The following is a 57,554-nucleotide window of genomic DNA, read 5'->3' as shown; positions in this document are numbered from 1 at the left end:
CCGGGGAGCTCGGCATTGACCGCCGGGGTCGTCCAGCTCATCGAATTCCGCAACGCGTCGATGTGGTCACCGGCGTACTTCGACCAGGTCATGCCCGTCACCGAGAGCAGCAGGATCACCGGCAGGATCCAGACGCCCACGACCGCATGCCAATTCAGAGTGCGAGCACGCGGACGGGAACGATCGGGGCGCAACAGCCAGGCGGCCGAACGCTTCTCGCGCCGGGCCCGCACGCGGCGGATCCACAGCACCAGCCCGGCCAGCGCGATCACCCACAGCCAGGAGGCCGCGATCTCGCTGTAGTAGCGGCCGACATCGCCGAGGTGCAGGGTGCGGTGCAGTTCGTCGAGCCAGGTGCGCATGGGTAGCGCGCCGCCGCTGCCGTAGACCACGCTGTCGCCCAGCGGTTTCGCGGTCACCGGGTCGATGAAGACCGCGCGCCGCTGCGAATCACCCAGCGACGGATCGTTGAAGAGCACCCGGGTGGTGTCGCCGACATTGTGCGCCGGGGCCACCGCGACCAGTGCCAGCTTCGGTTCGACCGCCTGACCCGCCGCGACCTGCTCGTGCAGCGGGGTGGCGGGACCGGTCGAATCGGTGTGCAGCAGATTGCTGCTGGTGATGTTCTCGAGGGTCGGGGAGATCGCGTACAGGGCGCCGGTCACGACGGCGACCAGCAGGAACGGTGCCACGAAGACACCGGCGTAGAAGTGCAGGCGCAGCATCAAAGCCTGAAAGGCCGTGCTCGCATCGCGTTTCGGGGCGGGCGGGGCAGGGGAGGACGACGATGCCTGATCGACATCGTTTTCGGTGGTCGTCACGAGAGGACTTTCGGGTTCGAGGGAACAACCGGGTGCACGTGACGCGAGCGTCGGGCGGCGACTGTCCAGGCATGCCATGACCCCCTCATGGCGCGCACGCGACTGCCATCACGTACGCACTGCGGTCATGGAGACACCGGGACGCGCATGACACCACCACGACTCTCGGGTGCGTACGGCGAATGAACCCGGACCGCGAACGGCCGGCTCCCGGGTGCTGTAGTTCCCAGGTGAAAAGGAAAGAGATTCAGACTCGAACGAGCGCGGGTGGCCCGCGCGTGCGAAAGACGTCGGCCGCGAACACGCGCAGCACGACCAGATCCCGATGCGGGATGGGCAGCCGCGGCGGCCCGGTCAGCACCGGCAGCGACACGGGCGCCGGCAACGCCCGCGCGAGCGCGGTGGTGCAGATCCGGTAGGCGGCCTCCGCACCGAGAATGACCACGGCCGCGGCACAGGCCGCCACGATATGGGTGGCCAGCATGGCCGGACTCCACATCGACGCGGAGTGATGGCGATGACCGCTGCCCGGCGAACCCCACATCATGCTGAAGTGGCCCAGCAGCTGCCCGCCGATCAACGCCGCCACCAGTCCGGCGACGGTGGTGCGCAAGGCGTTCACGCTCGCGACCAGCGCACCGACCGCGGCGGCGGCCGCCACCAGCAGGGTCAACGTGCCCGATTCCAGGGGCGTGGCCCCCGAAACCCAGGCGTGCGCGGCCACCGCGAGGGCCCCGGACGCCGAACCGGCCGCGCCACCACGCAATACCGCGGCATCACCGCGGGATCGCGCCGGGGCGCGGCCGGAATCGTCGAGCATGGGTTGAATGGTAACGGTGCGGCCAGGTCACCGGCCGCAGAGCTACCGTTTCGACGCAATCACTCGGTGGGGACGGACATTTCGATCAGCGGCTTGCGCAGCAGCTTGCCGGTCGCGTTGCGCGGCAACTCTTCGAGGAAGATGACCTCGCGCGGCACCTTGTAGCGGGCCAGGTTCTCCTTGACGTAGTCCTTGAGCTCCTGGACATCGCGCTTGGATTCCGGACCCGGAACCACGATGGCGCGCAGCCGCTTTCCGAAGTCCCGGTCGTCCACGCCGACCACGGCCGCCTCGAGCACGTCGTGGCGGTTGGACAGCAGGTTCTCGACCTCCTGCGGGAAGACGTTCTCGCCACCCGAGACGATCATGTCGTCGTCGCGACCGTCGATGAACAGCAGGCCGTCCTCGTCGAAGTGGCCGACATCGCCCGAGGACATCAGACCGTCCACGTACTCCTTGGTGCGGCCGTCGGTGTACTGCTTGAACGAGTGCCCGTTCTCGATGAAGATCGTGCCGGTCACGTTCGGGGCGCTGATGCGCTTGCGGTTCTCGTCGTAGAGCGCGACGCGAATACCGACCGGCGCCTTGCCCGCGGTGGTCGGCGCCTTGCGCAGTTCCGACGGAATCGCGACGGTCATGATCGCGCACTCGGTGGACCCGTACACGTTGTAGAGGGACTCACCGAAGTAGTCGAGGGTGCGGGTGACCACGTCCGGCGGGATCGCCGAACCGGCCGCGAAGATGACCCGCAGCGTCTGCTTCGGGTGGTACTTCGCGAGGGTCTCCTCGGGCAGATCGAGGATGCGCTGCAGCATGGTCGGCACCACGGTCAGGCCCTGCGCGCGGTACTTGTCGATATTCGCGAGCGTGGTCTCGGGGTCGAAACGTCGCTGCTGGAACACGACCCGGTTGCCCAGCGCCATGGCGAGGGTGAACTGCGAGAGTCCGGTGGCGTGGAAGATCGGGGCGGCCATCACCACGGTGCTGTTGCGCGGCAACGGGATTCGATCCAGGAACTGCGCGGTGATGAACGGGCTGACCTTGTCGCGCGGCGCGCCCTTCGGGGTGCCGGTGGTGCCGGAGGTCAGGATGACCATGCCGCCCGGCTTCTCCGGCGGGGCCAGCGGGGTGGTCGGCTGCCCGGCCGCGATCGACTCGATGGTCGGGATCGACGCGTCGGCGTTGTCCTTGGCGTCCACCCAGGTCAGGATGCGCGGGATGTCCGCGGGGATGGCGCTCATCAGGTCGAAGAACTCGCTGTCGTGCAGCACCGCCTTCACCTTTTCGCGGGCGGCCACATCGGTGAACTGCGGCTTGGCGAAACCGGTGTTCATCAGCACCGCGCGCACGCCCAGCTTGCCGGCGGCGACCAGGCTCAGCACCATGCCGCGGTGGTCGCGGGCCAGCACGCCGATCACGTCGCCGGGGCCCAGACCCTGCGCGGCGAGGCCGTGCGCGAAGGCGTTGGACTGCTTGTCGAGCTGCTCGAAGGTCAGCTCGCCGCCCTCGTCGACGATGGCCGCGGACTTCGGGCTGGTCTGCGCGCCGTGCACGACCGCGCCCGCGAACGGACCGAACTTCAGGACGTTGAGGGCCGAGCGCACGGCATGATCCGGGCGCAGCGGATTGAAGAGTCCCCCTCGGACCATGGCGTTGACGCTGAGCGCGGTATCACCGGCCTTGCGCAGAACCGTGCCAGCCGATGGAAGGGCAAGTGACATGGGTACAACCTTCCGCGATCCCCTGCCGGACGAGTCGGCCGGACGGACCGCTACATCGAGATCCAGTGCGGTGCTAACCCTAGCAAGCACCGGCTGCGACGGTGTGGCCGAGGTCTCCGTTACCAGCGGTTACGAATAAACCGCGCAGCTCGTGGCATGCATCCCATGATTGCTCCCGTGTCGCGGAGAGCACGTGGTGTCGGCGCGGAGTCGCTGTCCGCGCCGCTCTGCCCCGATCCCGGAAACCCGTGCGGGTCCTGGACCGGGGCAGTCGGTTTCGATTCAGGAGGCGGGGGCCTCGTACTCCACGAGGACCCGGCGCAGCAGTTTGCCGGTGGCATTGCGCGGGAGATCGTCGAGGAAGAACACGTCGCGCGGCACCTTGTAGCGGGCCAGGTTGTTCTTGACGTACGCCTTCACCTCATCGGGAGCGATCTCCGCACCCGGCTCGGGAACGATGAACGCGCGCAGCCGTTTCCCGAACTCGACATCGTCCACCCCGACCACCGCCGCGTCGAACACGTCCGGTCGCTCCAGCAGCAGGTTCTCGATCTCCTGCGGGAAGACGTTCTCGCCACCGGAGACGATCATGTCGTCGTCGCGGCCGTCGATGAACAGCAGCCCGTTGTCGTCGAAGTGCCCGACATCGCCGCTGGACATATAGCCCTCGATGATCTCCTTGGTGCGGCCGTCGGTGTAGCCCTTGAACGGTGAACCCGAACGGATGAACACCCGGCCGGTCACGTTCTTGGCGTGGATGCGGACCTTGTCGTCGTCGAACAGCGCCACCTCGCAGGTGAGCGGGGCGCGTCCGGCGGTACCGGGTGCGAGCGCGAGATCCTCCGGCCGGGCCACCGACGCGATCGCGCATTCGGTGGAGCCGTACAGGTTGTAGAGGACCGGGCCGAACACCTCGGCGGTGCGGATCGAGAGCTCGGGGGAGAGCGCGGAACCGGCCAGCACGATGCCCTTCAGCGACGAGGTGTCGTACTTGTCGCGAATCTTCTTGTCCAACTCCACCATTCGATGCAGCATGGTCGGCACCGCGACCAGCATCTCGGCTTTGTGCTCGGCGATCAGCCGCAGCGTCTGCTCGGCGTCGAAGCGCCGCGCCACCACCACCTTGTTGCCGAACGCGCAGCCCGCCAACCAGGTGGCGAACCCGGTCGAATGGAAGATGGGCGAGACGATCACCATGGTCCCGCGGTGCGGAAAGTCGATGCGATCCACCATCTGCACGGTGGCCAGCGGACTGGTGTGGTCGCGCGGCGCGCCCTTGGGCAGGCCGGTGGTGCCGCTGGTGAGAATGATGAAGCCGCCCGCCTTCTTCGGCGCGGGCAGCGGGGTCGCGGCGTTGGCGGCGATGAGGTCGTCGAGAGTCGTTACCCCGGAAGGGATCTCGGTACCCTCGTCCACCCAGGTCAGAATTCGGGTGAGGTTCGCGGGCAGGGCGTCCAGCAGGCCCAGGAACTCGCTGTCGTGCAACACGACTCGCACGTTCTCGCGTTCACACACCTGCGCGAACTGCGGTTTGGCGAATCCGGTGTTCATCAGCGCCATCCGCGCGCCCAGCTTGCCCAGCGCGGACATGGTCAGCACCAGTCCGCGGTGATCGCGGGCCAGCACCCCGACCACGGTTCCGGGTTTGACGCCCGCCCGCTGCAATCCGCGGGCCAGCGCGTTCGACCGATCCTCGAGTTCCCGATAGGTGAGCGTGCCGCGCTCGTCGGCGAGTGCCTGCTGGTCCGGGAAAAGCCGTGCGGCCCGGCGGATCGCGGTCGCGGGCGGCCCGAAAACCCTGCCGTCCAACGCGGTTCGCACCGTCCCGACGGGATCACGCGGATCGGTCAGCCCCAGCTCTCGCAGCCTCCCGATCCCCCTGACCGCCTCTACGGTGTGCGCCACTCGCTGCTGCGCCGTTTCCAATACCGAGGCCATGCGGACCACCTCCGAAGTGCTGAGCTCTTCGCCGCTTCCGACCTCGCGGCGGGTAGCGCCACCGTAACAGCGCCCTGTGACCGCCGTTACACAAATTCGGTCACATCGGGCACTCGGTATGGCTACGCCCAGGACGCTGAATTCACTCGGCGTCGGTATCGAAGCCCGTGGTCAGCCCCAGGTGGGCGGTGGCATCGAGATCGGCGGCCACCGCGGCGAGCTTGCCCCGGATCGCGCCCACCGAATCCGGACCGAGCGCCAAGCGCAGCGGGGGATTGGCCGCACCCACCACCGCGAGGATGGCGGCCGCCGCCTTCGCCGGATCGCCCGCCTGCTGCTGATCCGACGCGGGCAGGCCGTCGCGAATCGCGCCGACGGTCTCGGCGTAATCGGCGATCGACCCGGTGAACGTCAGCGCCGCGGGCGTCGCGAAACCGGTCCGGAATTCCCCCGGTTCGACGATCAGCACCTGGATGCCGAGCGAATTCACCTCCGCCGCAAGTGCTTCCGAAGCCAACTCCAGCGCGCCCTTGGCCGCACTGTAAATCCCCACACCCGCGAAGGACAGGAACCCGCCCATGCTGCTCACCTGCACGATCGCCCCGCCGCGCCGCTCGCGCATCTGCGGCAAGACCAATTGTGTAAGCCGCAGTGGCCCATGGAACATCACCTCCATGGCATCCCGCAGCTCCTCCTCACCGGTCTCCTCGATCGCCCCCACGATCCCGTACCCCGCGTTGTTGACCAGGACGTCGATCCGCCCGGCCTCCTTCACGGCCCGCTCAGCGGCCGCGGCGTCCCGCACATCCAACGCGACCACCTGAACCCGATCCGGATGCGCCGCAACCACATCCGCCATGCTCGCCGGCCGCCGCACCGCAGCCACCACCTCATCGCCGGATGCCAGCACGGCCTCGGTGAGAGCCGCCCCGAACCCACTGTTGGCCCCGGTGATCAGCCACCGCCGACGCTCTACTGCACTCATGTCGATCTCTCATCCACTCAGGTGTTCGCGATGTCGGCCAGGTCGGCCGATGCGTTGTTCACAGCTTGCCCGGCGGCCGCGGTGCCCGGTATGGCCCAAAGGTGGAATATGGAACGGTGACCGATGCGCTGACCGACCCGCACCGCCGACCGCGCCCGCTTCCGGAATCGGAGCCGTTGAGCGCGGAGGACCATCGGCGGCTGTTCGGCGTGCTGGAGGCCGTCGACCGGTCCGGTGACCTCCCGGAATTCCGGGAGAGACTGCTGCTGGCGCTACAGAACTGGTTCGGGTTCACCGGGGTGGCCGTGCTGCACGGCGATACGCTCGCCGACGCCATCCGGGAAGGCTGCGGGGTGCAGGGCGGATACACCCCCGAATTCATGGACGACTACGCCGCCAACTGGATCGACCGAGATCCGCTGCGGGGCGCGGCGGTCGGCGATCTGCTGCTGACGCGAGGCGTGGTCCGGCTCACCGAGGTGCCGGGCGGGCCCCGATTCCTGGCGGAATTCCTGCGCCCGAACGGGATCCACGACAAGGCCGCCATCGTCGTGGACGGCGGGACGGGCGGAGTCCTCTATATCGGGATGGCGGTCGGGGCGGGGCTGCGCGTGACCGAACACGACCTGGCGGTATTGCGCGCCCTGCGCCGCCATCTCGCACCCCTGGTCCGCGACCAGCTCACCCGTGATCGGGAACGCCGGGCGGTCGGCGCGAATTGGCAACTGACGCCACGGGAATGGGAAGTGGCGGATCTCGCCGCCCACGGCCTCACCAACCGACAGATCGCCGAACGCCTGTTCATCGGCGTGGACACGGTCAAGAAGCACCTGAGCCGGGTACTCGCCGCAACTTCCTGCACCAGCCGGACCCAGCTGGCCGTGCGACTGTCTGCGGCCTGACGTTGCCTGCCCTGGGATGAATTGTGCTGTGCCGGTCGGCTTTACGGCTGGTGAATGACGGGTGCGGGTTGGGCACCATCGGGCATCGAACTGATCGAACCGGGTCCGGGCGGGGGTGAATCCCGGCAAAATTGGGTAATGAGCGACCTATACGACTTTTCCGGCCGGACCGTGTTCGTTGCGGGTGGGACCAGCGGTATCAATCTCGTCGTGGCGCAATCGTTCGCGCGGGCAGGAGCTTCGGTGGCGGTGTTGTCGCGAACGCCGGACAAGGTGCGGGCAGCGGTGGACAGTCTCGGTGAAATCGGGGTCACGGCGCTGGGGTTCGCGGCTGATGTGCGGGATTACGAGGCGGTCAATGACGCGTTGACCACCACGCAGGCGGAGCTGGGGGAGATCGACATTCTGATCTCGGGGGCGGCGGGGAACTTTCCGGCGGCGGCGGAATCCATGTCGCCCAACGCGTTTGCCGCCGTCGTCGACATCGATCTGAAGGGGACGTACAACATTCTGCGGGCCGCGCACCCGCACCTGCGCAAGCCCGGCGCGACGGTGATCAATGTTTCCGCGCCGCAGGCCTCGATTCCGATGAACCTGCAGGCACACGCGTGTTCGGCCAAGGCGGGCGTGGACATGCTGACGAAAGTGTGTGCGCTGGAGTGGGGGCCGGAGGGGATCCGGGTCAACGCGGTCGTGCCGGGGCCGATCGCCGATACCGAGGGGATGGCGCGGCTGGCGCCGACACCCGAATTGACCGAGGTGGTCACCGAATCCGTGCCGCTCGGGCGCTACGGCACCGCGCAGGAGATCGCCGACTGCTGTGCGTGGCTGGCATCGCCGCACGCCTCCTTCGTCAACGGCGCGATCATTCCGGTCGACGGAGGCTGGTCGCTGGGCGGGGCGGCTCAGGTGTTCACCAGCATGCGGGCGCTGATGTCCGAACGCGCGTAACCGATTTCAGTCGCCCGGCGCGAGCTCCAGGGCGACGGGGACGGCGTCGAACGCGGCGTGCACCGATGCCAGCAGCGCGGTGCGGCCGCCGGTCGCTTCATCGCGCACCCAATCACGGGCGGCGACACTCCATGCCGTGGTCGCGAGTTCGACCAGGATGCGCAGTCGCAGGTCACCGGTGTCGAGGCCGAGCTTGCCGGCCAGGATGCCGATCGCTTCCTTTTCCACGCCCGAGCGGTAGTAGTCCACGTGGCCGAGCAGGGTCGGCGCGGTGAGGACCAGCCGCCGGGTGATGACGTAGCGGCGATCCCAGTCCTCGGGTAGCTCGATGGCCGCTGCGGTGAGGGTGTCCCGCAGAGCAGTCAGGACTGTTCCGTCGATAGTCCGATCATTCAGTGCCGCAAGGTAATTCGACCAGAGTTCGGTCTCGGCCTCGGTCGCCACCGCCTCCTTGGTGGCGAACATGCGGAAGAAGGTGCTGCGCGAGACCTCTGCCTCGTCGACCAGCTCCTCCACCGTCGTCGCGGCGAAACCCTTCTCGCTGAACAATCGCAGCGCGGCGTCGGCGAGGGCGGTGCGGGTGCGCAGGCGTTTGCGTTCGCGCAGAGGAAGGGCTCGGTCGTTGACGGGCATGCGGTCATCGTAGCCAACCGAACCGGAGTCGCGTAAGAAACTCGGTTCAAATTGGGACTTGCGCACTTGTGGAACTCAGTGTCAGAATCGTAAGCATCGCGAAGACGCACCACCTGATGAAGGAGATCGACATGAGCACCACCGGCACCGTCACCCTGAACCCCTCGATCATCGGCCAGGCGGAGAAGCACCACACGGCCATCCTGACCCTGGCGCTGGCCGGGACCACGCTGGACGAGAAGCAGTGGATCACCCTGAACCAGCTGGTCGCAGCCGACGCGGCGGTGGCGGGGGAGGCGCACGTGGCGAAGGTCGCGGGCATGACGCAGTGGCAGCCCGCCGACGTCGAACACGCGCTGAATCTGCTGATCACCGCCGGACTGGTCCGGCAGACGGCCTCGGAACAGGTCGAGATCAGCGAGGCGGGGCGCGAGACCGTGGCACGCGTGCGTGCCATCTCGGGTGGAATCGTCGGCCGCGCTTACGGTTCGGTGGCCGCCGAGGAGTTGGAGGTGGCCGCCCGCGTGCTGGTCGCCATCACCGCCCGGATGTCCGAGGAACTGGCTCGCGTGTGACTACCCGTTCGGATCGTCGAATCCGGTGCGGACCAGTGTGTTTCGTACCGGATTCGAGCGCCGGTCAGTGACCGCCCGCCGCGATCTGCTTGGGATCGATCAGCGATCCCAGCGGTGACAGACGTATGTAAGTGTCGAGCAGCGAGCGTCCAAGAATGGCGTGCGCCTGCACGATCGGATTGGTGGCCCCGTAATTGTCGGGGTCGGGGGACTGGTCGGCGAAGAACGAGAACACCACCGACGGCGCGCCCGCGCTATCGAACATCACCCCGGTGTCGTGCCGCTTGTCATCGGACGCACCATGTTTGGTCGCGAACTGCGCCCGCTCGGCGGAGGACATATTGCGCCGCACCCCGTCGGTGTAGCCGACCGCGGACCAGGTCAAGATCCGCATCACCGCCTGCGTCGACTCCTTCGACAGCAGTGTTCCGGTGGCCAGGCGATACAGCAGATCGTTGTTCTCCCGCGGCGTCGTATTGCCCAGGTAGAACTTGCGATCCCCCGGAATCGGCTCCACCCGAGTGTCTTTGAACCCCAGCCCGTCCAGGATCTCGTTGATCCGCTCCCCGGTCACGAACCGCGACATCAACCGCACCGCGGTGTTGTCCGACACCTGCAGCATGGCGGTCAGCAGATTCGCCACCGTCAACTGATCCCCGAATGCGGCCTGATTCAAGTAGATCCCACTCCCGTCGGCCACCATATCGGCATCCAACGTCGTGGTATCCGACAGCTTCAACCGCCCCGCGTCCACCTCGCTCATCACCGCCGTCATCACGGCCAGCTTCTGCACACTGGCTCCTTCGATGACGAAGTCCGCGTCCTCCTCCACCACCGTCACCGGCTTCCCCGACCCCAAATCGGTGACCAGACAATGCCACCGCCCACCCATCAACTTCGTCAACGCCCGATACTCCGCATCGAACGCCTGCCCCGCAACAGGCACCCCCGCCTTCGAAAAAGGCTCTCCAGCAGCGGCAACCCCCGCTCCACGCAACCCGAGCAGCCCCCCGGCCCCAAAAGTGCCAGCAGCCAATAGCATCCGTCTACTGAATCTACCCACCCGCGAAAACTAGCCGCGCCGAACTTGTTTCGGCAACCCGCTGCGGCTGCCCGCACCCCGCGATTCGGCCGCCTGCCGACTCGCGAAGCCGCCGAACCGCCACCTCCTCCGGGAAGATCCGGCCGACGTTCCCGCTCGCGACGGCGGTCGGTAGCCTCCCGATAGCGTCACCACGAACGGCGAGGGTGGTGAACGTGTTTCACGACCGGAGGTTCTCGAATGCCCTATGCCGCCGCCAAGGACGGGTCGCGTATCCACTATCTCGACAGTGGCGGCGACGGCCCGGTTGTCGTGCTGCTGCACGGGTTCGGGATGGACGCGGGCATGTTCACGCCGCAGCTGGAGGCGTTGGCGCCGGATTTCCGGGTGATCGCGATCGATTCGCGCGGGCACGGCCGGACCGAGGAGATCGAGGTCGAGTACACCTTCTGGGATCTGGCGCGGGACGTGGCGGCGGTGCTGGATTTCTGCGATGTGCGGGACGCGGTGGTCGGTGGGGTGGACCAGGGCGGTATGACCGCGCTGCGGTTCGCGCTGCAACGGCCTTCGCGGGTGCGCGGGGTGGTGCTGGTCGGGACCGAAGCGACTGCGCTGCGGCCGGATATCGCCCGTGAGTTCCGCATGCTGCTGCTGGACGGCTGGGCACTCGGCGGTCGGCCGCTGACGGAGATACTGCCCTGGTACGCACTGAAATTCATCGGCGGAGATCCGGAAATCCAGCACGGGCAGCATGTGTCGGCCGGTGACCTGGACCGAGCTCGGCTGGCCGCGGCGGCGCGCTGCTTCATTCATCGCGAGGATCTGTCGGTCATGCTCGGGGACATCACCGTTCCCGCCCTGCTGCTTCGTGGCGAGGCGGACTCGGTCGCCACGGATGCGCAGATGCGGGAACTGGCAGCCGGTTTGGGTGGATCCGTGCGGTACGAGACGGTGTCCGCGCCGACCGCCGCGCATGCCGTCACCTGGACCCACCCCGAACTGACCGCCGGACAGCTCCGTGAATTCCTTGACCTGACAACTACTTCAGGCGATGCACTGTCAACGTCCGGCCCGGGGCACTGAGTAGTTCCGGAGTCCCCAGTCCAGGTCGGCGAGCGCGTCCGCGTCGTCACCGTCGACCGGAATGTTGAGCACGAGCACGCCGCCCATCGCGACGGGCAGCAGGAACTCCTCGAAGATGACCATCGTCTCGGTCGAGGGCACCCACACCCGTCGGTAGGGCGACGGGCGTTGGGTATAGACGAGCCCGGATTCCCACACCATGCGGAATGTCGGTGACGGCTTGAGCTTTTCGAGCAGTGCTCGCACACCCTCGCCCAACACCGGGTCGGTCAGCAGGTGCCGGGTCACCGCCACCAGGGACTCGATCTCACGCCACCAGTCCGGGCACACCAGTCGCGCGCGCGGATCGAACATCAGCCACTCCGGCATCGACGGTGCGGTCACGATGCCGGGATAGGCCTCGTCGTAGCGCTGGTTCGCCTCACGGATCGTCCACTCGAAGTCCATGTAGGCGATCGGGTATGCGTCGAACTGCCGCATGATCTTGCTGATCGAACCCACCGCGGAGATGGCTCGCTGCGCTGCCGAGAACTCCGGTCGGCCCGCCAGCGCCCACAGATGTGACCGCTCGTCCTCGGTGTCGCACAGCACTTCCGCGATGGCGCTGAGTACGGAGTCCCCATATCCGCTGGTCTCGCCCTGTTCGATCTTTCGGAATGTGGTGAGCCCCGTATTGCACTTGGCCGCAGCCTCTTTCTGCGTCAGCCCCCGCCGATTCCGCAGCCGCTGGACGTACTGATCCAACCGTGCCTCGATGACGAACTCTTCGTCGGTTGCCACAAACTCACCTCTTGCACGTGAAAACTTCTCGCGGGTAACCCCGTCCGGTGACACTCGCCTCCGGCACTACCACCAGTCGGGGGTACCCGCTGCCTAGATACTCCCGAAGTAGGTTAGCGAGACCGCCTCTCGCGCCTTGTGACCTCCCCGGTCGGAATGTTTGGATCATGCTCACGCGAATGATCCGCGCCGACTCGCTTCGGCCGCTCATTCCCGGACCAGCTTCGGGTCGCCCTGTACCGGCCCGATCGTTGCTCAACGATGAGCGCCGACCGTGTCCGCGCGCTACCGGAGGGGGGCGCGCGGCTGCGGTCGTGAACGTGGGGGATGACAGTCGGTAGCAGTGAGTGTACAGTCACTCATATAGGGTGACTGACCAATCACACACTCCATGTTCACTGCTTCTGAACCTCGTCCCGAAGGGTTGAAACCGATGATCTACCACGGCAATCGCTTCACCGTTAAGCCCGGCGCCCCCGCCGCCCAACTGGAAGCAGCCCTGGAAAGCCTCCGCAACCAAGGCCGCCAAATCCCCTCCGTCCGCCACTTCATAGTCGGCCCCGACCACGGCGGCGAATACGACTACGGCGCGACGTACGTCATCGACGACCTCGACGGCTACTGGGAATACCTGATCCACCCCGCCCACCTCCACACCGACCACATCGGCCTCCCCTTGGTGGACAAGTTCGTCTCCTTCGACATCACCGACGACCCGGACCCCGACATGGGCGCGAAAATCGCCGCCCTACACCAACGCCGCTACGACACCAAGCCCGAAATCGCCCGTCTGGTAGCCGATCTCGGCGAATACCACGGCAGCGCCGCCCCCGGCCCCCACGGCAATCACTAGCTCCGAAGCAGGCGCCTCGTGAACCCGGCCGCCACGAGGCGCCCGAACGCCCCCCGAACATCCTCGGGCACAACCTGTTCGGCAGCCCAACCCCGCGCCGGATACTCCCAAAGCCGCTGAGTATCGCCAACCAGCATGTTCACCACCCGATCCACATCCCCGATCCCAGCGACGTACTCATCCAACTCCAACGGCAGCGACCCGCAGATCACATCAACCTCGGGCCACCGCTTCCGGCAGATGGCATAGCTACGTCGCTGCTGATACGGGCGCGAAATCAGCATCACTGAGGCGACCGATCCGAGGCAGCCGCGCTCGTCGAGCAGCGCTCGGGTGAAATCGATGTTCTCGCCGGTGTTCGTCGCCCGCGCCTCCACGAGAATCGATTCCGCAGGCACCCCGAGCCCGATGGCGTGCTCACGGAAATGCACGGCCTCACCACGAGGGAATCGATCCACCGTGGTCGGCGCATTAGCCCCCGTGAACACGATCAACCGAAAGATCCCCGCGTGGTACAGCTCTGCCGCGTAGGTAGCGACGCCGATATCATGCCCGCCCAACCCGATACCGACGTCGACAGGCCGCGGCTGCTGATGCATCTGGTTGTAGTCCCAAAGAGTTTCGACATCCGCCCGATGCCGAGCGGGCAGCGTGGTGAGCACGGCCCCTATCCGCGACTTCGGCTGACTGCATCGGTGTACAACTCGGTCGTGAATTGATCCGCGCCGACGCCGAGACCGGAGAGAACCTCTCGCAGAGCGGCGAGAGCACGGTTGAGATCGTCAGGCGGAGCGAGGGTTTCGAGTTCCAGGAACACACCCTCAATTTCGGGAACAGTGACAAGCGAGGCAACAATCTCACGATTCACCGCAGTGAACCGATAGTTCTCACACCGCTTCGTGAACGAGATGACGGGCACGTACCCCAACCCTCGAACAATCGCCTCTGTCGAATCCCTCTCCGCCACAACAGTTTCGTACTCAGGCTTCGATCCGGTCGCCGCATCCACCGCCGCATCCTTGAACGTGAGCACATGGGTCGAACCCTCAGTCCCCACCACTGACCGCACCCGCAACTCCCGGCCCTGCGCGCCGAGTGACCGATCCGGCAGGTCGAAATACGTATCGAAGTAGCTCACCACCTCTCGCTCGGCCAATTCGTCCAGCCTCTCCCGAACACCGATCGGATCAGCAAGCCGCGCCTTGTATTCAGCTTCGATCACGAGCTACTCCTTGCCTTGTCAGACGATGCGTACGGCGTTGGTGAACGCCTGCTCCAACATCCGCACGAACGCGTGGTGCAGGATTCCGCGCTGGTTCGGCTCGATGCGGTGCACCGATGAGGAATGCCCTTCGCGGTACACGGTGAATGCCGAGACGAACAGGACGTCGTCGAGCCTGATGATGCGCCATACAGGACTCTCCGCGTAGACGTACACCTCAGCCATGCGGCTGGTCTGGGTGAGCTCTTTGATTCGGGCCACGGACAGTCGAATGCCGACCGAGAAAGATTCGGCGGACTCTCCGATCTCCTCCGCTCGAGCGCGGGCGGCATCGGAGTCCGGAGCCAGCAGGAGAACTCGCAGTTGAGCATCAGGTGCCAACACCTCGCGTAGCAGCGATCCGTTGAGCCCGAGAATCCCCAACCCTCGCACCGCCAACACGTCCACGTGCTTCGCCTTGGTTGTGAGATCTCGAATTTCAGCCGCTGCGGCTTCCTGTGACAGGTAGGTCGCACTGATTTCGGTCGGACCCAACGCGGCAGCGGGCGGAATGATCGTGGGCGCGATGCCGAGCGTAATCCTCGCGCTATCAGGCATTTTCAGGCATTCGGCGATCCGCTCGAATGAGCTGAGACTGGTCACGGTGCGACGGCGGTTCACCAGCTCGTTCACCCGCCCCTGCGATATCCCCAACATCGTCGCGAGGCGCTGTTGACTGGCCCCGGTGTCACGCTGAACCTGCCGGAGCAGTGTCCCGACGTCGCGCTCACCGAGGGCCTGCAACACTTCGTCCCGCCCCCAGAACTGCTGCGTAACGATGACTGGCGCGAATGGGTCTGGCATCGATCCCCCTCGGTCCTGCGGAACCTCCTCAGACCTATCTCACCATGAGATAGGTCCTCTGGCGGGTGAAATCGGCATCGTGTAATCGCGCGAGGACCAGCACATTTGACTTACTTGGGTGAGCTTCATCGGTATCCCGAACCGGAAGGACAACGACATGGGCCCCGCCCTCGCCATCCTGATCCTCGCCGTCGCGATGTACCTCTCCCATCGCGCCCGTCGTCCGGCACGGCACTACCGCGGTCTACCCCTGGTCCAGATCCAAGCGCGGATCTTGCTGGAGCACACCCTCATCCCACTCCAAGGTGGCTGAACCATGCTCGAAATCCCATCCGCGATCGGCTACCTCCGAACCGACATCTCCCGCCTACGGCAACCCTGGGACGAGGCACGAATCCGAAGCCTCGCAAGCAGACTCGGCTACGACCTCAGAAAAACCGCAACCTTCAGCCCCCGCACCGACCGCCCGATCCACCGCCTCCGCGTCCTCATCTCACGACTTGACGTCGACGCGATCATCATCCCCAGCCTGTCCCATTTCGACGGAGTTGTGCCGAGCGAGCTGGTCCAGTTGGTAGACGTCCTGACGGTGGATCCGTTCGAGACATACGCACGCTGGGCCATCCCACCTGATGCTCCTGCCGACATGGGCTCTCGCTGAATGCGGCAGCAGTGCGACCGTCCGCAACGCGAAAACCCGGTGTGCGGCCAGTTGGCTGCACACCGGGTTTCGTTATAGCGGAGACTACTTCAGCTTGTCGCTCGAGAGTCCCAGCACGCGGCGGGCGACGATGAGCTGCTGGATCTGCTGGGTGCCTTCGAAGATGTCGAGGATCTTCGAGTCGCGGCCCCACTTCTCCAGGAGGGTGCGCTGGGAGTAGCCCGTGGCGCCCGCCAGTTCGACGGCCTTCAACGTGACGTCGGTGCCCATGCGGCCGGCCTTGGCCTTGGACATGGAGGCCTCGAGGGAGTTGGGCTTCTTGTTGTCGGCCATCCAGGCGGCGCGCAGGGACAGCAGGTAGGCCGACTCCCAGTCCGCTTCCAGGCGAAGGAATTCCGCGGCGGCGGCGTGCTGGTTGTTGGCGGGGATGTCGTAGGAGATCTCGACGCCCGCGTCCTCGAGCACCGTGCGGAGCTCTTCGAGGGCGGCACGGCCGACACCGACGGCCATGGCGGCGACGAGGGGGCGGGTGTTGTCGAACGTCTGCATGACGCCCGCGAAACCCTTCTCCACGTTGACTTCCGGCGAACCGAGGATGTTGTCCTTCGGGATGCGGCAGTCCTCGAAACGGATCTCCGCCGTGTCGGACGCCTTGATGCCGAGCTTGTGCTCGAGGCGGGACACGGTGAGGCCCTTGGCATCCCGGGGGACGACGAAGGACTTGATGGCGGCACGGCCGGCCGAACGATCCACCGACGCCCACACCACGATGTGAGTGGCGCGCGAGCCCGCGGTCACGAAGATTTTGGTGCCGTTGAGGACCCACTCGTCACCGTCGAGCACCGCGGTGGCGGTGACAGCGGCCGAGTCGGAGCCGAAGGACGGCTCGGTGATGGCCATGGCGGCCCACACCTTGCCGAAACGCGACAGCTGCTCGTCGGTGGCGACCGCGGCGATGGCGGCGTTGCCGAGACCCTGGTAGGGGATCGACAGCATCAGGCCCGCGTCGCCCCAGCAGGTCTCGAGGGCGTTCAGCAACGCGGACATGTTGCCGCCGTTGGTGTTTCCGAGCAGCTCGGTGGCGTGCACGTCTTTAGCGGACCCAGCGCCCTCGGTGGACTCGCCGGCCTTACGGCCACCGGTCGCGCCGGAGACATCCTGCGTACCCGAGGCGGACAGGCCTTCGATCATGGCGGCCATGGTGTCCAGCTCGACCGGGTAGTCGTGCTCGGCGAGGTCGTACTTGCGGGAAGCCGGACGGAAGATCTCGGCGGCAACCTGGTGGGCCTGGTTGGCGCTGGCCCGCAGCTTCTTGGGGAGTTCGAGATTGATCATGAGTTTGTCTCTCCGTTGAGAAGTCGGGTCAGAGGAGGACGACGCCTTCGGCGACGCCGACGCCGCGCAGATCGCGGTACCAGCGCTCGACCGGGTGTTCCTTGGTGAAGCCGTGGCCACCGAGCAGCTGCACGCCGTCGAGACCGATCTGCATGCCCTTGTCGGTCGCCAGCTTCTTGGCCAGCGCCGCCTCACGAGCGAACGACAGACCCTGCTCCGCGCGCGACGCACCCCGCAGGGTCACGAGACGGAGACCATCCAGTTCGATCGCCATATTGGCGACCATGAACGCGACCGCCTGCCGGTGCGCGATCGGCTCACCGAACGCCTCACGCTCCTTCACATACGGAATCACGTAGTCCAGCACGGCCTGACCGGTGCCGACCGCCAGCGAAGCCCAGCCCAGACGGGCCAGACGCACCGCGTCCGCGTACTCCTCGGCGCGCTCGGCGCCGGTCGCGTCACCCAGCAGGGCGGTGGTCGGAACGGCCACATTGTTCAGCAGCAGGCGACCCAGGCCCGCGGCCCGCATGCCCATGCTCGGGTCGGCCTCGACGACCACACCCTCGGTGTTGGACTCGACGATGAAGAACGTCGGGCGACCATCCAGCTCGGCGGCCACGATGAACAGCTCGGCATCACCGGCGGCGGGCACCAGGGTCTTCACACCGTTGAGGCGGAAACCGCTGGGCGAACGAGTCGCCTTGGTGCGCAGCGCGAACGGATCGAACAGCGCCTGCGGCTCGGAGATGACGACCGACGCCTGCGGCACGTTCTCACCGGTGAAAGCGCCCAGGTAGGTCTTCTGCTGCGCGTCGGTGCCCCACTGCGACAGCGCGACCGCGACACCACTCGGCGCCAGGATCGGCAGCGCCAGGCCCATGTCGCCGTGCGCGAGCGCCTCGGCCACCAGCGAATTGGTGACCGCGCCACGCTCGGAGGCCGCGCCGTCGAGCTCCTCGGGCACGTTGATCAGCGTGATGCCGAGTTCGGCGGCCCGCTCGAGCAGATCGCGCGGAGCCTTGGCGGCGTTGTCGGCCTCGTACGCGGCCGGGCGCAGGATCTCGCCGGCGAAATCGCGCACCGTCTCGACGATCATCTGCTGCTCGTCGGACGGGGTCAGGTCGAAGTAGTCCTTCTTACGAGACTCGTTGGCGGGCAGACGCTTCGGAGCGCCACCGCCGGCGACCTTCTCGAACACCCGAGTAGCCGCGCCCAGGGTCCGGAAGCCGGTCTTGGTGCCCTCGTATGTGATTCGTTCGATCGGCTTGCGGAGCTTGTACTTCTCCGCGAGTTCCGATCCCGTGATGGTCGTCATGACCCGCATCGCCGCGCCCATCCAGTCACGCTTGACCGGGTTCAGGCCAACGGCGGATGTATCCCGCTTCGTTGCGGTGTCTCGAGTGCTCATAATCACCAGTTTTCTTGAGTGTGGAGGGTGATCCTGCCCAGCAATCTTACTCCTGAGTAAGACTATCTTACTTCAGAGTAAGAACTGACGTCGAGGCTTGTCGAATCGGGAGGTCAGAGCGGTGGTTCGAACTTACCGACCGGTACCCCTCGGATCTAGTGAAACAAACGTACTTCACAGCGAGTGCAACTGGGTTAGGGTGCGAGCGCATCACTCGCTCCTCATGGAGGTACATATGAAAATCGCGCTCGGAACCATGGGCCTGATCGCCGCCGGTCTCTTCCTGGCAGCGCCGAATGCCAGCGCCGACGCCCTGCCGCTGACGCCGGTCGACCTGAGCTCCGGCTCGCTCGGCAACCCGGTGGTCACCAGCGAGCTCGGCCTCGGCTCCGTCGGTGTCGGCTCCTCCTCGAACGGCCCGTTCCTGGACTTCGGTTCGGTTCAGGTTCCGCTGCTCTCGCTGTCGTAGCGCGACAGTACCGGCGTCGGGACCGCAGCCCGCGCCGGATCGGAACGAATCGGGCTGGTACGTACCAGCGAAGCCCGATGGGGCTGGAGCTGCGATGACTCGTAACAAGCTCGCCCACAATGAATTTGCGCGATGCGTGCATGAAACCGGATCGCTGTAGCACCGAGCCATAGACGAAGCGAACGCCCCCGCAGCTTGCCGCAGGAGCGTTCGTGGGTCGTCAGGCCTGCAACGCGGCCAGAATCTGGTCCTGCAGATGGGAATTCGTCGCCACCGCACTGCCGCCGTGCGGACCGGGAACGCCGTCCAGCGAGGTGAACGTGCCGCCCGCCTCGCGAATCAGGATGTCCAGCGCGGCCATATCCCACAGCGACAGCTCCGGCTCGGTCACCACATCCACCGCGCCCTCGGCCAGCAGCGTGTACCCGAAGAAGTCGCCGTAGCCTCGCACCCGCCACACCTCGTCGGTGAGCGCGATCAGCTTGGCCCGGCGGCCGATCGCCCGCCAGCCCGACAGGCTCGAGATCGCCAGGCTCGCCGCCCCCAGCTCCGCCACCGCCGACACCGAAATCGCCTTGGGCTCAGCCTTTTCGAAGCTCGTCCACGCGCCCGCCCCCGCCGCCGCCCACCAGCGCCGCGCCAGCGCCGGAGCGCTCACCGCGCCCACCACCGGCACACCGTCCACCAGCAGCGAGATCAGCGAGGCCCACACCGGCACGCCGCGCACGAAGTTCTTGGTGCCGTCGATCGGATCGATCACCCACTGCCGGCCGCTGAACTCGACGTCGCCGCCGAACTCCTCGCCCAGCACCAGATCTCCCGGGCGCTGCTCGGCGAGGATCTCGCGGATCGTGCGCTCCACCGCCAGGTCGGCATCCGACACCGGCGTCAGATCCGGCTTCGAATCGATCTTCAAATCGAGCGCCCCGAACCGATCACGAGTGATCTCATCGGCCGCGTCGGCCAGCTTCAGCGCGAGTTCCAGGTCAGCGGAGTATCCGGTCACGTACCGAGACCCTAGTCGCCCCCAGTTACCGTTTGGTATCTCCGTGGCCGAGCTCAGGCCGAGACGGCGCGAGCCGAGGTCAGCGCGGTGGCCCACCACTGGAGGCTGTCGAGCATGCGGGCGGCCTCCTGCTCGAACGGCGCCGGATCCAGCAGCGCACCGGACTGATCGAACAACAGGAAGTAGCGGGAGAACGAGACGTACTCGCGCACCGTGTGGGCATTGAGCTCGTTGAACACCGAGCGCAGATCCTCGATCGCCAGCAGGCCGCCCGTCTTGCCGCTGTAACCCACGAAAGCGACTGTCTTGCGGTCCCATTCGGCCAGATGCCAGTCGATGGCGGTCTTCAACGAGGACGGGTAGCTGCGATTGATATCCGGCGTCACCACCACGAACGCGTCCGCCGCCGCCAGCCGCGCCGCCAACTCCGCCGCCTTGTCCGTGCGCACCGGATTCGGCTCCATCAACAGCGGCACCGCGGGCAGGGCGTGGTCGAGCGGGTAATCGGCCAGATCGATCACCTCCACCTCGAACCCGCCGTGCGCCCGGGCCTGCTCGGCGAACCAGTTCGCCACCACCGGACCGAACCGGCCCTCCCGCACACTGCCGATGATCACCGCGAGGCGCAGAGAACTGCTGGTCATGAGGGTCTCCTTCAACAATCCCGACGACCGTCCGGCCGTTCGAGATCAACCCTGCGGCCCGCCGCGACCGCTAGGGAGACCACGCTGAGAGTGGTAGTGGCAGGGCCACTTTAAAAACTGGACTCGCGCGGTACCGTCGAAACGTGAGTGAGAACGAGCTGGGGCTGTTCCTGCGATTGCGCAGGGAAGCGGTCAAGCCCGCGGAGGTGGGCCTGCCCGCCGGTTCGCGTCGGCGTACCCCGGGTCTGCGCCGCTCCGAATTGGCCACGATCGCAGGGGTTTCCGTCGAATACCTGACCCGGTTGGAACAGGGGCGGGATCGGCATCCGTCGACGCCGGTGCTTTCCGCGCTGGCCGAGGCCCTGCGCCTGTCGCCCGCGCAGCGGGTGCATCTGCTCGGCTTCGCCAAGGCCAACGATCCGAACTTCAACTGCCGCGGCGGTTCCGGACCCAACCGGCGGGTCCGCCCGGCCGTGCAGGCCATGCTCGACCAGTTCGAACCCGCACCCGCCGCGGTGATGAACCGGCTCAGCGAAATCCTCGCCTGCACCGACGGCTACCGCAGCCTCTTCGCCCCCATGGGCCTGCTCGACGGCGGCCTGCCCAGCAGCTACGCGACCTACGTCTTGGCCGACCCCCGCGCCCGCGAGGTCTACCCGGACTGGGAACACAAGGCGGACAAGGTCGTTGCCACCCTGAAGCAAGGCCCCGGCCGCTCCGACCCGGCCGTGGGCGCGCTCATCGACCGGCTGGCCGTGCTCGCCGGCACCGACTTCACCGCGCGGCTCGAGACGATTCCCGGCCTGCCCGACACCAACGGCGTCGGCCGCCTCACCCACCCCGAGGCCGGACCGCTGCGCCTGGCCTACGAAACCCTGCACCTCTCGGCCGACGACGACCAGTACCTGATGGTCTACCTCCCCGCCGACGACGCGACCGCCAAGGCTCTCGACGCCCTCGTCGGCCGCCGCCCGGGCGGATTGCGCGCAGTCGCCGGTTGAAGGACCCGCGTACCCCGAACCGAAGCTCGTACCCGGCCGATCGAACTTCCATCACGATCCGGTTTCCTTCCCGCCGCCGCGTGTCCTCCCGTCGATCGCCGAGATGACCTGCACCGCAGCCGTTTTCCCGCCTCGGCCCGGGACTGTCGCTTCCCCGTCGGTGCGGGCTCGGTCGCGGGAATCCGGCCGCGGTCCCGAGACTGCGGTATCGATCGACCCAGACCGCCGGTGGGGCCGCATGCCGACCAGGTTCGGGGCCCCTGGCCGAAAGGCCCGACTTGAACGTTTCGCGCCTCGGTTTCGGCTACGTGGACCATGCTCCCGGCCGAAGCCTTTCGCGGTGAGTTCGCTCGCCGCGCGGCCGCGTGAACCGCGGTCGATCTCCCTTGTTACGACCACATGGAGAGGGGCGGTAGCCTTGACCACCGTGCATCCTGACGTATCCGCTGATCTGGCCGAACTCGACTCGACCCTCAAGACCGTCGAGGCTGTGATCGACATCGAGGAGCTGGTGCGGCGCATCGACGAGCTCGAACACCAGGCGGCCGATCCGGAACTCTGGAACAACCAGGAACACGCCCAGGGCGTGACCAGTGAGTTGTCGCACGCACAGAGCGAATTGCGGCGTGTGCGCGAACTGCGGCAGCGGCTGGAAGATCTGCCGGTGCTCTACGAGCTCGCCGAGGACGAAGAGGGTGACGCGCGTACCCAGGCGCTCGCCGACGCCGACGCCGAACGCGTCTCCGTGCACGCGGATGTGGAGGCCCTCGAGGTCCGCACCCTGCTGGCCGGTGAGTACGACAAGCGTGAGGCGCTGGTCAACATTCGCTCCGGTGCGGGCGGCGTCGACGCGGCCGACTGGGCGCAGATGCTGATGCGCATGTACGTGCGCTGGGCCGAGAGTCACAAGTACCCGGTCGAGATCTACGACACCTCGTACGCGGAAGAGGCGGGCATCAAGTCGGCCACCTTCGCGGTCAAGGTGCCCTACGCCTACGGCACGCTGTCGGTGGAAATGGGTACCCACCGGTTGGTCCGGATCAGTCCGTTCGACAACCAGGGCCGCCGCCAGACCTCCTTCGCCGAGGTCGAGGTGCTCCCCGTCGTCGAGACCACCGACCACATCGAGATCCCCGACGGCGAGGTGCGCGTCGACGTGTACCGCTCGTCCGGCCCGGGTGGCCAGAGCGTCAACACCACCGACTCGGCGGTGCGCCTGACCCACATCCCGACCGGCATCGTGGTCACCTGCCAGAACGAGAAATCGCAGCTGCAGAACAAGATCTCGGCCATGCGCGTGCTGCAGGCCAAGCTGCTGGAACGCAAGCGGCAGGAAGAGCGCGCCCAGATGGACGCCCTCAAGACCAACGAGGGCGCGTCCTGGGGCAACCAGATGCGCTCCTACGTGCTGCACCCGTACCAGATGGTGAAGGACCTGCGCACCGGCTACGAGGTCAACAACCCGTCCGCGGTGCTGGACGGCGAGATCGACGCCTTCATCGAATCCGGCATTCGCTGGCGGATGAAGGACGCCAACTGATTTCAGCGATCGCGTGGTCCGCGGACCTCGTGATCCGGCGGCTCGGGCCCGGGTGATCCGGCCGCCCGGGTAACCGGCCCGGGACCCGCAGCCCGGCCTGCCCGTCCCGCTCGGTCTCGATCGAGCGGGATAGCGTGCCGGAAGCGGGCATACCGGGTGAGGCGGAACTGTGATCCGCCGGAAGCGAATCGGAGGCAACATGGATGCGGTCCTCGCCGTGCGCAGCGGCGCCGATTTCACGGACTGGCTACGTTCCAGCGGACTCGAGATCGTGCTGCTGATCGTCGGCACCATGCTGTTCAGTCGCGCGGTCACCTTCGTGCGCGACCGCATCACCCGCAAGATCGATTCCGGTTTCCGCAGCAGTGATTCGCTGGTGCGCTCGGAGGCCGCCAAGCATCGGCACGCGCTCGCGCAGGTCATCACCTGGGTGGTGCTGTCGCTGGCCTACTTCCTGGTGTCGCTGGAAGTGCTGCGGCGCTTGGGATTCGAGATCGGGGGACTGGTCGCCCCCGCTGCGGTCATCGGCGCCGCACTGGGTTTCGGCGCGCAACGCGTGGTGCAGGATCTGCTGGCCGGATTCTTCCTGATCACCGAAAGACAGTACGGCTACGGCGATGTCGTGCGGATCGCCGTCACTGGCAATTCCTCGGAGGCCGAGGGTACGGTCGAGGACGTCACGTTGCGCATCACCACCTTGCGCAGCGCTGACGGTGAAGTGATCACCGTTCCCAACGGTCAGATCGTGAAAGTGACCAACCTGTCGAAGGATTGGGCGCGCGCCGCTATCGACGTGCCCGTTCCCGCGACCGCCGACATCAACAAGGTCAACGAGATCCTGCACGACGTGGGCGCCAAAGCGTTCGCGGACCGCAAGCTCAAGGCACTGCTGCTGGACGAGCCGACGGTCATGGGTGTCGAAGATCTCACCGTCAATCAGATGAACATCAAGATGGTCGCCCGGACGCTGCCGGGCAAACAGTTCGAAGTCGGACGCGAGTTGCGGGTTCGGGTAGCCGCGGCGCTGCGCCGGGAGGGTTTGAGTGAAAACACGTAGGTCCACGGCAATCCTGATGGCCGTGTGGGTTGGCACGTTTGTCCTGTACGTCTTCGTCAAGCCCGCAGAACACACGAAACCCAACGCGCCCCAGATCGTGAACACCATGCTCAGCAACTATCTGCCAAACGAGGCCCAGACTCCTGGACGCTGAATCCAGTTCCGCGCGGTGTGGCCGGTCGGCGCGCACTGCTGGCTACACTGGCAACCCGTGATAGAGCTTCGCAACGTCACCAAGTCGTACAAGACCTCGACGCGGCCGGCGCTGGACAACGTTTCCGTGGACATCGGCAAGGGCGAGTTCGTCTTCGTCATCGGCCCCTCGGGCTCGGGAAAGTCCACGTTCATGCGGCTGCTGCTCAAGGACGAGAAGCCGACCACCGGAGAAGTGTGGGTGGCCGACTTCCGTGTCGACCGCCTGCCCGGGCGCAAGGTGCCGAAGCTCCGCCAGCGCATCGGCTGCGTGTTCCAGGACTTCCGGCTGCTGCAGCAGAAGACCGTGGAGCAGAATGTCGCGTTCGCGCTGGAAGTGATTGGCAAATCTCGGGCATTCATCAATCGCTCGGTGCCGGAAGCGCTCGATATGGTCGGTCTCGCCGGAAAAGCGGACCGGTTGCCAGGTGAGCTCTCCGGTGGCGAACAGCAGCGCGTCGCTCTGGCCCGCGCGTTCGTCAACCGGCCGCTGGTGCTGCTGGCCGACGAACCCACCGGCAACCTCGACCCGGATACCAGCGGGGACATCATGATGCTGCTCGAACGGATCAACCGCACGGGCACCACGGTGGTGATGGCCACCCACGACAACACCATCGTCGACGCCATGCGCCGACGCGTGGTCGAACTCGATCGCGGCCGCATCGTGCGCGACGACGAAATGGGTGTGTACGGGGTGGGTCGGTAATGCGCTTCGGATTCCTCTTCGGTGAGGTGCTCACCGGCCTGCGCCGCAACGTCACCATGACCATCGCCATGATCCTCACCGTCGCGGTCTCGCTGACCATGCTCGGTGGCGGTCTGCTCGCGGTGCGGATGGCGGACAAGATCCAGGACTACTACGTGCAGCGGGTCGAGATCCGGCTGTACCTCGACGATCCGACCTCACAGTCCGATCAGGACTGCACCGGCCCGGTCTGCGCCGCGCTGATGTCGGACCTGAAGAAGCATGCCGATGTCGCCAGCGTGCAGTACGTCAGCAGCCAGGACGCGGTGAAGGAGGTGAAGGACACCACCTTCAAGGATCAGCCGGGCCTGGCCGACGAGGTCAGCAAGGACGGGCTGCCCGCCTCGTTCCGGGTGAAGCTCGACGACGTCACCAAATATCGGGACATCTACGACGACTTCGCCAAACGACCCGGCGTGATGACCGTGCTCAACGATATGGACATCGTGGACCGGTTGGTCAGCTTCTTCGTCGGATTGCGCAACGCGGCCTTCGGATTGGCGGCGCTGCAGGCGCTCGCGGCATTGCTGTTGATCGCCAACATGGTTCAGGTGGCGGCGCTGGCGCGGCGGACCGAGGTCGGGATCATGCGACTGGTCGGTGCGACGCGCTGGTACACGCAGCTGCCGTTCCTGCTGGAGGCGGTGCTGGCCGCGTTGCTGGGATCGGTGCTGGCCGTGGGTGGTTTGTTCGTCGCGCAACCGCTGGTGATCAACCGGGCACTGGGCAGCCTGTTCAACGATCAGGTGCTGCCGCGGATCAGCGGCGACGATATCGCGACCGTTGCGATGATCGTCACACCGATCGGTGTCGGGTTCGCCGCGCTGGCCGCCTATGCGGCACTTCGGTATTACGTTCGCGAGTAGAGGGGTGCGAACTTCGGTCGATGGGCGCCAACGGGGTTCCGTCGTCGGAGGGTGTCCGTAGGATTGCGGGCGTGAGCGCACCGGAGGTGGAGACCGTAGTCGGGAACCTGGATGACGTCGGAAGTGATCCGGCACACCAGGTTTTGCGAAAGACCTTCGGGTACGACAGTTTTCGCGGACCCCAGCGGGAGATCGTCGAACAGGTGATCTCCGGCGGGGACGCGCTGGTGCTCATGCCCACCGGTGGCGGCAAGTCGCTGTGCTATCAGATTCCGGCGCTGGTGCGGCCCGGCGTGGGCGTGGTCGTCTCGCCATTGATCGCGCTGATGCAGGACCAGGTGGACGCGCTCAACGCGGTCGGCGTGCGGGCCGGGTTCCTCAACTCCACCCAGTTCCCGGACGAACGGCGCACGGTCGAAGCGCAATTCGTGGCCGGGGAGCTGGACGTGCTCTACCTCGCACCCGAGCGGTTGCGGCTGGAGGCCACCGCGCAACTGCTGGACCGGGGCAAGATCTCGGTCTTCGCCATCGACGAGGCGCACTGTGTGTCGCAGTGGGGCCACGACTTCCGGCCCGACTATCTCGGACTGTCGATGGTGCACGAGCGCTGGCCGGATGTGCCGCGCATCGCGCTCACCGCCACGGCCACCGAGGCGACGCGCAAGGAGATCGCCGAGCGGCTGGACCTGCGCGAGGCTCCGGCGGGTTCCGCGCGCGGCGCCAAGCACTTCGTGGCCAGCTTCGATCGGCCCAATATCCAGTACCGGATCGAGGGCAAGAACCGTCCGGAACACCAGCTGCTGGCCTTCATTCAGTCCGAGCATGCCGGTGACGCGGGCATCGTCTACTGCCTCTCGCGCAATTCGGTGGAGAAGACCGCCGCGTTCCTGAGCGCCAACGGGGTGGCCGCGGTGCCGTATCACGCGGGGCTGGACAACCGGACCCGTGCGCAGAACCAATCGCGGTTCCTGCGTGAGGACGGTCTGGTGGTGGTCGCCACCATCGCCTTCGGCATGGGTATCGACAAGCCGGATGTGCGTTTCGTCGCCCACCTGGATCTGCCCAAATCGGTCGAGGGCTACTACCAGGAGACCGGCCGCGCCGGGCGCGACGGCCAGCCCTCCACCGCCTGGATGGTGTACGGCCTCAGTGACGTTGTGCAGCAACGGAAAATGATCGACTCCTCCGACGGTGACGCCGCGCACCGCCGCCAGCTGCAACTGCACCTGGACGCCATGCTGGCGCTGTGCGAGACCGTGCAGTGTCGGCGCGTGCAGCTGCTGGCCTACTTCGGTCAGCAGGGTGAACGCTGCGGCAACTGCGACACCTGCCTCAACGCGCCCGAATCGTGGGACGGCACCGTGCCCGCGCAGAAGGTGCTCTCCACCATCCTGCGGCTGAAACGTGAACGCGGACAGAGCTTCGGCGCGGGGCACATCGTCGACATCCTGATCGGCAAGCGCAACCCCAAGGTCGAACAGCACTCGCATCACGAGCTCAAGGTCTTCGGCATCGGCACCGAACTGCGCGATATCGAATGGCGCGGTGTGGTCCGCCAGCTGCTGGCCCAGGGTCTGCTCGCCGTGAACGGTGACTACGGCGTGCTGACGCTTACCGAGGCCAGCAATCAGGTGCTGTTCGAGAAGCGTGAAGTCATGCTGCGTCGCGAGCAGGAACGCACCAAGGCTGCTCGAACTCCCAAGGCCAGCAAGGGCTCCCGACCCGCCGTCGACCTGGCTCCCGGTGACAGCGACCTGTTCGAGAAGCTGCGTACGTGGCGTGGTGCGACGGCCAAGGAGCAGGGCGTTCCGGCCTACGTCGTCTTCCACGACGCCACGCTCCGGGAGATCGCCGCCCGCAAACCGGCGTCGCTCGCCGACCTCGGCACCATTTCCGGTATCGGTGAGAACAAGCGCGCCAAGTACGGCGAGGGTGTGCTCGAGGTGATCGCGGGCAACGGCGGGTCGACAGGCGGCGAAATCGCCGGTTCTGCAACGGCTTCCGAGGTGGCCGCGCCGCCGCGCGCGGGTTCCTCGAGTGCGGCGGGTGCCACCGCCGCGAAGTCCCGCCCAGCATCGCGATCGGAATCCGCGCCCCGTCCCGCCTCATCGTCCCGCCCGGCGCAGCCGAACCGCTCGGCCCCCTCGAACCCGGCCCCTTCGAATTTCGCCGCTACCGACGACATACCTTGGCCGGATGAGCTCCCGCCGGACTTCGACGACCTGCCGCCGGATTACCAGTAGGGCGGCCGCATCGTGACAGTCGACATGTCGCAGGTCGCTGCCGACCTGCGCGAACAGCTGCGCAAGGCCGGGTTTCCGGCTGCGGAAGCCAGGAATTCGGCGGTGCTCGCCTTGGCCGAGGAGGCGGGGGAGTTCGTCGGCTCGTATCGCCGGTGGTCCGGACAGGCCCGTCGCACAGGGACATTCGACGAGATGCGGGCCGAACTGGCGGACGTGGTCATCACCGCGTGGCTGGCGGCCGCCGAACTCGGCATCGATCTCGACGCGGCGCTGGCCGACAAGCTGGCGGTCATCAACGAGCGCGGGTTGCGCGATCCGGTCCCGCCGAGCTGATCGGTGATCTCCGCACGCCCATCAGCAGGCGATTTGGTTGCTGGGCGGCGGCACGATAAGCTTTCGGAGCTGCCGCGGTCCTCGGATCGCAGCGAGCGACCTGGTCCCGTCGTCTAGAGGCCTAGGACGCCGCCCTCTCAAGGCGGTAGCGCGGGTTCGAATCCCGTCGGGACTACGCAAGCAGGCCCGCCAACCAATCCGGTTGGCGGGCCTGCTTTTTTTCTCCGACCACACTCACACTGGTTGAGATCGCTTGTCGCGCAACAGTGGAACCTCCGATGCGGCAGATTCCAGCCGCCCGGCCGCGCCGCTCGGCTGAAAATTGCTCGCCGCGAACCTGATTCGTCGTGCTCGGATGAGTTCGTCCAGCATCCCGGCGCTTGGTCAGACTGTTCCCGTGCACTATGTGTCGAGATCGCGGATCTGCTGTGCTCGGCCGTGGCACGACTGCGCTGTAGGGCTCGACCGTGGCGGGCTGCGGCCGGAAATTCGGTCGCGCGGGTCGGATTTGCTGGCTACCTTGGGAATCGGCCGCAGGCAGGGGCGCACCGGAATCTCCGGGTCGCGTTCTCCGTATCGAGCGGTCAACTTACTGGTGACGCAGATTTCGATCTGTTGAGGTTCGACTCCTTGAAGTGATGCGCCCTGCCCGGTCGTCGGCGGTGCCATGGCTCTGCGAGCTCCTCGTCCGCGGACGAGGGCGGCTCCCGCCTGGCACCGTGGCCGGGCAGGGCGTGTCCGGTCGTGCCCGAAAACCATGTGGGGGAAGGAGATTGGAATGTTCGACACTCTGTTCAAGAATACTCACGCGACTGTCATGGACTGGCAGCGCACGCTGCTGTTCCGCGACGGCGTCCTGGAGCGCGTGCTGGAGCCGGGGCGGCACCGCTACGACGCCGAGCGCTGCTCGCTGGTGACGGTCGACATCCGCCCCCGCGTCCTTCAGGTGGCAGGCCAGGAATTGCTGACCCGCGACGGCCTTTCGCTGCGGGTCAGCTTCGCCGCCGACTGGGCTGTCACCGACCCGGTCGCCTTCACCACCGGTGCCCAGCACGCCGAGACCGTCCTCTACGGCGCGGTCCAGGAGGTGGCGCGCGACTTGGTCGCCGCCCGCACCCTCGACGAGCTGATCGCCGACCGCGCCCTGCTGGGTGGCGGTAAGGAAGCGGTTGCCGCGCAGGTCGAACGGCTCGGCATCAAGGTCGACGCGTTGCGTGCCAAGGACCTCATGCTCCCGGGCGAACTCCGCAAGGCCGCCCTCGAGACGGTCCTCGCCCGCGAGCGCGGTCGCGCCGAGCTCGAACGAGCCCGCGCCGAAGCCGCCGCCCTGCGTTCGCTCGCGAACACCGCCAAGCTGCTCACCGACAACCCGGTCCTGCTGCGCCTGCGCACCCTGCAGGTGGCCGCCGGTCCGGGCGCGAAGGTCGTGCTCGACGCCCGCGCGAGCGAATGACGTTCGACCACGCCCGACCTCGGAACAAGGTGTGGTCGGGCGTGGTTGAACCATCGGGTTCGCCTCGTGGGGCGAGGGTGATGGGGTAGGTGTGGAGATCCGTAAGCTGGTTGGGCAGTCCGGCCAGTGACGGGACGATAGAGGAGACATGAAGGAACAGGGGCGCAAGGTCATCGCCAGCAACAAGAAGGCGAGGCACAACTACGCGATCCTCGAGACGTTCGAGGCCGGGATCGCGCTGGTCGGCACCGAGGTGAAGAGTCTGCGCGAGAGCAAGGCGTCGCTGGTCGACGCGTATGCCTCGATCGACGACGGCGAGGTGTGGCTGCGTGGGCTGCACGTACCCGAATACGGGCACGGCACCTGGACCAACCACGCGCCCCGCCGCACCCGCAAGCTGCTGCTGCACCGCCGCGAGATCGACAAGCTGGTCGGCAAGACCAAGGAGTCGAGCCTGACCCTGGTCCCGCTGTCCATGTACTTCTCCGACGGCAAGGTCAAGGTCGAGCTGGCTCTCGCCAAGGGCAAGCAGGACTACGACAAGCGTCAGGACCTGGCCCGGCGCGACGCCGAACGCGAGGTCACCCGCGAGCTCGGCCGCCGGATCAAGGGCATGCGCGGTTGATTGCCGCGGGTGTGCGCGGATCCGCCGGTGGCGGCGCGTTAATGGAATGAACCAAGGTTTGTTCGGTGTTAGGATGGGTGGCCCGGTGCGAGCCGGGTGGTTCGACTGAATCGTTGAACACAGACGGGGCTGAACGGTTTCGACTGCGTACGTTGATTCAGGGGAAGCGTGTCGGTGCAGGCAAGAGACCACCGTAAGCGTCGCTGCAACCTTATAAGCGCCGATTCCAATCAGCGCGACTACGCTCTCGCCGCCTAAGCAGCGAAGCGTGTCTGTCAGCCCGGGTTCGCCCTCGACCCGGTCCCTGGCATCAGCTAGAGGGCTCTACTGTCCGGCGCGGTCGCGGCGTCGGATGGGACATCCAACAGCGACTGGGATCGTCATTCCGGCTTGTTCGCGTGACCGGGAGATCCGAGCAGAGGCATAGCGAACTGCACACGGAGAAGCCCTGAAAATGCGGCGGAGGACCCGGGTTCGATTCCCGGCAGCTCCACTCGAGAAGGCCCCTCACCCGCCGGGTGAGGGGCCTTCTCGTTGCCTCAGGAGCGCGCGCAACCAGTGCAGACCCGTCGGCCGCGGGCATTGCTCGGGCCGTATTTCGCACGGTGCCCTGGGATCAGCAGTTCGGTTGGAATGGGTAGCAGGACTTTGGGCTTGGGATGGGCGACGGGGGTGTCTGCTGGGTGATGGCTGGGATCGATGAGGGGTGGGGTGGGTTGGAACTGTCGGTGGAGTGTGAGGTGAGGAGGATGAGCAGCAGGAGTGCGCCGAAGCCGAACACTATGGGGAGGGCGAGGATTGCGGGGATCAGGTAGGTGAGGCGGGGGCGGAAAGGGCGGCGGGCGCGGGGTGGGCGGCGGGGCGGGGGCTGGGTCAACGGGACGCTGCCGTGAGACGGGTTACCTCGGCGGGGGAGAGGGTTAGTTCGGCGGAGGTCAGGAGGGCGGGGAGTTGGTCGACGGTGCGGGCGCTGGCGATGGGGGCGGCGATGGAGGATTGGGCTCGGAGCCAGGCCAGGGCGATGGAGGCTACCGGGGCATTGTGGTTGGCGGCGATCTCGTCGAGCGCGGTCAGGACTCGGATGCCGCGGTCGTCGAGGTAGCGGCGGGCACCGGCTGCGCGTGGGCTCGCACCGGCGGTTTCGGGGTCGCCGGGGCGGTATTTGCCGGTGAGGAAGCCCATTGCGAGTCCGTAGTACGGGAGTACCGCAAGCTTTTCGCGGACGCACAGGTCGGCTAGTTCGCCTTCGTAGACGGTGCGGTCCATCAGGTTGTACTGCGGCTGCACCACCTGGTAGCGGGCCAGGCCATCGCGGTCGGAGATGGCCAGGGCCTCGGTCAGGCGCGGGGCGGTGTGCTGGGACGCGCCCAGGTGGCGCACCTTGCCCGCCCGGACCATGTCGTCGAACGCGCCCATGGTCTCGGCGAGTGGGACCTCTTCGTCGTCGTAGTGGGCGTAGTAGAGGTCGATGTGGTCGGTGCGCAGTCGGCGTAGCGAATCATCGACGGCCGCATGGATATTGGCGGCACTGAGGCCGGGGCGCGTGGGGGACTTGCCTACCTTGGTGGCGACGTGGATCGTGTCGCGGTTGCCGCGTGCGGCCATCCAGTCGCCCAGGATGGTTTCCGATTCGCCGCCGGAGTTGCCCGGCACCCACGCGCTGTAGGCGTCGGCGGTGTCGATGAGATTGCCGCCCGCGGCCGCGAACGCGTCGAGCACGGCGAAAGACTGCTCCCGATCCGCGGTCCAGCCGAATACGTTCCCGCCCAAGCACAGCGGGTAGATATCGAGGTCGGTGGTTCCCAAGAGTGCCATACCGCCAACCTAGCTCCGGTGCGGTGGGAACGCTCGCTGCCGCCATGCGGCAGAGGACCCGGGGTCGATTCCCGGCGGCTCCACTCGAGAAGGCCCGGTCCATCAGGACCGGGTCTTCGTCTTTCATCGACTCGCGTGCTCGGTCGGGGCGTGTGGGGTGGGGAGGAGGCCGGAGGCGGTGAATTGGGTTAGGTAGCGGTGGATTACGGGGCGGTCGAGGGTGGGGCAGGGGATGGGGGTTTGGGTCAGGGCTTCGCGGGTGTGGGTGTCGGAGCATCGGGGGTGGCCGACGAGGGCGGTGAAGGTGGGGGCCAGGAGGGCGGCTCGGGGCAGGGAGGTGTCGCCGTTGGTGGGCGCGGCGGCGCGGCGGTCGAGGGTGGCTCGGAGGGTGTCGAAGGGGGTGATGGTGATCGGATGGCCGGAGTCACGCAGGCAGTCGAGGATGTCCCGGACCGGGGTGGGGGTGTGAGTGACCAGGTGGTAGACGGTTTTTCGGTGTGGTTGGGTGGCGAGGGTGACTATTGCGGGGGCTACGTAGTCGACCGGGACCAGGGGGATGGTGGCTTCGCCTACCTCGGGGGCCATGGATAGGTGGGCGGCGGCTCGGATCATGGTCCAGAAGGCGTCGTCGGGGTTGTTGATGCCGGTGCGGGTGTGGCCGGTGACGGTGCCGGGGCGGTAGATGGTGGCGGGCACGCCGCGGTCTGCGGCCTGGCGGATCAGTTCTTCGGCAACCCATTTCGAGGTGAGGTAGCCGTTGTCTTGGACTTGGGTGGCGGGTAGGCGGGTGTCCTCGGTGATTACGGCGGGTGGGTTGGTGGCGGGGATCGCTGCGCCGAGGGTGGAGATGAAGTGCACGTTCTTGATTCGGTGGCTGGTTGCCAGTTGCAGGATGGTGCGGGTGCCTTCGACGTTGGTGGCTCGCAGGCGTTCGTAGGGTTCGACGTGGTTGACCCGGGCTCCGTTGTGATAGATCGCGTCTATCCGGTCTGCCAGCAGCGCGAACTGCGATGCGGAGAGGCCGAGGCGCGGGGCGGAGAGGTCTGCGGAGAGGGCGGAGATGCGTTGGGAGACTTGATGGGTGGGCAGCCCGAACTGCTTCAGGGACTCGATGATTCGGTGCAGGGCGGTGCGGTCGTCGCGGGCGCGGACCAGGCACCATACGCGGGCTTCGGTGCGGGTCAGTAGTTCGTGGAGTAGATGTACGCCCAGGAAGCCGGTTGCGCCGGTGAGCAGCACCTCGGTGTCGGGGCCCGCGCGATGGGGTAGGCATCCGGTGGGGGTGATCGTGGGCTCGAGGACCGCGTCGCTGGTGATGCTCGACGTGGGTGATTCCGTTACGCCGTCGAGGTAGGCCGCGAGCCCGCCGACGGTGGGGGCGTTGAGGATTGCCGACATCGGTACGTCGCGGCCGAGTTGTTCGGAGAGCTGCTGGTGCAGCAGGAAGATCAGGAGGGACGAGCCGCCGAGGTCGAAGAAGTCGTCGGTGGTACCGACAGTCGGGACCTCGAGGACGCGCGAGAATGCCTCGGCGATGGCCTTTTCCAGTGCGGTGCCGGGCGTGGTGGTGGCCTCGCCGGTGAAAGTCGGTGCGGGAAGGGCAGTTCGATCGAGTTTGCCGCTGGTGTTGACGGGCAGCGCGGACAGCGTTATCACCACTGACGGGACCATGTATCCGGGTAGCCGGGTGGATACCTTGCGGCGCAGCTCTTTCGGGTCGGCGGTGGTGCCTGCCCGCAGTACGGCGTACCCGATGAGGCGGGTGTCGGTGGCTCCTCGCTGCACCGCGACGGCCGCTTGCGCGACATCCGGGTCCTCCAGCAGTACTGCCTCGATCTCACCGAGTTCGATCCGCTGCCCGCGAATCTTGACCTGGAAGTCGGTGCGCCCCAGGTATTCGAGGATATCGTCGGCTCGGTGCCGGGCCAGATCGCCGCTGCGGTACATCCGCGACCCCGGCGGACCCGCCGGGTCGGCGACGAATCTGCTCGCGGTCAGGCCTGGCGCGCTGTGATATCCCCGAGCCAATTGCACGCCGGTGAGCACGAGTTCGCCTGATACACCGGGCAATACGGTATGCAGCCGGGAATCCAGTACCCGGCATCCGGAATTCCACACCGGGACGCCGATCGCGACGGTCGGCGCGTGCAGGTCCGCCTCGCCCACCTCGTGTTCGGTGATGCTCACCGCCGCCTCGGTGGGGCCGTACAGGTTGTGCAACGCCGCGGGGCAGAGCTGGGCGAACGCGCGGGCCGTGTCGGGTGCCAGCGCTTCACCGATCACGAAAACCGCACGCAGTGAGCGCAATTGGTCGGCTCGGGCCGATCGCGCGAGGAGCGCGAGCATCGTCGGTACGAAATCGGTGAGGGTGACGGCGTGGGCGGAGATCAGGTCGCTTATCGCATGTGGGTCGCGGTGTTCGGCGGGCCCGGCCAGGATCAGTCGAGCGCCGGCGGACAGCGGCAGGAAGTATCCCCACAGCGAGACATCGAAAGTGGCGGCCGTCTTGTGCAGATAGCTGTCGTGCGGCTGCACCCCGTAGCGGCTGCGCATCCAGGTGAGCTGGTTGACGATTGCGGCATGGGTGACCACCACGCCTTTGGGACGGCCGGTGGAGCCGGACGTGTAGATCACGTAGGCGGGATGGTCGCCTCGCAGCGGGGCCACCCGCTCACGGTCGTGAACCGGTCCGGTGGCGAACGCGGTGAGGTCGAGTTCATCGACGAGCTGTGCGCCGCCCAGGTCCACCCGGTCCCGGCTCGTGGTCAGAATGCAGTGCGGGGCAGCCGAATCCAGGACATAGCCGTTGCGTTCGGCCGGGTGCTCCGGATCGATGGGCACCCATGCGGCACCGGCTTCGGCGACGGCGTTGAGCGCCACGACCTGATCGATGGAACGCCGCATGGCCACCGCCACAATGGATTCCGGCCCGATGCCCCTGCCGATCAGCCAGCGTGCCAGTCGGGTGACGCGATCGTAGAGCCCGCCGAAGCTGATCGACTCCGTGCCCGCGACCACTGCGATCGCGTCCGGCCGTTCGGCGGCCTGCCGGGCCAAGGCGGCGGTCAATATCTCGGACGGCACCGGATGATCCGGCTGGGTGGCGTCGGCCTCGTCGGCCAGCGTCAGATCGCCGACAGCGGTCTGCTCGTCGACCCGGATCGAGCGCAGCAGGCGCAGGTACGCGTCGAGGAATCGCTGGATGGTCTCGCGGTCGAAAAGATCTGTGCTGTAACCGAATCGGATGGCGATCGGACCGAGCGAGCCGTCCTCGTCCCGGGTGTCGATGACACCGATGTGCAGATCGGTCTTCACCGTGTCCGATTCGACGTCGAACATCGACAGTGCCGCGTCGGGAATGTCGAGCTGCGCGCGAGTGAAGTTCTGGAATGCGAATCCGACCTGGTAGAGCGGATGCCGTCCCGGTGAGCGCCGCGGATCGATCGCGTCCACCACGTATTCGAACGGCACCTCGGAGTGGGCGAAATTGGCCAGGTCGCGGTCCCTGGTCCGCATCAGCAGGGTGGGGAAGGTCTCCGCGAGGTCCACCCGGGTTCGGGAGACGGTGGTGTTGACGAACATACCCACCACGCCGTCGAGCGCCGGATCGGCGCGAATGGTCATCGGGACGCCGATCGCGATGTCGGTCGTGGCCGAGAGGCGCGCGAACAGGACCGCCAGCGCGGTGTGCATCACCATGAACAGGCTCGCGTTGTGGGCGCGTGCGAAGCCCAGCAGTGCGCTGTGTTCGTCGGCGGGCACCAGGGTGTCGAGGGTCGCGCCGCGCAGTGAGGCGACTGCGGGGCGGGGCCGATCGGCGGGCAGGTCGAGCTGCTCGGGGAGGCCTTCCAGTTCCCGGGCCCAGTATCGAAGTTGTTGCGACAGCAGGGAATCGGGGTCCTCGCGCGAGCCGAGCAGTTGACGCTGCCACAGCGCGTAGTCGGCGTACTGGGCGGAGAGCGGCTGCCACTGCGGTGCGCCCTCCGCGTGCCGGGCGGCATAGGCCTGGGCCATGTCGGCCGCCAGCGGGGCTAGGGATGAGCCGTCCGCGCAGATATGGTGCAGCGCGCACACGAGGATGTGTTCGTCGGGTGTCCGCAGCAGCCGAATCCGCAGTGGCACTTCGGTGGTGACGTCGAAGCCTTGCCGCAGGATGCGATGCGCCAACGTGGAGAGATTCTCCGTGCCGACGTCGAGCGAGTCGAATCGATCGGTGACGTCGTCCGGGGTCAGGATCTCCTGGCGTGGGCCGTCGTCGTCGGCGGGGTAGCGCGTGCGAAGGGCCTCGTGGCGGGTGACGACGTCGATCAGGGCGGCCCGCAGCGCGTCAGTGTCGATGCCGTCGAGCCGCAATGCGAACCCGATATTGTCCACGGCGGACGCGGTATCGAACTGGTTGCGCAGCCAGAAGCGAAGCTGATTCGGCGACAACGGAATTCGATCCGGCCGCAGGCCCGCCAGCAGTGGTGCTCGTGCGACGTCGAAGTGCTGGGATCGAATGGCCTTGGTCAGGGTGGCGACAGTCGGATGGTCGAAGAGTAGCTGCGTGGGGATCCGCGTCTTCCAGATCTGGCTCAACCGCGCCGCGACCTGTGTCGCCAGCAGCGAATTGCCGCCGGCGGCGAAGAAGTCGGTGTCGCTGCCGAGCGCGCGGTGTCCGAGCACGTGAGCGAAGGCGTCGGCGACCGCTTCCTCTCCCACGCTGGCGACCGGACCGGCGCCGCCGGATGGTGTGGACGGGAGGGTGCGCAGCGCGGTGCGGTCGATCTTCCCGGTGGTGGTGAGCGGGAACAGCTCCAGGACGGTTATCGAGTCCGGCAGCATGTAGGACGGTAGTCGGGTGGCGAGGGCGTGCAGGACAGCCCTGGATTCGATGGGCCGGTCGGGATGTGCGCGCACGAAGGAGGCGAGTTCCGTGCCGCCGCTCGGGGTGTCGCGATCCACCGTGGCGGCGTCCGCGACTCCCGGAATGCCGGTGAGCGCGGCGTCGATCTCACCCAGTTCGATCCGCCGTCCGCGCACCTTGACCTGATCATCGATCCGGCCGACATACTCCAGATTTCCGAAACTGTTGCGCCGCACCAGATCTCCGGTTCGGTACATTCGTTCGCCCGGTGCGCCCATCGGGTTCGGCACGAATCGTGCCGCGGTCGGCTCCGGATGTCCCGGGTAACCGCGCGCGAGACCGTTGCCGAAGACGTACATCTCACCGACGGCCCCGACCGGGGTCGGCCGCAGTCGGGAATCCAGGATGTGATGGCCCGAGCCCTCGACGGGTGCGCCGAGCGTGACGGCCGCCTCGGCGTGCAGCGCTGGGCTCAAGGTGGCCGCGATGGTGGTTTCGGTGGGGCCGTACGCATTGTGGAACCGACGTCCGGGTGTGGCCCATTGCCGCAGCAGCGCGGGCGGGCACGCTTCGCCGCCGACCACGATGGTGGTGAGTACGTCGAGTCCGGACGGTTGGATGCTCGCCAGCACCGACGGGGTGAGGAAGGCATGGGTGATCCGGTGCCGGTGCAGAAAGGTGGCGAGTTCCGCGCCGCCGACGATGGTGGGCGGGGCCACCACCAGGGTTCCGGCCGACCCGATCGCCATCAGGAATTCCAGAATGGAGGCGTCGAAGCTGGGCGACGCGAAGTGCAGAACCCGCGCGGCCGGGGTGAGTCCGAGGGTGGTGCGCAGCCGGGCGGACAAACCCGGAAGCCCGGTATGAGTGACCCCGACGCCTTTGGGACGTCCGGTCGAGCCGGAGGTGTAGATCAGGTAGGCGATATTCGAATTCCGCAGCGGCCCACGCCGGTCGAGGTAGGAGATGGGGCCGCTGGATTCCTCCGCGAGCTGCCCCGTCACGTCCGGATCGTCGGCCGCCAGCCAATGCACCCCGCCCGGCAGTTCGGATACGGTGTGGCGGTGCGTGATTCCGTACGCGCACCCGCTGTCGGCGAGCTGGTATTCGATGCGAGCGCGCGGATACGACGGATCGATCGGCACGAAAGCGGCCCCGGTTTTCGCGATTGCCCAGATCGCCGCGATCGAGTCCACCGACCGCGACATCATCACGGCCACTCGGTCTTCGGGCCCGACCCCGAGCCCGCACAGCCAGCGTGCCCACCGATTGCTGACGGCATCCAGTGCGCGATAGCTCAATTCGATTTCGTCGCTGCGCACGGCAATGGCGTCCGGATCGTGTTCGACCGCGGCGGCCAGCTGAGACACCAGGTTCCGGTTACCTATCGTGGCACGCTGTCTGCGGGCAGAGTGTGTTCTAGGTACACGGGTGCCATCACGCATTTATTGTCCTGCCGAGGGTGAACGGAAATATTGCTGATGCTACGACCGATTCGCTATTCCGTCTTGCCATGACAGGGAAGGCCCGGTCCAGTTGGACCGGGCCTTCGCCGTAACTCCGGGGTTAGCCGCCGGCGCGGCGGCGGAAGTTGCGTTTGGCGTCCGCTTTGGCGTGGGCGCCGTGGATTTTGGAGTTGGATTGGGTCGACCCGCCTGCTGCGGCGTGGCCGTTCTTGTGGGCGAGGGCCTCGCGGAACTTGCGTTTGGTCGCTTGTTCCGGGGTCTCGTCCGGGGTCGCGAGACCCTCGGCGGGAACTTCATTTTCGTCGGCCATGGGTCCAGCCTGCCATCCCATCATCGGATGGGTTCGGTCAGAGGGTGCCGTTTTCGATGTCTCGCTTCAGGGCGGCCTGATAGGCCTGGTGGGAGGAGATGCCATTGTCGGCGGTGAAGCCGATGAGCACGGGGTTCGCGGTGAAGCTCAGGTGTTCGTTGACGGTGGTGGTGCCGTTGCCGTTGTCGACGAAGGTGATCTTCTGGTGGGTGATGACACCGGGCTGGTCGTAGCTGTCGGTGAGGTAGTAGTGGTCGGCGGGGTAGAGGCGTTGCTCGGCTTGGGTTTGCGCGGGGTAGTCGACCGAACCCATCGGGACGTTCTCCAGGGCGGTGAAGTCGATGGTTTGGGTGACGCCGTCGCTGCAGGTGCGATGCGTGATGATGTCTTTCAGGAACGGGTGCCTGCCGATGTCGTTGCGCAGGTTCGAATACACCGTCCACACCTTCGCCAGTGGCGCGTTGATGGTGATCGGCAGATCGGCGGTGCGGGTCGAAGTGCCGGACGAGGGGGACTTCGTCGCGGCCTGGTAGGACGCCCAACCGGTTTGCCAGCCCGCGGTATAGGAGTTCGGGGTCTCGGTACACGTCGGCGCGGAATCAGCCTGCGCTACCGGCGAACCCGTCGCCGCGAACGATAGGGCCATCGCGCACCCCACAAGATATTTCACGGCCGGACTGTAACGCGTTCTCGCGCCGTTTTGTTGAGGTGTCAGGTAACGATCTTTGATCTTGTCGGTCGGTGGTTGCCGCGCTCAGGGCCCGAACTGGTCGGGCCCTGAGGGGTTCAGCCGAGGAGTTCGGGTGCCGAAGTGGCTGACACGGTTTCGGTGAGGGCTTCGGGGGAGTGGGGTGGGTAGAACTGGGAGTACCAGCGGCGGAGGGCTTTTATGCCCTGTTCGTGGGGGAGGAAGACGGGGCGGGGGCGGTGGATTTTGTGGTCCCAGATGGCTAGTTCCTCGCGGACTTCGCCGAAGGCGACCAGGCGGAAGGCCAGCTTCAGGATCGGGGTGGCGAAGGGGACTTTGGGGCGGCGGATGAAGTAGAGCATCCGGAGTTCGCTGGTGGTGTCGTCGATGGGGGTGGTGAGGGCGATGGCGGTCATGGTGATTTGGGGGCCGGAGGTGCGCACGACCATTACGCCGGGGCCGTACATGTAGACGTCGAAGGTGTTGTCGACCCAGTAGCCGAGGATGGATTTGCGGAAGCGGCTGTGGATTTCGGCGAAGGGGCCGTTGGGGATCAAGTCCTGGACCGGCGGTGAGTCCTGGCCGTGGATGTGGTGGAAGTGGGATTCGTCGACGATGTTCTCGCGCATTTCCTGGATGTGGATGCGGGAGGTGAGGATGTCGTCGATGGGGGTGGCGTAGCCGGGGTCGGTGGCCTCGGGGACCTCGGGGATCTCCCAATCCGGTTCGCCCGCACCGGAATAGGCGAAGATGAGGCCGCTGTGCTCGCGGAGCGGGAGGCCGCCGAGGCTCACCCGGGGTGCGCGGGTGGCGAAGGGGGCGGTGGCGCAGGCGCCGTCGGCGTCGAAACGCCAACCGTGGAAGGGGCATTCGACCTGGCCGTCGACGACCTTGCCGCCCGCGCCCAGGTGCGCACCGTAGTGGGGGCAGTGGGCGTCGCGCAGGGTGGCGCGGCCGTCCTTGCCGCGGAAGGCGATCAGGGCACGGCCGAAGTAGTGCAGGTTCACGAGTTTGCCGGGGCGCAGCTGGGAGCTGCGCATCACCGCGTACCAGCCTTCGGGCACGGTCGGCATCGGATAGTGGTCGGCGCGCGGATCGCGCGCCAGCTCGGTCAGGCCCGAACGATCACGTCGAGGGAACACGCCCCAACCCTAACTGGAACCTGTTACAGAACGGTGAAAGGCCCGTTATGAGATGACAGCCCTTTCACGTTGGCGCGCAGCGGAATTCAGCAGGAGGACTCGGGCGTTCGGTTCACCGTCGGCGACGCTGGCGGTCGGCTGAGTGACGGTGGCCCGCCCTCTGCGCGGTCCCCGCGAGGCCGAGGCAGTGGAAGGGGCGGGTTGGGGCAGTGAATGGATCGGATTGAACGGTGTCCGGGCCGGATACTCTGGTAGTTATACCTGAACCGAATCGCCCGCTCAGTCACCTCTCGGTGGAGGGACTTCGGTGGCCCGAACCGATTCGTGCACCGGACCCACCCCTTCGACCAGAGGGGCGCTCGAAGGTCTGAAGGGGTGGGCGGACATGGGTCGTTTCTCGGGCGGGTTGCGGGCGAACCTGGTGTGGATCAAGGAGAACGCGGAGGGCTCGGTCGCCATCGTTCTCGCGGTGACGATGAGCGTGCTGGGGCTCGTCGACGTGTTTCCCGTGGAGATGGTCAGCAAGGTCATTCCGCTGACTCTCGGTGTGGTCGCGTTCGCGTTGCTGCGGGACCGCTGGAGGCAGGAGGCCGTCAATTCGGAGATGCTCAGAGCCGCAGCAGAAGTGACCGCGACGCTGGTGCAGTTGCGCGAACGGCTGGAGCATGTGAGGCAGCTGGACGGTCTGCTGGCGAGTACTCAGCACACGCTGGAGGGCTTGGCCGCCGTGCGATTCGCGGTGGGAGCGGAGGTATCAGAAGCGCTGGCACGGGCGAGATCCGATACCGATCGGTGGATCTTCAAGGGTGGTACGGGCGCTCACACGCGGGTGGTGACGCTGCCGCAATGCGTGAAGCGGGCAAATCACGTTCGGCGTGAGTTGGTGGTGCGCATGGAGATTCTCGATCCCACCGATCTGGATGCCTGCGACCAGTACGCGAGGTTGTATCAATCGCTGGCCGACGGCGAGGAGGACGATGCCCACACCTGGACCGGGAAGGGAACCCAAATCGAGTCGTATGCAACGATTCTGGCGGCCTGCTGGTACAAGCAGCGATCTCGGCATCTGCTCGATATCGAGATCGGGCTGACCTCCGCGGTATCGATGTTCCGCTGGGACCTCTCCTCTCGATTCCTGATCATGACTCAGCGTGGGCCACGCTTTCCAGCGATGATCGTGGAAAAGGGCCGCCCCTATTACGACTCGTGGAGCATCGAGTTGCGCACGAGTTTCGCGGGGTCGCGCAGAGTGCCGATGGAACGTGCTCTGCTGGTTCCCTTGGGCAACGACCCCAGCGTCGTCGAGGTGAGAGGGCTGTTCGATGTTTTGGGTCTCGATCTACCTGATCAGTTCACCGACGCCGACATCGATTCGATCATCGAGAAGGCGCTGCGCGACAACAATCCCTTCCTGCGTGGCGCGGGTGACTATGTGAATCACTGAGGCATCACACCGTGCGGGATGCGTTCCCGGACCGACCGTGCGAGTCGAGCTGTCGTCTCCGGGTCGCACCGGGTGCGAGCAATGCTGTGCACGGCGGCGTCGAGACCTGTGAGGGACAGGTCCACCGCTCCGCGGACACCCCGCCCGAATGCCAGTGTGGCGGCGGCCCCCTCGACCGACGTGGTGTGGAAGACACCGGCGTCGAGCCGATAGATCTCGCCCGCCGCATGCCATTCGGTGGCCGCGACCGAACTACGGACCCATCGGTCGATGGGATGGATCATGTCGATTCCAGCCTCGCCGTTGTGGATCTCGGCCACGCGGAACTCCGGCCCGTTATCGACATCCACGACGTCGAGCACCTTGTTGCACACGGTGCCGTAGAGCACGCAGCTCACCAGTTCCCAACTGTGCGAATGGATCTGTGAGGTGGTCAGCGTGGGCAAGGGCAGTAGCCGCCACAGGTCGGGCTCCCAGGCGTGGATGCAGACGCCACTCTCGCCGTCTCTTTCCAATGGAAAGCAGACGAACCCGAGTGGATGTAGGAGAGCTGTGACGGTTGCCGGATCCTCGATGATCTCATCGAGGATCCGTGCGGTCTCCTCTCTGACTGAGCCTTTCGACATGGCGAGACGCACGCTCTCCTTGGTCACAACGCGGCAGCCTACCGCCGTGACGTTCGGAGAATGCTGAACAGCTCAACGAAGTCTTGTCCGGGTCAGGCACCTCGTTCGCCGTAGGCGGCGGCGACCTCTTTGGACCCCATCCAGCGGCTGTAGGTGGGGGACTGCGGCCAGCCCTCGGGGGAGTCCTGCCACACCTCCTGGCGGCCGTAGGGGAGCAGGTCGATGAGGGAGAAGGTGTGGGTCAGCTGTTCGGTGCCGCGGCCGTCGGTGTGCCAGGTGCGGAAGACGGTGTCGCCTTGCCGGAGAAAGACGTTCACCGCGAAGCCCGCGCCGGGAGGCGCGCCGACATCGGCGCCGAAGGAGCTGTTCGCGGTGGAGTACCAGGTCATCTTGTTGCCGACGCGACGCTTGTAGGCCAGCGCCTCGTCGATCGGGCCCTGGGTGACGATGACGAAACGCGCGTCGTAGCTGTCGAGGAATTCCAGCCGGGTGAACTGCGAGGTGAAGCCGGTGCAGCCGCCGCACTGCCACTCCTCGTTCGGAAACCACATGTGGTTGTAGACGATCAGCTGTGGCCTGCCGTCGAAGATGTCGGCCAGCCGGATCGGCCCGTCCTCGCCCTCGAGGGTGTAGTCGGGCATTTCGACCATCGGCAGGCGGCGGCGCTGGGCGGCGATGGCGTCGAGTTCCCGGGTCGCGGCCTTCTCCCGGACGCGCAGCGCTGCCAGTTCACGCTGCCAGGTGTCGGCGTCGACCACGGGTGGCACGGCTCGATTGTTCATTGCGGGTTCTCCCTGACCGTTGTTGCACAGAATGCGGGCTGTAGATGCAGACCCGGCGGGCGCGCGGAATTCATCGGTCGGGGCGAGTTCTCCGGTCGATCAGGGAAGTTTCGGCGGACGGTCGGGGACCAGCAGGGTCGCGATGGCCTCGCCGATCGGTATGGCGTTGTTGGTGTTCGAGTCGCTGGCCGGGCCCAGCGTGGCGTAGACGACGACGGTCGTGGCGGTCTTCGTGTCGTAGAAGGCGACGCCGTCGTAGCCCCCGTAGGCGGGGTTCATGAACAGCCAGTCGCCCAGGTGTGGGACGCCGAACGCGAAGTACCGCTGTGCGGTGAGCGGGCCGAGACCGGCGGTGGAGGGCCCCATCATGTCCTGGAACTGCTTGCCGGACAGCAGTTCTCCCTTGCCGAGCGCCCGCACCCAGCGCCCGACGTCGGCGACCGTGGAGTTCATGTTGCCGCTGTGCAGGAATGCCGTCGGATTCCAGAAGGTGGCGTCCTCGAAGATCTTTCGCTCGTCGGTGTAGCCGTGCAGGATCGGTTCGTCGACCTGTGCGGTGAGCATCACGCGGGAGTGCTTCATGCCCAGCGGGTCCAGGATGTACTGAGCGATGAGGTCGCCGAGGGTTTTGCCGCTGGCCTTCTGTAGCACCTCGCCGAGGACCACCAGATCGCTGTGCGCGTAGGCGAAGCTGGTGCCGGGGTCGAACAGCGGTGGCCGGGCATTGGCGAGGGTGAACAGCTCCGGCGCGGTCCAGGTGTGGAAGGGGTTGTCGGCGAAGCGTTTCAGGAAGTCGGGGTCGGTGACGTAGTCGGAGATGCCGGAGGTGCTGTCGGCCAGCATGCGCGGGGTGATGCGGTCGGCGCGCGGGAAGTCCGGCAACCAGCGGGCGATCGGCTGGTCCAGTGGGACGACGCCGGATTCGTCGAGCTTCCACAGCACGGTGGACAGCATCGGCTCCATCGGCTGGCCCACGCGCAGCTGCATGTCGACGGTCGCGGGCACGCCCAGCGGTGAGTCGCCCGCCGCTGCGGTGACGATCGGGTCATTGCCCCGCCAGACCCCGAAAACTGCTGCGGTGAGCCCCATTTCGGCGAGCTTGGTGCGCACCAGATCGGTGATCTGCCCGGCTTCGGGGCTGGGTTTCGGTGGGCTCGTGCCGCTGTCGGAACCGCAGCCGGACAGGGTCACGGTGAGTGCGATGGCCAACATCGCGCTCACTCGACACCGAGTGGACACACTCATCACCGTGTCCCTTCGTCGGAAACAGGTGGTCGGAGCAGCGTCCATCAGAATCTACGCCGGTAGCTGGAAGGAAACTACGGATCAGTTGGTTTTGTTCGCGTAATCGAGCGGCAGTTTGGCGGGCGAGCAATCGATCACCGTGTCGTCGTGCTGCGCGCGGGTCTCGAGATAGGTGATGCGGCCGGTGGAAGCCACCAGGGTCTGCGGGTAGGTGGGACCGAAGTCGCGCTCGGCCATGATCTCCGCGAGGTTGTCCTCGTAGTGGCCGAGCGTGCTCTCGGGGAAATCGAGCATCCACTGCGGATAGCAGATGGTGGTGTGCACCCGGCGCTCGTGCAGCCAGGCGATGAGTACGGTGACCGTCCCGGTCGGCTCGACCCAGGCCAGCTTGTACATGTCACCGCTGAGCTGGATCATCTTGGCCGCCTGATGGGTGGACCAGCGGCCGAACATGGGACCCATCAGACAGCGGAACGCCACGGACTGCGAATCGCGTACGTAGAGTTCGTAGATCCAGCCGTTGTCGTAGGCGTAGATCAGATGCCGTCCGACGATGCCCGACAGATCGCCCGCTTCCGCGGGGGTCGAGGCGCTGGCTGCGTCGCTGGCGCTCATCGGTAACTCCTCTCGGCCGACGTGCGTCCGGACCCAGGTGTCACCGCCAGCCTATCCGTTGATCACGGATTCACCGGTGAACTGCGCCAATGCTGGTTTCGGCGGCAGCTTTGACCCGGGTCAGCGTGGCATTCATGCCGTCGAGCATCTCGGCGTCGAAGGGGTCCTCGCCGCCGAGCGCGTGCTCGACGATCACCTTCGAGATCCACTTGGTGCCCTGCGGTGGGACATCGCGACGCTCGACGACCCGGGTGCCGCCGGGGATCGGGCTGATCTCGAAGGTCCAGACGCTCGAGTTGCTCAGCGTCCGGAATGCCAGGGCCCGGCCGCTTTCGACGCGTTCGATGCGCGAGACGGTGGGCCAGTACTTGCGGCCGCGGCGGTTCAAGTTGACGGTCAGCCCGCCGGTGCGCAGCGCGCCCAGCGGCCGCATCCATCGGCACTGCGGACTCCACTCGGGCATGCGGCGCAGGTCGGAGAGCAGGTTCCAGACCTGCTGCGGGGTGGCGTCGATGTCGATGGCGGTGGACAGGTTCAGCTTCGTCATGATCTTGCCTCTCGAATGACGTGCTTCGATGCAATCGCATGATTATCGTAGTAATCAATTGATGGCATGGTCAATGCCTCCGCTGACACCGGTGCGGTCCGGGCGATAATGACCGGATGCCGAGACGTCCCCCGCCCAAGCCCGAGCGCGCCGCGGTCCCCGACTCCGCGACGCCCGCACCGGAATCGGGTGGTTCGACCCGCGAACGGCTGATGCGCTCGGCGCTGAAACTGTTCGCGGACAATGGATTCGTGGGCACCACGGTCGGCGATATCGAGGGCGACGCCGGACTCGCGCCGCGCGGCGGCGGCTTCTACCGGCACTTCCCGTCCAAGGAAGCCGTGCTCGCCGCGGCCGTCGATCAGCGCATCGACGCCAATGCCGAGGGCCAGGCGGCCGTGCTCGGCCTGCTGCCCCTCGGTGATCTACGGTCGGAGCTGACGCTGGTGTGCCGTTGGATGCTGGGCGCGATCGATCAGCAGCGCGATCTGTTCCGCTTCATCGAGCGCGACGGCGACCGCTTCCCGGAGCTGCGCGATCGACTGCGGATTCAGCTGGTGGACGCCGCGCACCAGGCGGCGGTCGCGTTCACAGCTCGGTGGGCCACCGAAACCAGCCATCCATCGAAGGATCCCGAGGCGTCGGCGGCGATCATGGTGGGCGCGGTCTTCAATTACCAACGCGCGCAGTGGATCTACGGGCAGCCGCCGCTCGGCGTCGACGCGGATCGCTTCATCGCCAGCTGGGTGGACTACTGCTACGACCTGATGACGGGCACCACCACCAGCGCCTGATGATGGTGCGCGACAAGTAAATTCAGGCCCAGAGCTCGCGAATTCGGGCGGCTTCGCCGCGGCCCTGCGCCACACCCGCGGCGGCGGACGGGGTGCGGGTGGTGGGGTCGAGGGGGTTGGGGCCGAAGGCGGCGACCGCGGCCGGATCGGCGCGGATCACCTCGACCCCGCTGCCGTGCGCGCGCAGCGCGGCGACCTGGCTGTCGAGGTCGGTACCCCAGGTGGCGGCACCCGGCATATCCAGCACGCTGATCACCAGGACGCGGTCGTAACCGGCTGCCAGGTCGGCGTTTTCGTTGGAGCGGATGCCGCCGTCGAGGTAGGGGCGGCCCTCGATGGTGGTGGTGGGCCAGATGCCGGGTACCGCGCAGCTGGCGGCCACCGCGTCGACGAGGGAGACGCCGGAGTCGCGGGTGAACAGACGCGGGCTGCCGGTCAGCGCGTCCACGGCGGGGATGATCAGGTGCTGTTGCGGCCATTCGGGTTTCGGGACGCGCGCGGTGATGACCTCGCGGCGGGCGGCCTCGCTCACCGTGGTCGCGGAGATCGCCAGTTCACCGAAGCGGCGGCGGGCGGTGGGAGCGTCGGCGGATTCGGTGGTGATGGCCAGGATGGCGGGCCACAGCTTGTCGAGGCCGACATCGGGCACCAGCTCGTAGGTCTGCAGGGTCGGATCGGACTGGCGGGCAAGCATTTCGGTGAGCGGCAGCCCACTGGTCAGCTGGGCGGCGACGGCCGATCCGGCCGAGGTGCCGACGACCAGGTCGGCGTCGGTCACGTCGACACCGGCGTCGGCGAGCCCGGCCAGGATCCCTGTCTCCCAGGCGATTCCCGCTACTCCGCCGCCGCCGATCACCAATGCCCGTGTCGTCATGTGTTCGATCCTCGCTCGCCGTGGGGTGTGTGGAACCAATGTGCCAGGCGCCGAGCCCGGAAACAATTACGCATCGGGTAATGAACCGGCCGTCAGAGGCCCAGTGCCGGAGCGAGTGTCGTCGTCCACGAGTCGTGCAGGTCTTCCTGCCAGTACGCCCAGGTGTGGGTGCCGGAGCGGAACTTGTAGGTGGCGGGGATGTCGAGCGAGTTCAGCTTGTCGCGCAACTGGATCGTGCAGTTCTGCATGACCGCTTCGATCAGCGCGCCGACCGTCATCTGCTGGGCGTAGAGCTCGGGGTCACCGTTGATGCCGGGGGCGCTGGGCACGTCGAGCGGGCCGGGGACGCCGGAACCGGTCGACAGGTAGAGGGCGAGACCGCGCAGCCGGTCGGCGTGCTCGTAGGTGTCGTGCTCCAGCCAGGCCGGATCGGACGACGGACCCCACATGTTGTCGGCGTTGCCGTGCGCCTTCATGTCGACCACGAGGCGCACCAGGGCCTGACCCATCGGGTCGCTGGTGCGCGCGCACCCGCTGTAGGACGCGGCGGCGCGGTACAGGCCGGGAGCGGCGGCGGCCAGTTGCAGCACCGACGCGCCCGCCATGGAGATTCCGGCGATGGCGTTGCGCCCGTTGCCGCCCAGCGCGGCGTCGACGATCGGCGGCAGTTCCGCGGTCAGGAAGGTGGCCCATTTGTTGCGGCCCAGCACCGGATCGTCGGCGCGCCAATCGGTGTAGTACGAGCCGTTGCCGCCGATCGGGATGACGACGGTGACGTCCTTGTCGCGCACGAAGTTCGCCACATCGGTGGTGCCGGACCAGCCCGCGTCGGTGACCCCGCCGTCCACGCCGTTGAGCAGGTACAGCACCGGCGCCGACGGCGAGGCGGCGCGATACACCTGCAGCGGAATGGTTTTGTCCATGGCCGCGGAGTACACGCCGACATTCCAGTACGGCGCGGCACCCTTGTCGATGCTCTCGAGGCGGGACACCGGTGCGGGTTCGTCGGCGTGCGCGATGGTCGGCCCGGCCAGCATGGCGGCGGCGACCAGGGCCGAGCCCCATGCGCTCGATCGAGACAACGACGAGTTCCTTCCCGCTCACCCGCGCCCGGAGCCTCGAATCGGCTACGCGCGCGACTCGGAGCATAGGCGGTCGCGACGCCCCGCGACATGATCGGCGGGGGCACGAAAAATGGGGGCACCGGACGCGGGGGCACCATATTTCCCGGATTCGCAGACTTCGCGAAGCTCCTTAACATTCTGGGCCGCAGAGGATTTGGCAGCACAGCTTTGAGGGGATCGATGTGGTAGCGCAGTTGCCGACCGAGCTGAGAATCGCGGAACCGGAGCGGGTGCGGCCGCCGCGCTGGCATCCGCTGGCACGACTGGTCTTCCGGTTCGCGTTCGTGTACGTGGGCGTGGGGATGGCGGGAACGTGGCTGGTACACGCCCTGATCCGGACGCTCTGGGTGCCGGTGCAGACGGTGACCGAGGTGGCCCGGTGGCTGGCGCTGTTCCCGCTCACCAACTGGCTGGGTGCGCACGTCTTCGACGCGCCGACCGACTACCGGGTGACCGGCAGCGGAGACACGGCGGCGCAATGGGTGTCGATGGTGAGCTGGCTGCTGGTCGCGGTGATCGCCACCGCGGTGTGGTCGCTGCTGGATCGACGGCGGGCGGACTACCGGCGGCTCTACGAATGGTTCCGGCTGCTGTTGCGCGTCTCGCTGGTCAGCGCGCTGCTGCTGTACGGGATGGTCAAGGTGCTGCCCACCCAGATGTCGTTCAACCTGGGGCGATTGGTGGAACCGTTCGGCGACCTGAGCCCGATGGGGGTGCTGTGGGCGCAGACCTCGGTGTCGGAGCCGTACGAGATCGCCTTGGGCGCAGCGGAAGTGACCGCTGCGCTGCTGCTGGTGTTGCCGCGCACCGCCGGATTGGGCGCGATCCTGGCGTTCATCGTGACGTTGCAGGTGGCGCTGATGAACCTCACGTTCGATGTGCCGGTGAAGCTGTTCTCGCTGCAGCTGCTCGCCTTCTCGGCGGTGCTGGCGGCACCCGATATCCGGCGGATCGTCGCGGCACTGCTCGGGCTGGCGGTCCCCGTTCGGACGACGGTTCCGCTACTCGGGGTGGTACGCGGTAATCGCCTGCTGGTGGTCCTGCAGGCGATCTTCGGGGTGTGGCTGCTGTTCGCCGCGATCAGCGAGGCCAACGACGGCTGGCATCTCTACGGCAGCGCCCGCCCGCACTCGCCGCTGTACGGCATCTGGAATATCACCGAATTCACTTCGGCGGGAAAGGAATTGCCCGCGGTCGTCGATTTCGGTGACAGTGAGCCGAATCCCGCGACCATCGGCTCGGAACGCTTCCGGCGCATCATCTTCGATGTCCCCGAGGCGGTCACCATCCAGCGGATGAACGATTCCCAGATCGCGTTCTACGCCCGTGTCGACACCGATCACCACACCATCTCGCTCTCGGCCGACCCGGCCGTGCGCACCACCATCGCGATATTCGGATACCAGCAGCCGCAACCCGATCGCCTGATCCTGGACGGCTCGCTCGGCGGCCGCTCGGTGCACATGGCGTTGGAAGCCGTTGACCTGAACCGCTATCCGGTCGTCGCGCGCGGGTTCCACTGGGTTCAGCCAGCCCCCTACCTGCGCTGATTCGCCCGCGCGGGGAGGCGGACAGGTTTCTGTCATTCGACAGAAACGCGCGGCAATCCAGAAGTTACCGGCGGCAGCGTAAGTGATACGCGCACGTCATCGGAAAACGCGACTGGCCCGAAAAACTATCGGTTGACAGGTTGATCGGTAGGAGCGTTCATGGGCACTTCATTGCTGGATCCGATGGTGACCGACGTGGCGACCATTCGCGATCTCCGGGTCACCTTCCGGCGGGCTGGTCGCGACCTGCACGCGCTGCGCGGGGTCTCGCTCGCGGTGCGGCGGGGTGAGATCCTGGGGCTGGTCGGTGAATCCGGTTCCGGGAAGAGCGTTCTCGGCTTCTCCCTACTGGGATTGCTACCGGCCTCGGCCCGTGTGGACGGGACGGTGACCGTCGGTGAGACGGATATGGCCCGCGGCGCGGACCGCGACCGGGCGCGGGTGCGGCGGCTGGATCTCGGAGCGGTCTTCCAGGATCCGATGACATCGCTGAATCCGACGATGCGGATCGGCAGGCAGGTGATCGAGGCCGCCGGGTCGGCCGCCGAGGCGGAACGGCTGCTGGCGGCGGTGGGCATTCCCGAACCGAAGCAGCGGATGCGCAGTTACCCGCACCAGCTCTCGGGCGGTCTGCGGCAGCGGGTCATGATCGCCATGGCGATCGCGGGCCGGCCGGAACTCATTGTGGCGGACGAGCCGACGACCGCCCTGGACGTCACCGTGCAGGCGCAGGTGCTCGCCCTGCTGCGCGGGATTCGCGACGAGCTGGGTTGCGGAATCCTGCTGATCACCCACGATCTGGGTGTCGCGGCACAGATCTCGGATCGGCTCGCGGTGCTCTACGCCGGTCGGATCGCGGAGACCGGGCCGACCGCCGACGTGCTCGGCACGCCTGCCCACCCGTACACCCGCGGCCTGCTGCGCTCGCGGCTGACACTGAGAACTCCACGCACGCAACGGCTGGCCTCGCTGCCGGGTGAGGTGCCCAGCCCTGCCACGCCGCTGCCCGGCTGTGCCTTCGCGCCCCGCTGCGCACACACCACCGCCGCGTGCGAGACCCGGCCGCCCGACTCGGTTCCGATCTCGGAGCACCGCACGTCCGCGTGCATCGTGCCGACAAGCGATGAGCTGGAGACTGTTCCGGCATCACTCGCGAGTGATGCTTCGTCGGGGTTCTCGGTGCCCGCGCCCGCTGCCGGCTCTCCCGTCGCCGCGCCTCACGCCCCCGCTGCCGTCGCCGCGTCTGACGTCGATCGCGAGCCACAGCCGGACTCGCGTGTCGAGCAGCGGGAGGGTCATCCCCTGTCGAACGGCAGTCCTGTCGCACCTGTGGAGTCGGTCTCCGCTGAGGTGCGAGCCGCTCCGGTGGTGTCCCTGCACGACGTCACGAAAGCCTTTGCGGTGGGCGGGATTCGCCGCCGCACCACGCTGCACGCGCTGCGGCGGGTATCGCTGACTGTCGAGCGCGGGGAATCCGTGGCGCTGGTGGGGGAGAGCGGATGCGGTAAGTCCACGCTGTTGCGGGTGATCGCGGGACTCGAGCGTGCCTCCAGCGGCACGGTCGCGCTGTCGGACGGGCAGCGGCCGCAAATGGTGTTCCAGGATGCGGGCGCGTCGCTGACGCCGTGGATGTCGGTGGGCGAGTTGATATCCGAGCGACTGCTGCGATCGGGGCTGTCGCGGGCCGAGCGGGCTCGGGCCGTCACCGATTCGCTCCAGCGCGTCGGGCTGATGCCGGAGGTGGCGCGGGCGCGAGCCGAGCAGCTGTCGGGTGGTCAGCGGCAACGGGTTTCGCTGGCCCGCGCCACCGTGGTGCCGCCGTCCCTGCTGCTGTGCGACGAGCCGACCAGCGCCCTCGATGTCTCCCTGGCCGCCTCGGTGATCAACCTGATCGGCGAATTGCGTCGCAGCCTGGACATGGCGGTCGTGTTCGTCACCCACGATCTGGCGGTGGCCCGGGTGGTGGCCGATCGAATCGCCGTCATGTATCTGGGTCGCATCGTCGAGATCGGTACTGCCGACGAGGTTCTCGGCAATCCGGTGCACCCGTACACCCGGGCGCTGATCTCGTCGGTGCCGGAACCCGGGCGAGTGCCGGTGGCGCCGCGCGGCGAACCCGCCAGCCCGCTCTCGCCGCCCTCGGGCTGCGCCTTCCATCCGCGCTGTCCGGCCGCCGTCCCGACCTGTCACGACGACCGGCTCGAACTGCGGCTCGAGGGCATCCCCGGCGGCACTCACCAGGTCGCCTGTATCGAAGAGAAGGTGAGCTGAGATGGCCGTCGCACTGCCCGCGCTCACGCGGGTCCGCAGCACCCGAATCACGGTGGTGCCGCGCTCGTTTCCGAATGCGCTGAACTGGGCCGGGGTGTCGCTGCTCGTGGTGGTGACCCTGGTCGCGCTCGCGGTGCCGCTGCTCGCGCCGCACGATCCGCTGGTGCCGGTCGGCATGCCGCTGCGCCCGCCCGGTCAGGGCGGATTCCTGCTCGGCACCGACAGTATCGGCCGCGACCTGCTCAGCCGAGTGCTCTACGGCATGCGGGCCAGCTGGTTCGCCGCGCTCGCCGTGGTGGCGAGCGGGCTGCTGGTGGGCGGGTTGGTCGGGTTGATCGCGGGGGCGGCCGGGCGCTGGATCGACGCGCTGCTGATGCGGATCACCGACGGCTTCCTGGCGCTGCCGGGGCCGGTGCTCGCCATCGCCGTGGTCGCCGCGCTCGGACCGGGTTTCACGCACACGCTGTTCGCGGTGGCCATTGTCTGGTGGCCGTTCTACGCGCGACTGGTGCGCGGTGAGGTCGCGGCGCTCGCCGCGCGACCACACGTCGAGGCGGCGAAACTGGCCGGGGTGGGGCCGATCCGGCTCGCGGTCCGGCATCTGCTGCCGGGGGCCGCGCCCGGTGCGCTGGTGGCGGCCAGTCTCGACCTGGGCACCTTGATCCTCACCCTGAGCTCGCTGTCGTTCCTCGGTCTCGGGCAGCCCGCGCCCGCACCGGAACTCGGCGCGGACGCGGCTCGCAATCTCGGTTACTTCCTGCAGCAGTGGTGGATTCCGGTGATGCCGGGCCTCGGCGTCACGGTGCTGGCGTTGATCGGCACGGTCGCCGGGGACTGCCTGCGCAACCTGATGAAGAAGGAGCGGTAAGGTGCGCGGTTTCGTGATCTCCCGCCTGGCCGCCATGGTCGCGATCCTCGTCGCCCTGACCGCGGTCATGTTCGTCCTGCAACGCATTTCGCCACTGGATCCGGTGCACGCCCAGCTGGGCGGGTCCGCCTCGCAGGCGGCGATCGCCGCCCGGCGGCACGAGCTCGGCCTGGATCGGCCACTGCCCGTGCAGTTCTGGCACTATCTGACCGCGGCCGCGCACGGCGACTTCGGCACTTCCTATCGCACCCGCCGCCCGGTCAGCACCGATCTGGCGAACTTCGTGCCTGCGACGCTGGAGCTGGCGCTCTACGCCCTGGTGATCGCGCTGCTGCTGGCGACCCTGCTGGCCTTCGCCACCACCCTGCGCTGGCCCGGCTCCGGCGTGCTGCGCGCGGTGCTGTTCACCGGTGCGTCGACACCCATGTTCTTGCTGAGCATTCTCGGCCTGATCGTCTTCTACAAGCAGCTCGGCTGGGTGCCCGCCAACGGCCGGTCCTCGATCGGCGGAGCGCCAACGGGCCCAACGGGATTGCTCACCGTGGACGGTCTGCTGGCCGGGCGGTTCGACGTGGTCGGCGATGCGCTCGACCACCTGATCCTGCCCGCGCTGGTGATCGCGCTCGGTCCGGCGGTGGCCATCGGCCGGGTGCTGCGTTCGAGTCTGCTCACCGATGTGGACAGCGACTATGCCCGTACCGCGAAGGCGAAGGGGCTCGGACCGGCCCGCATCCTGCTGCGGCACGTGCTGCGCAACTGTGTCGGCGCGGCGCTGTCGATGACGGGATTGCAAGTGGGACTGATGTTCTCGGGAGTGCTGGTGGTCGAGCAGGTGTTCGGCTGGCCGGGTGTCGGCCAGTACATCGCGCAGAGCATCCCGGTCGCCGACTTCCCGGCCATCGCGGGGGTCACCCTGCTGCTGGGCGCCACCTACGTCGTCATCAACACCGTCGTCGACCTGTTGCAGGCGGCCGCCGATCCCCGCGTCGTCACCGTCTGACACGCCCCCGAACCTTCCATCACATCGTCACCGAAGGAACCGCCATGATCCGCCCCGCCCGATGTCTGCTCACCGCAACGGCTTTCGCCTCCGCCGCACTCCTGACCCTCACCGCCTGCGGCAGTGGCAACGACAAGACCCCCAATGCCGCGCCCACCGACAAGGTGCTGCACCTGTCGTTCCTGCAGGATCCGGGCCAGCCGCCGGACCCGGACGTCTACTACGCCGGGCAGGGGCTGCTGCTCACCACCAATATCTACGAGGGCCTGCTGCAATTCGCGCCCGGCACCGAGAAGGCGCAGCTGCAACCGCTGCTGGCCACCTCCTGGACCGCCTCGCCCGACAACAAGGTCTTCACTTTCGCACTGCGGCAGGGCGTGAAGTTCCATGACGGCACGCCCTTCACCTCGGCGGCGATCAAGGCGTCCTTCGATCGTCGGCTGGCGGTGAACCAGGGCCCCGCCTACATGGTCTCCGACATCGAATCCGTCACCACCCAGGGCGATTTCGCGGCCACCATCACCCTCAAAGCACCGAACGCGGTGTTCCTGGACTACCTGGCCTCACCGTACGGGCCGCGCATGCTCAGCCCGACCGGACTGGCCACCAACGCCGGATCCGACCACGACCAGAACTATCTGACCACACACGATCTTGGCACCGGGCCGTACACGCTCACCGACGCCAAGGTCGGATCCCATTACGGCCTGGGCGCTTTCGACGACTACTGGGGTGCGAAGCCGTACTTCACCACGGTGGATCTGCCGGTCGTCACCGACACCTCCTCGCAGCAGCTGCAATTCGACAACGGGCAGCTGGCCGCGGTGCTGCACGACCTGCCCTCCCCGGCGGTGGCGTCCTACCTCGGCAACAGCAAGTTCGCGACCTACTCACTGCCCACGATGATGTCGAACTACTTCTACGTGAACCCACACAAGGGCATGTTCACCGATCAAGCCGCCCGCACCGCACTGCTGCAATCGATCGACGTGAATCAGATCGTCCAGCAGACCTATTCCGGTCGCGGCAAGGCCGGCGCGCAGGTGTATCCGCCGAACATGATGGCGGCACAATACGCGAAACAGACGATCCCGCACGACACTTCGGCGCTGGCCAAGATCGTCTCGGGGCTGCCCGCCGACAAGAAGACCGTCACCATCGGCTACGACTCCAGCAATCCCGACAACCAGCTGGTCGGCAACCTGGTGCAGACGCAGCTGGCCACCGTCGGCATCACGGCGAAGGTGCAGGGCTACCCCACCTCGCAGATCTACGGCTGGCCCGGGACCAGCGCCGACGACGCCCCCGAAATGCTGCTGCTGGCGGGCTGGCCCGACGCGCCGTCGCCGTACACCTGGGGGCACATCAACTTCGATCCCGACGGCGGATTGAACTATCTCAACTGCTCCGCGCCCGATCTCACCGCCTCGCTGTCGGAGGGGCGCGGCACCGGCTCGGACGACGTCTTCTCGCACGCCGCCGCCCAGGCGTCGGCGACCGGATGCTGGCTCAATATCGCCGATGTCGACGATTTCGTGGTCGCCCAGCCGTGGCTGAAGGGCGTGACCGAGGCGCACATGGTGACCGAGCCGAACTCGCTGCGGCTGGCCGCGCTGTCGGTGGGCTGAGCCATGAGTGGATCGGTACGCCGCATCGTCCTGCTGACCCTCGGCTGGGAGGATCTGCCCAAAGCCATTTCCGTGCACGGCACTCCGCAACACGAGCGGCTGCGCGAGCCGACCCCGGGCGTGCTGCTGCAGACCGACGGCGGCTGGGTGCTGCTCGACACCGGCTTCAACACCGCCCTGATCCGCGACCCCGCGCTGTATCGGCGCTTCTATCCCAGCGTCGAGTACATTCCGGTGCTGCCCGGACCGGGGGAGCCGATCGAGGAGTCGTTGCACGACATCGGCATCGACATCGACGACATCCACGCGGTCGCGGTCAGCCACCTGCACCACGATCACGCGGGCGGGCTGAAACTGTTCGCGGGCAAGGTGCCGGTGCACGCGCAGCGCCGCGAGCTCGAGTACGGCATGTCCAATCACCCTGAGCCGGAGCATCATGCGATGGCGCGTATCGACTACGACGATCCACGCATCGACTGGCGGCTGGCTGATGGGGAAGCCGAGATCGCGCCCGGCATCCGCGCCGTGCCGACCTACGGCCACACCCCGGGCCACCAGAGTTTCGTGGTGGAGCTGGACCGGTCGGTGGGCGGCGGCGGCTTCGTATTCGCCTTCGACGCCGCCGATCTCACCGAGAACATCGAGCACGAACTGGCCATCGGCGGGTTCGTCGGGGTCGAGGCGCGCGACACCATCGAGCCGATCCGCAAGCTCAAGAAGCTCGCCGCCGACCTCGGGTATCCGCTGATTCCCGGCCACGATCCGCATGCCTGGCCGCACTGGACCACGCACTTCCACGAGCGGTTCGGCGGATGACGGCGGGGGAGACCCGCCGGGCGGTGTCGATGGCCGACTGCGCGGGGTTGTGGCAGCGCACCCTGCTGGTAGATCCCAGTGGATCACACGACACCACGACGGATGTGCGCTGGCTGCAAGGCATCACGCGGTTCGTGGATCTGCGCCGGGCCACCGAGCGGCCGGACTTCTCCGGTGTGCGCGACGTCGCCGGGATGACCGCTGAGCAGCGGGCATGGCTCGACACCCAGGACGGTTTCGCGGGCACACTCACCCAGCGCGCGGACATCTTCCACTGGCAGCGGCGGATCGAGCTACAGCCGCCGGGGCCGCATCCCGACGAGGGCTCGATGAGCTACTCCGGTGACGTG

General features: G+C 66.9%; 53 protein-coding genes, 1 tRNA gene and 1 other RNA gene (2 of these 55 cut by a window edge). 28 read left to right on the top strand and 27 right to left on the bottom strand.

The features are described 5' to 3' along the window. The 5 genes from OG300_RS23180 to OG300_RS23160 all read right to left on the bottom strand — a co-directional run. On the bottom strand, positions 1 to 821 hold the 5' portion of the coding sequence (locus tag OG300_RS23180) for a PepSY-associated TM helix domain-containing protein (protein ID WP_405484879.1). 631 nt of this gene lie to the left of the window's left edge; only the first 821 of its 1,452 coding nucleotides appear in the window; its start codon is at positions 819 to 821; its stop codon lies off the left edge, out of view. A gap of 247 nt (positions 822 to 1,068) precedes the next feature. Continuing rightward, positions 1,069 to 1,641 carry a hypothetical protein gene (locus OG300_RS23175; protein ID WP_405484878.1) on the bottom strand — a complete coding sequence of 191 codons (573 nt, stop codon included), beginning with the start codon at positions 1,639 to 1,641 and terminating at the stop codon, positions 1,069 to 1,071. 59 nt (positions 1,642 to 1,700) lie between these two features. Then, positions 1,701 to 3,362, bottom strand: a complete 1,662-nt coding sequence (locus tag OG300_RS23170; protein WP_405484876.1) for an acyl-CoA synthetase — start codon at positions 3,360 to 3,362, stop codon at positions 1,701 to 1,703. 282 nt (positions 3,363 to 3,644) lie between these two features. Next, positions 3,645 to 5,300, bottom strand: coding sequence for an acyl-CoA synthetase (locus OG300_RS23165; protein WP_405484874.1), 1,656 nt, complete (start codon positions 5,298 to 5,300; stop codon positions 3,645 to 3,647). A 142-nt stretch (positions 5,301 to 5,442) separates the two neighbouring features. Further along, the gene (locus OG300_RS23160) at positions 5,443 to 6,285 is read right to left on the bottom strand and encodes an SDR family NAD(P)-dependent oxidoreductase (protein ID WP_405484873.1); all 843 of its coding nucleotides are present in this window, start codon (positions 6,283 to 6,285) and stop codon (positions 5,443 to 5,445) included. Positions 6,286 to 6,401: 116 nt separating this feature from the next. Here OG300_RS23160 and OG300_RS23155 point away from each other — a divergent pair, with 116 nt between their 5' ends. Further along, positions 6,402 to 7,187 (top strand): LuxR C-terminal-related transcriptional regulator, encoded by a 786-nt coding sequence (locus OG300_RS23155; protein ID WP_405484871.1) that lies wholly within the window; start codon positions 6,402 to 6,404, stop codon positions 7,185 to 7,187. Positions 7,188 to 7,325: 138 nt separating this feature from the next. After that, positions 7,326 to 8,138 carry an SDR family oxidoreductase gene (locus tag OG300_RS23150; RefSeq protein ID WP_405484869.1) on the top strand — a complete coding sequence of 271 codons (813 nt, stop codon included), beginning with the start codon at positions 7,326 to 7,328 and terminating at the stop codon, positions 8,136 to 8,138. A 6-nt stretch (positions 8,139 to 8,144) separates the two neighbouring features. Here the strand turns inward: OG300_RS23150 and OG300_RS23145 are convergent, their stop codons facing one another. Then, positions 8,145 to 8,771: a TetR/AcrR family transcriptional regulator gene (locus tag OG300_RS23145; RefSeq protein WP_405484867.1), complete on the bottom strand. Its 627-nt coding sequence runs from the start codon at positions 8,769 to 8,771 to the stop codon at positions 8,145 to 8,147. 131 nt (positions 8,772 to 8,902) lie between these two features. Here OG300_RS23145 and OG300_RS23140 point away from each other — a divergent pair, with 131 nt between their 5' ends. Then, a complete protein-coding gene (locus OG300_RS23140; RefSeq protein ID WP_405484865.1) occupies positions 8,903 to 9,346 on the top strand; it encodes a hypothetical protein in 444 nt (147 codons plus the stop codon). A gap of 64 nt (positions 9,347 to 9,410) precedes the next feature. Here the strand turns inward: OG300_RS23140 and OG300_RS23135 are convergent, their stop codons facing one another. Further along, positions 9,411 to 10,250, bottom strand: coding sequence for a serine hydrolase (locus OG300_RS23135; protein WP_405484863.1), 840 nt, complete (start codon positions 10,248 to 10,250; stop codon positions 9,411 to 9,413). A 378-nt stretch (positions 10,251 to 10,628) separates the two neighbouring features. On the opposite strand from OG300_RS23135, the gene OG300_RS23130 reads away from it, so the two are divergent. After that, positions 10,629 to 11,471 (top strand): alpha/beta fold hydrolase, encoded by an 843-nt coding sequence (locus OG300_RS23130; protein WP_405484861.1) that lies wholly within the window; start codon positions 10,629 to 10,631, stop codon positions 11,469 to 11,471. On the opposite strand, the gene OG300_RS23125 is transcribed toward OG300_RS23130, so the two are convergent. Next, on the bottom strand, positions 11,448 to 12,251 hold the full coding sequence (locus tag OG300_RS23125) for a helix-turn-helix domain-containing protein (RefSeq protein WP_405484860.1): 804 nt from the start codon (positions 12,249 to 12,251) through the stop codon (positions 11,448 to 11,450). The genes OG300_RS23130 and OG300_RS23125 overlap by 24 nt on opposite strands. A gap of 433 nt (positions 12,252 to 12,684) precedes the next feature. On the opposite strand from OG300_RS23125, the gene OG300_RS23120 reads away from it, so the two are divergent. Next, entirely contained in the window at positions 12,685 to 13,104 is a 420-nt protein-coding gene (locus OG300_RS23120) for a Dabb family protein (RefSeq protein ID WP_405484858.1), read from the top strand. Here OG300_RS23120 and OG300_RS23115 read toward each other — a convergent pair. From OG300_RS23115 to OG300_RS23105, 3 genes are read right to left on the bottom strand one after another with little or no spacing between them, the layout of a single operon-like run. Further along, complete coding sequence (locus tag OG300_RS23115) at positions 13,101 to 13,766, bottom strand: YdcF family protein (RefSeq protein ID WP_405484854.1); 666 nt, start codon at positions 13,764 to 13,766, stop codon at positions 13,101 to 13,103. The genes OG300_RS23120 and OG300_RS23115 overlap by 4 nt on opposite strands. A gap of 5 nt (positions 13,767 to 13,771) precedes the next feature. Beyond that, positions 13,772 to 14,326: a class IV adenylate cyclase gene (locus OG300_RS23110; RefSeq protein WP_405484852.1), complete on the bottom strand. Its 555-nt coding sequence runs from the start codon at positions 14,324 to 14,326 to the stop codon at positions 13,772 to 13,774. 18 nt (positions 14,327 to 14,344) lie between these two features. Then, positions 14,345 to 15,169: a helix-turn-helix domain-containing protein gene (locus OG300_RS23105; RefSeq protein WP_405484850.1), complete on the bottom strand. Its 825-nt coding sequence runs from the start codon at positions 15,167 to 15,169 to the stop codon at positions 14,345 to 14,347. A gap of 118 nt (positions 15,170 to 15,287) precedes the next feature. Between OG300_RS23105 and OG300_RS23100 the strand changes: the two genes are divergently transcribed. Both OG300_RS23100 and OG300_RS23095 read left to right on the top strand, forming a co-directional pair. Continuing rightward, positions 15,288 to 15,482, top strand: a complete 195-nt coding sequence (locus OG300_RS23100) for a hypothetical protein (protein ID WP_405484848.1) — start codon at positions 15,288 to 15,290, stop codon at positions 15,480 to 15,482. Between the two features lie 3 nt (positions 15,483 to 15,485). Further along, positions 15,486 to 15,830: a hypothetical protein gene (locus OG300_RS23095; protein WP_405484846.1), complete on the top strand. Its 345-nt coding sequence runs from the start codon at positions 15,486 to 15,488 to the stop codon at positions 15,828 to 15,830. A gap of 84 nt (positions 15,831 to 15,914) precedes the next feature. Here the strand turns inward: OG300_RS23095 and OG300_RS23090 are convergent, their stop codons facing one another. Together OG300_RS23090 and OG300_RS23085 are read right to left on the bottom strand one after the other, a co-directional pair. Further along, positions 15,915 to 17,165, bottom strand: a complete 1,251-nt coding sequence (locus tag OG300_RS23090; RefSeq protein ID WP_405484844.1) for an acyl-CoA dehydrogenase family protein — start codon at positions 17,163 to 17,165, stop codon at positions 15,915 to 15,917. Between the two features lie 28 nt (positions 17,166 to 17,193). Continuing rightward, a complete protein-coding gene (locus OG300_RS23085; RefSeq protein WP_405484842.1) occupies positions 17,194 to 18,582 on the bottom strand; it encodes an acyl-CoA dehydrogenase family protein in 1,389 nt (462 codons plus the stop codon). 229 nt (positions 18,583 to 18,811) lie between these two features. On the opposite strand from OG300_RS23085, the gene OG300_RS23080 reads away from it, so the two are divergent. Further along, positions 18,812 to 19,045 (top strand): hypothetical protein, encoded by a 234-nt coding sequence (locus OG300_RS23080; protein WP_405484840.1) that lies wholly within the window; start codon positions 18,812 to 18,814, stop codon positions 19,043 to 19,045. A 220-nt stretch (positions 19,046 to 19,265) separates the two neighbouring features. Here OG300_RS23080 and hisN read toward each other — a convergent pair whose 3' ends face one another. Both hisN and OG300_RS23070 read right to left on the bottom strand, forming a co-directional pair. Next, positions 19,266 to 20,051 (bottom strand): histidinol-phosphatase, encoded by a 786-nt coding sequence (hisN, locus tag OG300_RS23075; protein ID WP_405484838.1) that lies wholly within the window; start codon positions 20,049 to 20,051, stop codon positions 19,266 to 19,268. Between the two features lie 53 nt (positions 20,052 to 20,104). Further along, positions 20,105 to 20,695, bottom strand: a complete 591-nt coding sequence (locus OG300_RS23070; protein ID WP_405484836.1) for an NADPH-dependent FMN reductase — start codon at positions 20,693 to 20,695, stop codon at positions 20,105 to 20,107. 143 nt (positions 20,696 to 20,838) lie between these two features. On the opposite strand from OG300_RS23070, the gene OG300_RS23065 reads away from it, so the two are divergent. The 11 genes from OG300_RS23065 (at position 20,839) to ssrA (ending at position 31,249) form a co-directional block, all read left to right on the top strand. Then, complete coding sequence (locus tag OG300_RS23065; RefSeq protein WP_405484835.1) at positions 20,839 to 21,696, top strand: helix-turn-helix domain-containing protein; 858 nt, start codon at positions 20,839 to 20,841, stop codon at positions 21,694 to 21,696. 427 nt (positions 21,697 to 22,123) lie between these two features. Next, positions 22,124 to 23,236: a peptide chain release factor 2 gene (prfB, locus tag OG300_RS23060; protein WP_405484833.1), complete on the top strand. Its 1,113-nt coding sequence runs from the start codon at positions 22,124 to 22,126 to the stop codon at positions 23,234 to 23,236. Between the two features lie 199 nt (positions 23,237 to 23,435). Beyond that, positions 23,436 to 24,293, top strand: a complete 858-nt coding sequence (locus tag OG300_RS23055) for a mechanosensitive ion channel family protein (protein ID WP_405484831.1) — start codon at positions 23,436 to 23,438, stop codon at positions 24,291 to 24,293. A 211-nt stretch (positions 24,294 to 24,504) separates the two neighbouring features. After that, on the top strand, positions 24,505 to 25,194 hold the full coding sequence (gene ftsE / locus OG300_RS23050) for a cell division ATP-binding protein FtsE (protein WP_405498634.1): 690 nt from the start codon (positions 24,505 to 24,507) through the stop codon (positions 25,192 to 25,194). Beyond that, positions 25,194 to 26,099: a permease-like cell division protein FtsX gene (gene ftsX, locus OG300_RS23045; protein ID WP_405484829.1), complete on the top strand. Its 906-nt coding sequence runs from the start codon at positions 25,194 to 25,196 to the stop codon at positions 26,097 to 26,099. Before ftsE ends, ftsX begins: the two co-directional genes overlap by 1 nt. Positions 26,100 to 26,170: 71 nt before the next feature. Next, complete coding sequence (gene recQ / locus OG300_RS23040) at positions 26,171 to 28,342, top strand: DNA helicase RecQ (RefSeq protein ID WP_405484827.1); 2,172 nt, start codon at positions 26,171 to 26,173, stop codon at positions 28,340 to 28,342. Between the two features lie 12 nt (positions 28,343 to 28,354). Beyond that, positions 28,355 to 28,675 (top strand): hypothetical protein, encoded by a 321-nt coding sequence (locus OG300_RS23035; RefSeq protein ID WP_405484825.1) that lies wholly within the window; start codon positions 28,355 to 28,357, stop codon positions 28,673 to 28,675. 102 nt (positions 28,676 to 28,777) lie between these two features. Continuing rightward, positions 28,778 to 28,850 (top strand) — tRNA-Glu (locus tag OG300_RS23030). A 603-nt stretch (positions 28,851 to 29,453) separates the two neighbouring features. After that, the gene (locus OG300_RS23025) at positions 29,454 to 30,128 is read left to right on the top strand and encodes a slipin family protein (protein ID WP_405484823.1); all 675 of its coding nucleotides are present in this window, start codon (positions 29,454 to 29,456) and stop codon (positions 30,126 to 30,128) included. A gap of 148 nt (positions 30,129 to 30,276) precedes the next feature. Beyond that, positions 30,277 to 30,753 (top strand): SsrA-binding protein SmpB, encoded by a 477-nt coding sequence (gene smpB, locus OG300_RS23020; protein WP_405484821.1) that lies wholly within the window; start codon positions 30,277 to 30,279, stop codon positions 30,751 to 30,753. 125 nt (positions 30,754 to 30,878) lie between these two features. Next, positions 30,879 to 31,249: a transfer-messenger RNA gene (gene ssrA / locus OG300_RS23015) on the top strand. Positions 31,250 to 31,626: 377 nt separating this feature from the next. Here ssrA and OG300_RS23010 read toward each other — a convergent pair. The 5 genes from OG300_RS23010 to OG300_RS22990 all read right to left on the bottom strand — a co-directional run bounded on the left by OG300_RS23010 (position 31,627) and on the right by OG300_RS22990 (position 41,020). Further along, positions 31,627 to 32,568: an aldo/keto reductase gene (locus OG300_RS23010; protein WP_405484819.1), complete on the bottom strand. Its 942-nt coding sequence runs from the start codon at positions 32,566 to 32,568 to the stop codon at positions 31,627 to 31,629. Between the two features lie 123 nt (positions 32,569 to 32,691). Then, positions 32,692 to 38,784: an amino acid adenylation domain-containing protein gene (locus OG300_RS23005; protein ID WP_405484817.1), complete on the bottom strand. Its 6,093-nt coding sequence runs from the start codon at positions 38,782 to 38,784 to the stop codon at positions 32,692 to 32,694. Positions 38,785 to 38,980: 196 nt separating this feature from the next. Then, positions 38,981 to 39,190, bottom strand: coding sequence for a DUF5302 domain-containing protein (locus OG300_RS23000; RefSeq protein ID WP_405484815.1), 210 nt, complete (start codon positions 39,188 to 39,190; stop codon positions 38,981 to 38,983). A 37-nt stretch (positions 39,191 to 39,227) separates the two neighbouring features. After that, positions 39,228 to 39,860 (bottom strand): hypothetical protein, encoded by a 633-nt coding sequence (locus OG300_RS22995; RefSeq protein ID WP_405484813.1) that lies wholly within the window; start codon positions 39,858 to 39,860, stop codon positions 39,228 to 39,230. 116 nt (positions 39,861 to 39,976) lie between these two features. Further along, complete coding sequence (locus OG300_RS22990; protein ID WP_405484811.1) at positions 39,977 to 41,020, bottom strand: Rieske 2Fe-2S domain-containing protein; 1,044 nt, start codon at positions 41,018 to 41,020, stop codon at positions 39,977 to 39,979. Positions 41,021 to 41,405: 385 nt separating this feature from the next. On the opposite strand from OG300_RS22990, the gene OG300_RS22985 reads away from it, so the two are divergent. After that, the gene (locus OG300_RS22985; protein ID WP_405484809.1) at positions 41,406 to 42,464 is read left to right on the top strand and encodes a hypothetical protein; all 1,059 of its coding nucleotides are present in this window, start codon (positions 41,406 to 41,408) and stop codon (positions 42,462 to 42,464) included. Here OG300_RS22985 and OG300_RS22980 read toward each other — a convergent pair. The 5 genes from OG300_RS22980 to OG300_RS22960 all read right to left on the bottom strand — a co-directional run bounded on the left by OG300_RS22980 (position 42,458) and on the right by OG300_RS22960 (position 46,279). Next, positions 42,458 to 43,117 carry a hypothetical protein gene (locus OG300_RS22980; protein ID WP_405484807.1) on the bottom strand — a complete coding sequence of 220 codons (660 nt, stop codon included), beginning with the start codon at positions 43,115 to 43,117 and terminating at the stop codon, positions 42,458 to 42,460. The two genes, OG300_RS22985 and OG300_RS22980, sit on opposite strands and share 7 nt — an antisense overlap. Positions 43,118 to 43,182: 65 nt before the next feature. Continuing rightward, positions 43,183 to 43,872 (bottom strand): DUF899 domain-containing protein, encoded by a 690-nt coding sequence (locus tag OG300_RS22975; RefSeq protein ID WP_405484805.1) that lies wholly within the window; start codon positions 43,870 to 43,872, stop codon positions 43,183 to 43,185. A 99-nt stretch (positions 43,873 to 43,971) separates the two neighbouring features. Next, on the bottom strand, positions 43,972 to 45,117 hold the full coding sequence (locus OG300_RS22970; RefSeq protein ID WP_405484804.1) for a serine hydrolase domain-containing protein: 1,146 nt from the start codon (positions 45,115 to 45,117) through the stop codon (positions 43,972 to 43,974). A gap of 81 nt (positions 45,118 to 45,198) precedes the next feature. Next, positions 45,199 to 45,732: a phenolic acid decarboxylase gene (locus OG300_RS22965; protein ID WP_405484802.1), complete on the bottom strand. Its 534-nt coding sequence runs from the start codon at positions 45,730 to 45,732 to the stop codon at positions 45,199 to 45,201. A 70-nt stretch (positions 45,733 to 45,802) separates the two neighbouring features. After that, a complete protein-coding gene (locus OG300_RS22960) occupies positions 45,803 to 46,279 on the bottom strand; it encodes an SRPBCC family protein (RefSeq protein ID WP_405484800.1) in 477 nt (158 codons plus the stop codon). Positions 46,280 to 46,395: 116 nt separating this feature from the next. Here OG300_RS22960 and OG300_RS22955 point away from each other — a divergent pair, with 116 nt between their 5' ends. Continuing rightward, positions 46,396 to 47,073, top strand: coding sequence for a TetR/AcrR family transcriptional regulator (locus OG300_RS22955; protein WP_405484798.1), 678 nt, complete (start codon positions 46,396 to 46,398; stop codon positions 47,071 to 47,073). 22 nt (positions 47,074 to 47,095) lie between these two features. On the opposite strand, the gene OG300_RS22950 is transcribed toward OG300_RS22955, so the two are convergent. Together OG300_RS22950 and OG300_RS22945 are read right to left on the bottom strand one after the other, a co-directional pair. Beyond that, entirely contained in the window at positions 47,096 to 47,947 is an 852-nt protein-coding gene (locus OG300_RS22950) for a patatin-like phospholipase family protein (RefSeq protein ID WP_405484796.1), read from the bottom strand. 92 nt (positions 47,948 to 48,039) lie between these two features. Then, positions 48,040 to 49,029 (bottom strand): alpha/beta hydrolase, encoded by a 990-nt coding sequence (locus OG300_RS22945; protein WP_405484794.1) that lies wholly within the window; start codon positions 49,027 to 49,029, stop codon positions 48,040 to 48,042. Positions 49,030 to 49,253: 224 nt separating this feature from the next. Between OG300_RS22945 and OG300_RS22940 the strand changes: the two genes are divergently transcribed. From OG300_RS22940 to OG300_RS22910, 7 genes are all read left to right on the top strand, one after another. Further along, the gene (locus OG300_RS22940; protein WP_405484792.1) at positions 49,254 to 50,621 is read left to right on the top strand and encodes a DoxX family protein; all 1,368 of its coding nucleotides are present in this window, start codon (positions 49,254 to 49,256) and stop codon (positions 50,619 to 50,621) included. Between the two features lie 159 nt (positions 50,622 to 50,780). Further along, positions 50,781 to 52,892 (top strand): dipeptide ABC transporter ATP-binding protein, encoded by a 2,112-nt coding sequence (locus tag OG300_RS22935; RefSeq protein WP_405484790.1) that lies wholly within the window; start codon positions 50,781 to 50,783, stop codon positions 52,890 to 52,892. A 1-nt stretch (position 52,893) separates the two neighbouring features. After that, complete coding sequence (locus tag OG300_RS22930) at positions 52,894 to 53,760, top strand: ABC transporter permease (protein WP_405484788.1); 867 nt, start codon at positions 52,894 to 52,896, stop codon at positions 53,758 to 53,760. A 1-nt stretch (position 53,761) separates the two neighbouring features. Further along, positions 53,762 to 54,760, top strand: coding sequence for an ABC transporter permease (locus OG300_RS22925; RefSeq protein WP_405484786.1), 999 nt, complete (start codon positions 53,762 to 53,764; stop codon positions 54,758 to 54,760). Between the two features lie 44 nt (positions 54,761 to 54,804). Next, positions 54,805 to 56,388, top strand: a complete 1,584-nt coding sequence (locus tag OG300_RS22920) for an ABC transporter substrate-binding protein (RefSeq protein ID WP_405484784.1) — start codon at positions 54,805 to 54,807, stop codon at positions 56,386 to 56,388. Between the two features lie 3 nt (positions 56,389 to 56,391). After that, the gene (locus tag OG300_RS22915; RefSeq protein ID WP_405484782.1) at positions 56,392 to 57,204 is read left to right on the top strand and encodes an N-acyl homoserine lactonase family protein; all 813 of its coding nucleotides are present in this window, start codon (positions 56,392 to 56,394) and stop codon (positions 57,202 to 57,204) included. After that, positions 57,201 to 57,554: the 5' portion of a hypothetical protein gene (locus OG300_RS22910; protein WP_405484780.1), read on the top strand. 318 nt of this gene lie beyond the right edge of the window; the window shows 354 of its 672 coding nt (coding positions 1–354); the start codon lies at positions 57,201 to 57,203; its stop codon lies off the right edge, out of view. Before OG300_RS22915 ends, OG300_RS22910 begins: the two co-directional genes overlap by 4 nt.

Source organism: Nocardia sp. NBC_00511, assembly GCF_045161165.1.
Classification (GTDB): Bacteria; Actinomycetota; Actinomycetes; order Mycobacteriales; family Mycobacteriaceae; genus Nocardia.
The sequence above is the reverse complement of the archived record's forward strand: the minus strand, read 5'-3'. Positions and strand labels throughout refer to the sequence as shown.

Coding starts and splice junctions, on each gene's coding strand:
- OG300_RS23145 (WP_405484867.1), bottom strand. CDS start 8,771: ATGCCCGTCAACGACCGAGCCCTTCCTCTGCGCGAACGCAAACGCCTG.
- OG300_RS22950 (WP_405484796.1), bottom strand. CDS start 47,947: ATGACGACACGGGCATTGGTGATCGGCGGCGGCGGAGTAGCGGGAATC.
- OG300_RS23105 (WP_405484850.1), bottom strand. CDS start 15,169: ATGCCAGACCCATTCGCGCCAGTCATCGTTACGCAGCAGTTCTGGGGG.
- OG300_RS23055 (WP_405484831.1), top strand. CDS start 23,436: ATGGATGCGGTCCTCGCCGTGCGCAGCGGCGCCGATTTCACGGACTGG.
- OG300_RS22920 (WP_405484784.1), top strand. CDS start 54,805: ATGATCCGCCCCGCCCGATGTCTGCTCACCGCAACGGCTTTCGCCTCC.
- OG300_RS23080 (WP_405484840.1), top strand. CDS start 18,812: ATGAAAATCGCGCTCGGAACCATGGGCCTGATCGCCGCCGGTCTCTTC.
- OG300_RS23025 (WP_405484823.1), top strand. CDS start 29,454: ATGTTCGACACTCTGTTCAAGAATACTCACGCGACTGTCATGGACTGG.
- OG300_RS23070 (WP_405484836.1), bottom strand. CDS start 20,695: ATGACCAGCAGTTCTCTGCGCCTCGCGGTGATCATCGGCAGTGTGCGG.
- OG300_RS22965 (WP_405484802.1), bottom strand. CDS start 45,732: ATGAGCGCCAGCGACGCAGCCAGCGCCTCGACCCCCGCGGAAGCGGGC.
- OG300_RS23010 (WP_405484819.1), bottom strand. CDS start 32,568: ATGGCACTCTTGGGAACCACCGACCTCGATATCTACCCGCTGTGCTTG.
- ftsX (WP_405484829.1), top strand. CDS start 25,194: ATGCGCTTCGGATTCCTCTTCGGTGAGGTGCTCACCGGCCTGCGCCGC.
- OG300_RS23170 (WP_405484876.1), bottom strand. CDS start 3,362: ATGTCACTTGCCCTTCCATCGGCTGGCACGGTTCTGCGCAAGGCCGGT.
- OG300_RS22915 (WP_405484782.1), top strand. CDS start 56,392: ATGAGTGGATCGGTACGCCGCATCGTCCTGCTGACCCTCGGCTGGGAG.
- OG300_RS22985 (WP_405484809.1), top strand. CDS start 41,406: ATGGGTCGTTTCTCGGGCGGGTTGCGGGCGAACCTGGTGTGGATCAAG.
- OG300_RS23000 (WP_405484815.1), bottom strand. CDS start 39,190: ATGGCCGACGAAAATGAAGTTCCCGCCGAGGGTCTCGCGACCCCGGAC.
- OG300_RS23150 (WP_405484869.1), top strand. CDS start 7,326: ATGAGCGACCTATACGACTTTTCCGGCCGGACCGTGTTCGTTGCGGGT.
- OG300_RS22960 (WP_405484800.1), bottom strand. CDS start 46,279: ATGACGAAGCTGAACCTGTCCACCGCCATCGACATCGACGCCACCCCG.
- OG300_RS22930 (WP_405484788.1), top strand. CDS start 52,894: ATGGCCGTCGCACTGCCCGCGCTCACGCGGGTCCGCAGCACCCGAATC.
- OG300_RS23140 (WP_405484865.1), top strand. CDS start 8,903: ATGAGCACCACCGGCACCGTCACCCTGAACCCCTCGATCATCGGCCAG.
- OG300_RS22955 (WP_405484798.1), top strand. CDS start 46,396: ATGCCGAGACGTCCCCCGCCCAAGCCCGAGCGCGCCGCGGTCCCCGAC.
- OG300_RS23175 (WP_405484878.1), bottom strand. CDS start 1,641: ATGCTCGACGATTCCGGCCGCGCCCCGGCGCGATCCCGCGGTGATGCC.
- OG300_RS22970 (WP_405484804.1), bottom strand. CDS start 45,117: ATGAGTGTGTCCACTCGGTGTCGAGTGAGCGCGATGTTGGCCATCGCA.
- OG300_RS23090 (WP_405484844.1), bottom strand. CDS start 17,165: ATGATCAATCTCGAACTCCCCAAGAAGCTGCGGGCCAGCGCCAACCAG.
- OG300_RS23165 (WP_405484874.1), bottom strand. CDS start 5,300: ATGGCCTCGGTATTGGAAACGGCGCAGCAGCGAGTGGCGCACACCGTA.
- OG300_RS23095 (WP_405484846.1), top strand. CDS start 15,486: ATGCTCGAAATCCCATCCGCGATCGGCTACCTCCGAACCGACATCTCC.
- OG300_RS23130 (WP_405484861.1), top strand. CDS start 10,629: ATGCCCTATGCCGCCGCCAAGGACGGGTCGCGTATCCACTATCTCGAC.
- OG300_RS23120 (WP_405484858.1), top strand. CDS start 12,685: ATGATCTACCACGGCAATCGCTTCACCGTTAAGCCCGGCGCCCCCGCC.
- OG300_RS23160 (WP_405484873.1), bottom strand. CDS start 6,285: ATGAGTGCAGTAGAGCGTCGGCGGTGGCTGATCACCGGGGCCAACAGT.
- smpB (WP_405484821.1), top strand. CDS start 30,277: ATGAAGGAACAGGGGCGCAAGGTCATCGCCAGCAACAAGAAGGCGAGG.
- OG300_RS22935 (WP_405484790.1), top strand. CDS start 50,781: ATGGGCACTTCATTGCTGGATCCGATGGTGACCGACGTGGCGACCATT.
- OG300_RS22975 (WP_405484805.1), bottom strand. CDS start 43,872: ATGAACAATCGAGCCGTGCCACCCGTGGTCGACGCCGACACCTGGCAG.